The sequence below is a fragment of the Micromonospora sp. WMMD964 genome, assembly GCF_029581455.1.
Taxonomy (GTDB): domain Bacteria; phylum Actinomycetota; class Actinomycetes; order Mycobacteriales; family Micromonosporaceae; genus Micromonospora.
Genome location: NZ_CP120860.1, coordinates 3,200,512 through 3,258,182, shown reverse-complemented (window position 1 = coordinate 3,258,182; position 57,671 = coordinate 3,200,512). Strand labels below are relative to the sequence as shown.

The following is a 57,671-nucleotide window of genomic DNA, read 5'->3' as shown; positions in this document are numbered from 1 at the left end:
TCCACATCCGAGGCCGCCCCGCCGGCGCGCAGAGCGGCGAGGAACGACAGGGCCGGTATTCCGCCGAGGATCACGATCGCCTTGGTGTAACGCCGGCGGTCGCCGTGCGCCAGAACGACGAGCAGGGCCAGCGCGAGGGACCCGAGGACGATGCGTCCGAATCCGTTGAACAGATAGAAGAAATAGACGGTGAAGGCGACCGCGCACACCGATCCGCACAGCACCTTCCACCGACCGAGCGGGCCGCGCAGCAGACCCGCCGCCAGTAACACGACGCCGACGAAGCCGATCGGCTTCGCGGTGAACTCGGTCTCGGCGTCGACCAGCGCGGCGATGACGGCGACGGCGAGGAGGAACAGCCCCAGGGTGAACGCCCACCCCGCGGTGCCCGCGTCCACTCGGGCGGCGTCGGGCCGGGCTCTGGACGGCGTGCCGTCACCCCAGAACAGCATCCAGGTGAGTACGTGGCCGAAGAAGCAGACGGCGACGGTGGTGAACAGCGGGATGCCGGGGTCGGTCGCCACGTTCTTGATGCTGTGGTAGAAGCCGCCGAACCCGACGAAGACCGCGAAGGCGAGGTTGTAGATCCCGACCGCCGTGATGCGGGTGCCGCCGTGTCGCCAGAACACCCAGGTGCCGAAGAGGATGGCGAGGAGGCTCAGGGCGATGGTGGCCTCGCGGTGCCAGTCGGTCGCCAGGGCCGGGTTGAGAACGAAGCAGGCGGCACCGGCCACCAGCCACGCGGTACCGGCGGCCAGGTTCCGCGCGAACTGGGGCACCCCGTCGGCGGGCGGACGGGCATGCGACGCCGGACGGCTGACCGGTGCGTGGATTGTCCCCATGGCAGCGGAGCGTATCGGAACAGCTACCGCTCGATGCCTGATTCACATTCTCGGCCCGCCGTTTGTGCCCGCACCCTCGACCCGGCCCTCCTCCACCCGATCGTCACCCGAGGGAGCGGCATCGACACGGCCAGCTACCTCGCACCTCTCGACCTATTGACAGCGATCACCCCCCACCAGAAGGCTCGCGCCTACAGTTCCTTCACCCAAGGAGGCGCGATGAGACCGAGACGACTGGCGATCGCCAGCGTGGTCACCCTGCTCGGCGCACTGGCGTTGACCCCGCCGGCGAGCGCGAAGCCACCGTCCGAACCGGGCGCCCGCGACGGCCTGGAGGTCTACGTCGGAACGGTCGACGCGAAACAGCGGGACCAGCTGCGCGCGGCGGGGGTCGACCTCGGCCACGACGCGAAGACGGACTCGTCCGGCAAGACGACAGTCGAGACGGTGCTCAGCCGCCGGCAGGCGAAGCGGCTGACCGACCAGGGCGTCCCGTTGTCGGTGAAGAAGGTGCGCGGCAAGGACGCGTCGCAGGCGCTGCGGGAGCAGGCGGCGGCGGGCTGGACGGCGTTCCGGCCCTACGGTGAGCCGGGCGGTCTGCGCGACGAACTGAACGCTACGGCGGCCCGCTATCCCAAGCTGACCAAGGTGGAGACGATCGGCCGCACCCAGCAGGGTCAGCCGATCGTCGCCGTGAAGGTCACCAAGAACGCGCGGAACGTCGCGGACGGGAAGCGGCCCGCCGTGCTCTACGCCGGCGCGCAGCACGCCCGCGAGTGGATCACACCGGAGATGACCCGCCGGTTGATGCACCACGTCCTGGACAGCTACGGCACCGACCAGGAGATCACGAAACTCCTGGACACGACCGAGCTGTGGTTCCTGCCGGTGGCCAACCCGGACGGTTACGACTTCACCTTCACCCCCGGCAACCGGCTGTGGCGCAAGAACCTGCGGGACAACAACGGCGACGGACAGATCACCTCCGGCGACGGCGTGGACCTCAACCGCAACTTCAGCTACAAGTGGGGGTACGACAACGAGGGATCGTCACCGGAGACGAACAGCGAGACCTACCGGGGCCCCGGCCCCAACTCGGAGCCGGAGACCAAGGCCCTGGACCAGCTGTTCAAGCGGGTCGGGTTCGAGTTCTTCGTCAACTACCACTCGGCGGCCGAGCTGCTGCTCTACGGCCTCGGCTGGCAGGTGAGCACTCCCACCCCGGATGACGAGATCTACAAGGCGATGGCCGGGGACGACGCGCACCCGGCGGTGCCCGGTTACGACCCGGACATCTCCGCCGAGCTGTACACCACCAACGGTGACACCGACAGCCACGCCACCGTCCGGTACGGCACGCTGGGCTTCACCCCGGAGATGTCCACCTGTGAGGCCGCCTCGGCGGTCGACCCGGACGACGAGTGGCGCCCGGAGGACTGCGTCAGCGGCTTCATCTTCCCCGACGACGAGACGTTGATCGCCGGCGAGGTGAACAAGAACCTGCCGTTCGCGCTGGCCGTGGCCAAGTCGGCGGCGGACCCGGACGAGCCCGTCTCGGTGGTCGGACGGAGCACCCCGGACTTCGTGGTGGACTCCTTCGACACGTCGTACGGGCGCACCCAGCAGGTCGCCGCGATCACCAGGCGGGCGCTGAAGAACGTGAAGATGCACTACACGGTCAACGGCGGGCGACCGAAGACCGTCGCGGTCCGCGAGTGGCGCGGCGGCGAGCGGTACGGCGGCACACACGACGACTACTACGCGGAGTTGCGTGGCACGGTCGGCGGCACGAAGCCGGGCGACCGGGTGGAGGTCTGGTTCACCGGCAACAAACCTCGGTCCGGGGTGGTCGCCAGCGAGCACTTCACCTACCGGGTGCACACCGACGTCGGCGGTGACGTGCTGGTCCTCGCCGCGGAGGACGTCACCGGTCTCAGCCCGGCGCAGACCGGCACCACCGCGAAGTACGCCGACGAGGTCGCGGCGTCGCTGAGCGCCGCCGGGCGCAGCAGCGACGTGTACGACTTCGACGCGATGGGCCGCAAGGCGCCACACCCGCTCGGGGTGCTGTCGCACTACACGGCCGTGGTGTGGGAGACCGGCGACGATGTGATCATGCGCTCCCCCGGCCAGGTCGCCGGCACCGCGGCCAAGGCCGCGCTGGAGACCGAGCTGGCCGTCCGGGACTACCTGAACGAGGGTGGCAAGCTCCTGGTAAGCGGCCAGTACGCGTTGTTCGCCCAGGGCGCCAACGGCTCGTACGTCTACCACCCGGACGCGCCGCCGGAGTGCACCGACGCCGACGACCCCACCTGCCTGCCGCTGCTGAACGACTTCCAGCAGTACTGGTTGGGGGCGCACACCTACGTCAGTGACGGCGGCACCTCGCCGGAGGGAGAGCCGTTCCCGGTCGCCGGCCGCGACGACGCGTTCACCGGTTTCGCGGGGCAGCTCAACGCGGACGGCTCGGCGCAGAACCAGGGGCACACCGCGTCGTTCCTGACCACGTCGAGTTTCCTGCCGCCGGACGAGTTCCCGCAGTTCGCCAGCTCCGCGCCGGTGGGCTGGACCCGACCGGGTGGCGCGCCGTTCGACCCGCGTACGGGTGAGTGGTATCTGCACAGCGGGCAGGCCGACGAGTCGTACAAGCGGCTCACCCGCACTGTGGACCTCAGCGGGGCGACCAGCGGGGAGTTGCGCTTCTTCACCTCCTACGAGATCGAGCAGAACTGGGACTTCCTCTTCGTCGAGGCGCACGAGGTGGGCAGCGACGACTGGACCACCCTGCCGGACGTCAACGGCAAGACCAGCTCGGTCACCGGGGAGAGCTGCGCCTCGGGTTGGGACGAGTTGCACCCGTTCATCGCCCATTACCAGGGCGCCGGGTGCTCCCCCACCGGAAGCACCGGAAGCTGGAACGCGGCGACCGGGACGTCGAGCGGCTGGAAGGAGTTCGTCGTCGACCTGACCCCGTACGCCGGCAAGCAGGTCGAGGTGTCGATCACGTACGCCTCGGACTGGGGCTCCCAGGGCCTCGGCGTCTTCCTGGACGACACCCGGGTGGTGGTCGACGGGTCGACGGTGGCGGAGACCTCGTTCGAGTCCGCCGATCTGGGCGGTTGGACGGTGGCCGGGCCTCCGGCCGGCTCCGGCGGCAACGCCAACGACTGGTCGCGCAGCCAGCAGGCGTTCGAGGAGGGCTCGGTGGTGGTCACCGGGGACACCGTGTACCTGGGCTTCGGGTTGGAGGGTCTCTCTCCGGCGGCCCGCGATGATCTGGTCGCCCGGTCGTTGACCCACCTCACCGGTCAACCCCGCCCCTGACGGCGGGGAGGTGCGCCGGCGGTCCGTGGGCCGTCGGCGCACCTCGGGCGTACGCCGGATGGGCCGCCGGCGCACCTTCGGCGTACGCCGGGTGCGGCGGCCACCGATGTGATGAGCTGTACGGGTGTCGGGGCTGGGACTTGTGCTGCACCCCACCCGGGATGTCACCGAGGTGGTCGAAATCATCGAACGGTGGGCCACCCGCCACCACAAGACGCTGTTCGTGCGCGAGGAGGACCAGCACCGCGTCCCGTCCAGCGTCGAACCGGTGCCGGACGGCGAGGTCGCCGGCCGCGCCGACGCGTTGATCAGCATCGGCGGCGACGGCACCATGCTGGGCGCGTTGCGCTCCGCCGTCCGCGACCCGAAGCCGGTGCTCGGCGTACACCTGGGTCGGCTGGGTTTCCTTGTCGAGGTCGAGCCGCCGGAGTTGCCCGACGCGCTGAGCCGGCTGCTGTCGAAGGACTTCACCGTCGAATCGCACGCCTGCCTCGCCTGCGACGTGTGCGGTGACGACGTCGTGGCGTTCAACGACATCGCCCTGGTCCGCCAGCCGGGCGCCGGCTTCGTCAGCGTCACGCTCGCCATCGACGGCCAGCAGTACGGCTACTACCGCAGCGACGCCGTGGTGGTCAGCACCCCGATCGGTTCGACGGCGTACAGCTACGCGGCCGGTGGTCCACTGATCTCCCCGGCGGCGGACTCGGTCGTGATCACGCCGGCGGCGCCGATGGCCGGCATCTCCCGGGCGGTCGTGCTCTCACCGGACGAGAAGATCCGGTTGGAGCTACAGCCCAACTCGTCGCCGGTCGTCGTGGAGATGGACGGGTTGGTGTTCCGCGACGCGGCGACGGAGGGGGCGGTGGACATCTCGTACCGCCGCGACGCCGGTCTGGTGGTCCGCTTCGACCCGTTGCGCTACCAGGAGCGCAACCAGTTGAAGATGACGCTGCTCGACCTGCCGTTCCTGCCCGAGCAGCTCCGCGAACTGCTCCCCGAAGAGCTACGCCGACGCAGCCAGGAACTCCCCCCACCCGCCGACCCCCCACCCTGCTGACCCACCCCACCCCACCCCTGCGCTGCCCGGCCCGCGCTTCGCCGCGCCACTGCGGTTGATCAAGAGGTTTGCGTCACGACACGCCGGTGGGCATGACGCAAACCTCTTGATCACCGTGGCGCGGAGGCGCGGAGGCGGGCGCTCGTCACCAAGATCCGCACAACATCGGGGATCCTGCTGCCTCCGACAGCCGGGAGGCAGCAGGATCGGGGAAGTTGCGCGGATCTTGGGCGCCGCGGGTTGGCCGGGCACACCCGGGCGTGGGCACCGCCGGACGCAGGCCCACTCGGGTCCTCCTGCCGCTACGCTGCCAGGGCCTGGTCTACCAGGTTCTTGGCTTCTTCCTGGATCTTCTTCAGGTGGTCGGGGCCCTGGAAGGACTCGGCGTAGATCTTGTAGACGTCCTCCGTGCCGGAGGGCCTCGCGGCGAACCAACCGGACTCGGTGCTGACCTTCAGCCCGCCGATGGGCGCGCCGTTGCCGGGTGCCGTCGTCAGCGTCGCGGTGATCGGCTCACCGGCCAGCTCGGTGGCGGTCACCTGCTCCGGGGAGAGCTTGCCGAGCACCGCCTTCTGCTCCCGGCTGGCCGGGGCGTCGATCCGGGCGTACGCGGGGGCGCCGAAGCGCTCGGCCAGCTCCGCCCAGTGTTCGCTCGGGGTGCGCCCGGTGGTGGCCAGGATCTCCGACGCGAGCAGGCAGAGCAGGATGCCGTCCTTGTCGGTGGTCCAGGTGGAGCCGTCGCGGCGCAGGAACGACGCCCCAGCGCTCTCCTCACCGCCGAAGCCGACCGCCCCGTCGAGCAGGCCGGGCACGAACCACTTGAAGCCGACCGGCACCTCCAGCAGCGGTCGGCCCAGGTCCGCGGCGACCCGGTCGATCATCGACGAGGAGACCAGCGTCTTGCCCACGGCGGCGGCCGGACCCCATTCGGTACGGGTACGGAACAGGTGACCGATCGCCACCGCCAGGAAGTGGTTGGGGTTCATCAGGCCGGCGTCGGGGGTGACGATGCCGTGCCGGTCGGCGTCCGCGTCGTTGCCGGTGGAGATCTGGAAATCGGCGCGGGCGGCGATCAGCGACGCCATCGCGTTCGGCGAAGAGCAGTCCATCCGGATCTTGCCGTCGCCGTCCAGGGTCATGAACCGCCAGGTCGGGTCGACCGTCGGGTTGACCACGGTCAGGTCGAGTCGGTGCCGCTCGGCGATCTCGCCCCAGTACGCCACGCTCGCCCCACCCAGCGGGTCCGCTCCGATCCGCACCCCGGCGTCGCGGATCGCGTCGATGTCGATCGCCGCCGGCAGGTCGTCGACGTAGTGCGCGAGGAAGTCGTACTCCCCGGTGGTGTCGGCGGCCCGAGCCCGCGCGTAGGTGATCCGGCGGACCTCCTTGAGCCCGGCGGCCAGGATCGCGTTGGCGCGGTCCTGGATCCACCGGGTCACGTCGGTGTCGGCCGGCCCGCCGTTGGTGGGGTTGTACTTGAAGCCGCCGTCGTCGGGCGGGTTGTGCGACGGGGTGATCACGATGCCGTCGGCGAGCCCGCTGGTGCGCCCCCGGTTGTGGGTGAGGATCGCGTGCGACAGCGCCGGCGTGGGGGTGTAGCCGTCGCGGCTGTCCACCAACACGGTGACCCCGTTGGCGGCGAGCACCTCCAGCGCGTCCACGGCGGCCGGGGCGGAGAGCGCGTGGGTGTCGCGGGCGAGGAACAGCGGGCCGTCGAGGCCCTGCTCCCGCCGGTAGTCGCAGAGCGCCTGGGTGACCGCGAGGATGTGGTCGGAGTTGAACGCGTTGCGCAGGCTGGAGCCGCGGTGGCCGGAGGTGCCGAAGGAGACCTGCTGCGCCGGGTCCGTGGGATCCGGGTGTTCGGCGTAGTAGGCGGTGACCAGGCGCGGCACGTCGACCAGGTCGGCGGGCTCGGCGGGCTGGCCGGCACGGGGGTGGGTCACTGCGGGATCCTCCTCGGGAAGTACGGGCCGGTCACGGCTCGACCTTCTGGCCCTTGCCGATCACCACGATGCCGTTGTCGGAGACGGTGTAGCGCTGCCGGTCCTTCTCCAGGTCGACGCCGATCTCGACGCCCTCCGGGACGAACACGTTCTTGTCCAGGATGGCCCGCCGGACCACCGCGTGCCGGCCGATCTCCACACCCTCCATCAGCACCGAGCCCTCGACGTGCGCCCAGGAGTGCACCCGCACCTTCGGCGACACGATCGAGTTCTCCACCAGCGAACCGGAGATGACCACGCCCGGGGAGACCATCGAGCCGACCGCGCGGCCGACCCGCTCACCCCACTGGTGGACGAACTTCGCCGGCGGCCACGGCAGCTGCTCGGTGTAGATCGGCCAGTCGAAGTTGTACATGTTGAAGACGGGGTGCACGTTGATCAGATCCATGTGCGCGTCGTAGAACGAGTCGAGCGTCCCCACGTCGCGCCAGTAGCCGCGATCCCGGTCGGTGCTGCCCGGCACCTCGTTGTCGCGGAAGTCGTAGACGTTCGCCTCGCCCCGCTCGACGAGCATCGGGATGATGCTGCCGCCCATGTCGTGCTTGCTGGTCTTGTCCTCCGCGTCGCGCTCGACCGCCTCGCAGAGGGCGCGGGTGGTGAAGACGTAGTTGCCCATCGAGGCGTAGATCTCGTCCGGCGCGTCGGGCAGACCGACCGCGTCGGTCGGCTTCTCGCGGAACGCCCGGATGCGCTTGCCGTCCTCGCCGACCTCGATGACGCCGAACTGGTCGGCCATCGACAGCGGCTGGCGGATGCCGGCGACGGTCACCGCGGCGCCGGAGGCGATGTGGTCCTCCACCATCTGCCGGGGATCCATCCGGTAGATGTGGTCGGCGCCGAAGACGATCACATAGTCGGGCTGCTCGTCGTTGATGAGGTTGAAGCTCTGGTAGATGGCGTCGGCAGAGCCGGCGAACCACCACGGGCCCCGACGCTGCTGCGCGGGCACCGGGGTGACGTAGTTGCCGAGCAGCGTGGACATCCGCCAGGTCTTGGTGATGTGCCGGTCGAGGGAGTGGGACTTGTACTGGGTCAACACGACGATCTTGAGATAGCCGGCGTTGGCCAGGTTGGAGAGGACGAAGTCGACCATGCGGTACATCCCGCCGAACGGGACGGCCGGCTTGGCCCGGTCCGTGGTGAGTGGCATCAGGCGCTTGCCCTCCCCACCCGCCAGGACGATCGCGAGCACCTTGGCAGCCATGCCCCGACGCTATCCACCCGCGTCGCACTTCACCACTCGTACGGGGAGTCTTCTGCACTAGGGTGCGGGGTCATGACGGAACCCACCCCGCTGCGCGTCGATCTGCTCACCCGCGAGTACCCGCCGGAGGTCTACGGCGGGGCGGGCGTGCACGTCGAGTACCTGGCCCGGGAGTTGCGCCGCCGCACCGACGTCCGGGTGCACTGCTTCGGCCGACCGCGCACCGAGCCGGGCGTCACCGCGTACCCCGAACCGCCCGGCCTGACCGGTGCGAACGCCGCGCTACGGACGATGGGTGTGGACCTGGAGATGGCCGCCGGGACGGCGGGCACCGACGTGGTGCACAGCCACACCTGGTACGCGAACCTGGCCGGACACACCGCGAAACTGCTGCACGGGGTGCCGCACGTGGTGACCGCGCACAGCCTGGAGCCGCTGCGGCCGTGGAAGGCCGAGCAGCTCGGTGGCGGGTACGCGCTCTCGTCCTGGATCGAGCGGACCGCGATGGAGGCCGCCGACGCGGTGATCGCCGTGAGCGGGGGGATGCGGACCGACGTGCTGACGGCCTACCCGCAGATCGACCCGTCGAAGGTCCGGGTGGTCTACAACGGCATCGACACCGTGCAGTACGCCCCGGACCACGACACCGACGTGCTCGACCGACTCGGCATCGACCCGTCCCGTCCCAGCGTGGTCTATGTGGGAAGGATCACCCGGCAGAAGGGGCTGCCGTACCTGCTACGGGCCGCCCGGGAGTTGCCGGCGGACACGCAGCTCGTGCTGCTCGCCGGGGCGCCGGACACGGCGGAGATCGCCGCCGAGGTGGAGGACTTGGTCGCGGAGTTGCGGGCCAACCGTTCCGGTGTGGTCTGGGTGGCCGAGATGCTGCCCAAGCCCGAGGTGATCCAGGTGCTCACCCACGCGACGGTCTTCGTCTGCCCGTCGGTGTACGAGCCGATGGGCATCGTCAACCTGGAGGCGATGGCCTGCGAGACGGCCGTGGTGGCCACCGCCACCGGCGGCATCCCCGAGGTCGTGGCCGGTGACGAGACGGGCCTGCTGGTGCCCATCGAGCAGGCCACCGACGGGTCCGGCACCCCGCTGGCGCCGGAGAGGTTCGTGGCCGACCTGGCGGCGGCGATCAACACGCTGCTCGCCGACCCGGCGCGTACCGAACGGTTCGGCCTGGCCGGTCGCCGACGCGCGGTGGAGCACTTCTCCTGGGACTCCATCGCCCGCCAGACGCTGGAGGTCTACCTCTCGGTCGGCGCCGACCTCAGCTAGCCGTTCCCGGCGGCGACTTGAGCAACGACGTCGCCTCGGCGCAGTGACCACCACGCCCGTTCCGCAGGGCGCTGGCGGCGATGCGGACCAGGTCGATGTTGACGCCCGCGGCGCCACTCGGATCGTGCACCTTCAGTTTCACGTCGAGGCTCACGGAGGTCTCACCCCAGCCCTGGGCCTCGACGTTGAGGTGCGCCACCTTCTGCGACCCGAGGTGCGGCAGGTAACCGAGGGGGGCGACCTCGACGCCGTCGGCGTCGTCCGACAGGGCGTTGAGCTTGGACCGCTTCTTGGTGTCGGGGTTCTCGACCAGGTTGCGGAAGTCCTCGGTGCCGCCCAGGTTGACCTGGTAGGAGCTGACCAGGGTGAGGCCCCGCTCCTTCAGAAGCCGCAGCAGCGCGTTGTGCACCACCGAGGTGCCGAACTGGCTGGCCAGGTCGTCGCCGATCAGCGGCAGGCCGGCCGCCTCGAACCTCTCCATCCGGCGTGGATCGCGGGCCACCGGGTCGGCGGTGGTGTTGATGAAGGCGACACCGGCGGTGAGAGCTGCCTCGGCGTACGCCTGGGCGGTCGCCGGTCGGCCACTCGGCGCCGAGTAGAGCAGCACCTCCGCTCCCGCCAGCGCCGCCGCCACCCGCCGCACCTCGCTCACGTCGACGAGGCCCTTCGTGACGGGCACATCCGCCCTGGGCAGGTCGCACGGCAGCCGGGGAAAGTTGTTGGGCGGCAGGAAGATCGCTTCGGTCAGGTCCCGACCGACCTTCTCCGCCGAGGTGGCGAAGGCCGCCACGACGTCCATGTCGGCCACCCCGAGCCCGTCGATCACCGGTCTGCGGATCCCGATCAGGCTGCCGCTCTGGCGGTAGAGGGCGAGCCCCTGCACCAGTGCCGACGTGTTGTTGCCGACACCGACAACCGCGAGCTTCACCCGTTTGATCATGGCCGGAGGTTACGTCACCTCCGATGTGGTGAGCCGCCCCGACAGGACCGTCACCGGCACCAGAACTTGTCGTACACCTGTTCTATTCTTCAGAGGTGATCGATGCGTTGGAGCAGGCGGAGGCTGTGGTGGCGGCCTGCTTCGAGACGCCCGCCTGGGCCGTCGGCGAACGCGATCTCGTGGCGGCGTTGGATGCGACTCATCGCCTGGAGCAGCGCTTGGCGGCAGTCAAGCTGAGTCTCGTACGGGAACTGGACGGTCGAGGCACTGCGACGGCGCTGGGCGCGTCCTCGACGGCGGTGTGGCTGCGCGACCGGCTGCGGCTCGGGGTCGGTGCCGCCCGGCGACTGGTGGAGATGGCCGCGACGCTCGACACCGCCCCGGCCGGGATCCGGGACGCGTTGTCTTGCGGAACGGTCGACCTGGAACAGGTACGGGTCATCGCCGAAACGGTCGCGACCGTCCAGACCGCCGCCGGGGCGCAGGCCGCCGACAAGGCGGTCGGCGTCCTCGTCGACTGGGCGGCGCAGTTCGACGCCGCCCTGTTGCGGAAGCTCGGCTCCCGGATCCTCGACCACGTCGCCCCCGAGGTCGCCGACGCCGCTGCCGAGGCGGCGCTGCGGGCGCAGGAGGCGCAGGCCGCCCGGGATCGGCACCTCACCATCAGTGAGCAGACCGACGGTCGTCTGCGCCTCGTCGGCATCCTCGACACCGAAGCCGCCGCCGCGCTGCGCGCCGCAATCGACCCGCTCACCACGCCCACCGGGCCCGACGACACCCGCACCCCGGGTCAACGCCGCCACGACGCCCTGGCTGACGTGTGCCGGCTCGCCCTGCGCAGCGGTGAGCTACCCGAGAACGGTGGCGACCTGACCCAGGTCGTCGTCACCACCAGCTACGACGGGTTGACGCGGCAGGTGGGCACTGGCGCTCTGGACAGCGGTCTACAGCTCAGTGCCGAGGCCGTGCGTCGGCTCGCCTGCGACGCGCGCATCCTGCCCGCCGTGCTCGACGGCAGCGGACAGGTCCTCGACGTCGGCCGGCAACGCCGCCTCATCAGCGGTCCGCTGCGCCGCGCCCTCGTGCTGCGCGACCGGGGCTGTGCGTTCCCCGGCTGTGACCGCCCGCCGCGCTGGTGCGACGGCCACCACATCCGGCACTGGGCCGATGGCGGCGACACCAGCCTCGGCAATGCCGTGCTGCTCTGCGGCCACCACCACCGACACCTCCACCAGGGCGACTGGACGGTGCGGCTCAGCGGTGACGGCCATCCCGAGTTCGTGCCGCCGGCCTGGCTCGATCCTGAGCAACTCCCCCGGCGCAACAACTACCACCCGCGCAGATAGCAACGAGGCCGCCACCTTCGGATATTGGCTGGACGCATGGGATGGCCGGCTGCCACGATGCTGAGCCGTGGCAGCGGACGGGCTGAGGCATCTCCTCGAGACGTGGGCGGACGTCGACCCGGCGCGGTACCCGTTCGACCCGGTCGAGATGTCAGTGGCAGTTCAGACGTTGGTGCCTCCGCCGCCTCCCCAGCCGACCCGCGACGATGGGTGGGCCGGGTATTCAGACGCCTCCGCCTGGGTCGAGTCCGTCAGCGTGCTCCTGGCCGAGCGGTACGGTCCGTGGGCCTACCGCTGGCACTGGGGGCCCTGGGAGCGGGAGCATGTGGGCTTCGTGACCGACCGCATTCCTACACCGGCTGACGCGCCGACGTTCGTCGCCGAGTCGCTGCTGGCCTGGCGGCACTGGTTGGAGAGCCTGGCTGAGCGTTTCGATCACATTCTTCCGTCGCTCGATCCGACGCGGGCCGCCGGTGCGGCGGATGTCATCGCCGCCTGGGAGGCCGCCGTCACACAGCTGATGACTTTCGCCGCCACCCCCGTCGTCGATGACGACGGCTGGCAGGGGAACTGTCAGCTCACGCTGCGGTGGTTCCTCACCGCCGCCGGCATACCGTCGGAACAGGCACAGGTGGTGGTCGACGGAGCGCTCGAGCGGTTCGGCTGGTGGGCACCGTTGACCGCGGTGGAGATCGGCGAGGTGTCCGATCGGGTCGCCCGAGACGCGCTTAACCCCACCGGGATCGTGCCGGCCGGCCGAATCGACAACTGGCCCGACACGTGGCCGCACGGTTGGCCGTCCTGGCGGGCGACGAACACCGGCTGGAACGGCGGGCCCTCCTCCGACCGGGGGCACTCCGCCTGATCGCACCTTTCGGGAACCTCGAAGATCCGCACAACGTCGGGGACGGTGCTGCTTCAGAGCCCATCGACACAGCAACGTCCCCGAAAGTGTGCGGATCTTCGAGGCCGACCCGGGGTGAGAGGCGGACGGGGGTGCTTGGCCGCGCGCGAACGGATCTCGCGCAGTAGGTTGGCGGGGTGACTGGACGGTTCCCGATCGAAGACGTCTCCCCCGTCGTCTCGTGCGGGCGGTACCCGGCCAAGGCGGTGGTCGACGAGCCGGTTCCGGTGTCGGCGCGCGCCTACCGGGAGGGGCACGACGCGCTCGGCTGCACCGTGGTGTGGGCCGGACCGGACGGCGAGCAACGCCCGTTCACCCGGATGCGCCCCGGCGAGCCGGGCCAGGACCGCTGGCACGCCACCATCACGCCGGACGCCGTCGGCGAGTGGACCTTCTCCGTCGAGGCGTTCCAGGACCCGTACCTGACCTGGCAGAACGCGGTGACCAAGAAGATCGCCGCCGGGCAGGGCGCGACCGACCTGGCCAACGACCTGGCCGAGGGCGCTCGGGTGCTCGCCGCCGCCCGCGACCTGGTGCCGGCCGCCGACCGACCCCGGGTCGCCGACGCGCTCACCGCCCTCGTCGAGACCGACCTGCCGCTGCCGCAGCGGGTCGGCCCGGCGCTCGCCCTGGCCGACCTGCTCTGGGAGCACCCGGTGCGAGAGCTGGTGACGGCGGGTGACACGTACTCCATCTGGGTCGACCGCAAGCGGGCGCTCTTCTCCGCCTGGTACGAGTTCTTCCCCCGCTCGGAGGGCGCCGTGGGCGGGCGGTCCGGCACGTTCGCGACCGCCACCGACCGGCTGCCGGGGGTGGCCGCGATGGGCTTCGACGTGCTCTACCTGCCGCCGATCCACCCGATCGGCCGGGTCAACCGCAAGGGCCGCAACAACGCGCTCACCGCCGGGCCGACCGACGTGGGCTCGCCGTGGGCGATCGGCGCCGCCGAGGGCGGCCACGACACCATCCACCCCGACCTGGGTACGCCGGCGGACTTCCGGGCCTTCGTCCAGGCGGCCGCGGCGCAGGGCCTGGAGGTGGCGATGGACCTGGCGTTGCAGTGCGCCCCGGACCACCCGTGGGTGACCGAGCACCCGGAGTGGTTCACCACCCGGGCCGACGGCAGCATCGCGTACGCGGAGAATCCGCCGAAGAAGTACCAGGACATCTACCCGGTCAACTTCGACAACGACCCGGAGGGCATCCGGGCCGAGGTGTTGCGGGTGGTGCTGCACTGGGTCGGCGAGGGCATCCGGATCTTCCGGGTGGACAACCCGCACACCAAGCCGTTCGACTTCTGGCACTGGCTGATCGCCGAGGTCAAGGCGGTCGACCCGGACGTGCTGTTCCTGGCCGAGGCGTTCACCCGCCCGGCGATCATGCACGGTCTCGGCAAGATCGGCTTCACCCAGTCGTACACCTATTTCACCTGGCGCACGACGGCCGCGCAGATGCGGGAGTACTGCGAGGAGCTGGTCGAGTCGGCCGACTACATGCGGCCGAACTTCTGGCCCAACACGCCGGACATCCTGCACGAGTCGTTGCAGCACGGTGGCCCGCCGATGTTCAAGATCCGGGCGGTGCTGGCCGCGTTGCTCTCCCCCTCCTGGGGCATGTACGCCGGTTTCGAGCTGTTCGAACACGTGGCGCGCCCGGGTGCCGAGGAGTACCTGGACAACGAGAAGTACGAGCTGCGCCCCCGGGACTGGGCCGCCGCCGAGGCGCAGGGTCGGTCGCTGGCCCCGTTCCTGACCACCCTCAATCGGGTACGCCGGGACAACCCGGCGCTGCACCAGCTGCGCAACCTGCGGTTCCACGAGATCGACAACCCGGCGTTGCTGTGCTGGTCGAAGCACGACCCGGAGACCGGCAACACGGTCATCGTGGTCTGCTCGTTCGACTCGCGCGAGGTGCAGTGGGGCAACACGACCCTGGACATGCCGGCGCTGGGCTTCGACTGGCACGAGCGGTTCACGGTGCACGACGAGTTGACCGGCACCAGCTACGACTGGGGTCAACGCAACGCGGTACGGCTCGACCCGTACCTGCAGCCGGCGCACGTGTTGACGGTGCGCCGCCCGACCCCGCCGGTCGCGCCGGAACCGGCGGGCACCGAACCGGCGGACCTCACCGTCGCCGACGTGCCCGACGACCTCTCCGGCGGCACCGCACCGACGGCCCCGGCACCGACGGCCACCGCACCGACGGCCCCGGCACCGACGGCCACCGCACCGACGGCCCCGGCGCCGACCCCACCCCGCCGGTCCGGCCCCGTTCCGACCCCTCCGCGCCGGTCGACCGCTCGCCGGTCCGCCCCGGCACCGACCGACGCCGCACCGAAGGACGCCCGATGGACCAGCTGATCTCCGGCGCGACACACGACCCGCACGCGGTGCTCGGCGCACACCCCGCCGACTCCTCGACGACGATCCGCACGCTGCGCCGGGGCGCCGGGGACGTGGTGCTGCTCGTCGGCGACGAGCGGTACCCGATGAAGCGGGTGCACGACGTGGGCGTCTTCGAGGCCACCGTCGACGGCACCGTGCTCGACTACCGGGTGGAGGTCGACGGGGCCGCGCACGACGACCCCTACCGCTACCCGCCGACGCTCGGCGAACTGGACCTGCACCTGATCGGCGAGGGCCGGCACGAGCGGCTGTGGGACGCGCTGGGCGCCCGGGTCTTCGACGAGGGCGTCGCGTTCAGCGTGTGGGCGCCCAACGCAAGGGGCGTCCGGGTGATCGGCGACTTCACCGGCTGGGCGCCCGACGACGGCTGGCCGATGCGGTCGCTCGGCTCCACCGGCGTGTGGGAACTGTTCGTGCCCAACGCACGGGTCGGGGCGCGCTACAAATACCGGATCCTCGGCGCCGACGGGCAGTGGCGGGACAAGGCCGACCCCCTGGCCGCGTACGCGGAGGTGCCGCCGGCCACCGCGTCCGTGGTGCACCACTCGACGTACCGGTGGAACGACGCGGACTGGCTGGCCCGCCGGGCCGGACGGCAGCCGCACCAGGAGCCGATGAGCGTCTACGAGGTGCACCTCGGCTCGTGGCGGCCCGGGCTGGGCTACCGCGAGCTTGCCGAGCAGCTCACCGAGTACGTCACCGGGCTGGGCTTCACGCACGTCGAGTTCCTGCCGGTGATGGAGCACCCGTTCGGCGGTTCCTGGGGTTACCAGGTCACCGGCTACTACGCCCCGACGTCCCGCTTCGGCGACCCGGACGACTTCCGCTACCTGGTCGACCGGCTGCACGCCGCCGGCATCGGCGTTATCCTCGACTGGGTGCCCGCGCACTTCCCCAAGGACGAGTGGGCCCTGGGCCGCTTCGACGGCACCCCGCTCTACGAACACCCCGACCCGCGCCGTGGCGAGCACCCCGACTGGGGTACGTACGTCTTCGACTTCGGCCGCAGCGAGGTGCGCAACTTCCTGGTCGCCAACGCGCTCTACTGGTGCGAGGAGTTCCACGTCGACGGGCTGCGGGTGGACGCCGTCGCCTCGATGCTCTACCTGGACTACTCCCGCAACCACGGCGAGTGGGCGCCCAACCAGTACGGCGGTCGGGAGAACCTGGAGGCCATCGCGCTCATGCAGGAGGTGAACGCGACCGTCTACAAGCACCACGCCGGCGTCGTCATGATCGCCGAGGAGTCCACCGCCTGGCCGGGCGTCACCCGCTCCACCGCCGACGGCGGGCTGGGCTTCGGGTTCAAGTGGAACATGGGCTGGATGCACGACACCCTGCTCTACACCTCGAAGGACCCGATCTACCGCCAGCACCACCACCACCAGCTCACCTTCTCCCTGGCGTACGCCTGGAGCGAGAACTACGTGCTGCCGATCAGCCATGACGAGGTCGTGCACGGCAAGGGCTCGCTGGCCGGCAAGATGCCCGGCGACACCTGGCAGCGGTTGGCGAACGTCCGCGCGCTGCTGGCGTACATGTGGGCGCACCCGGGCAAGCAGTTGCTCTTCATGGGCTCCGAGCTGGCCGACGACCGGGAGTGGAGCGAGGAGCGCGGCCTCGACTGGTACCTCCTCCACGACCCGGCCCGCGCCGGTGTGCAGCGGCTCGTCGGCGACCTCAACCGGGTCTACCGGGACACCCCCGCGCTCTGGGCGCAGGACACCGACCCGGCCGGGTTCCGCTGGATCGCCGGCGACGACGTCGCCAACAACACGGTGTCGTTCGTCCGGATCGCCCCCGACGGCTCGACCCTGGTCTGCGTCGCCAACTTCTCCGCGTTGCCGCTGCACGACTACCGGATCGGCCTACCGGCCGGCGGGACGTGGCAGGAGGTGCTCAACACCGACGCCCACCACTACGGCGGGTCCGGGGTGGGCAACCTGGGCGAGGTACGGGCCGAGGACGTGCCGTGGCACGGGATGGTGGCGTCGGCGGCGCTCCAGGTCCCGCCGTTGGGTGCCGTCTGGCTCCGCCAGGGCTGAATGGTCTGAGGCAGGCGGGGTCGACTGGCGGTGCTCCGCCGACGGGAGACCGCACACGGTGGCTGCCGTGTGGGCTCGCTGCGGTCGGGGCCTCGCGTCACTTCCGGCGGGTGCCCGGATTCAACGGCAGGGTCACCAGATCCACCAGAAACATGCGGCTGAACTGCATCTGCCGCTCGAGAATGCCTCTGCCGAGAGGGCTCACCGAGAAGTGGGCAGCTTGGATCGCCATCGTCACGATCGCCGTTAAGACAGAGACAACGAAGACCGCGACAAGGGGGGCGACGATGCCCACCGAAACGCCATGGCTGATCAGGTGATGAGCCTTGAGGACCTGAGTCGACGCGATGACGGCGATCGACACGAAGATCACCCGCCACGACAGCACGAGCAGTCGATAGGACATGCGGCCCCTGGTCGCGGCCACCTGCTCGTGGGACATCTACTTCTCCTCAAGGGACACGGACCAACGACGGTACGAGTAGCGCGAAGACCGACCAGCCGCCCACCAGGAACAGGAGGTGCCGTTTCCAGGTAACTGCTCGCTCCAGGTGGTCCTCGGCGGCTGTCCGGGCATCCGCGTAGCTCTCGATCTTCTCGACCGCCCGATGGGCTCCGGGATACCCCACCAGCCGGCCCATAAGGGAGGGCTGAAACGCGTAGCAGTGCACATCGTCCGCGTCTCGAACTCGCACGACGAGACCGTGCTCGGCGTCCACCTGCTGCACGAGACTCCACGGGATCACTGTCGACAGCCCCGGGTTGACCACCAAGAGGGCGGACGGGGTCACCTTCACGTAGGAGAACATGGTGGCGAGCGTGGTGAGGTGACAGATGCCGACGAAGAACGCGGCGACCAGCAACAACCCACCCCAGCCGTTCGCCGGGTTCCTGCTGAACATCACCATCATGAAGCCGAACAGGGCCCACAGCATCACACCGCCGAACCAGGCGCCCCAACTCCTCATCGCCATCTACGGCTCCTGCCACGGCGGTTGATCCAGGCGTAGTACCTCGGGACGCCCACCACCGTCCGAAGTAGATAGAACCCCATCCCCATGAGCAGCACTAGAACCAGTCCGGTCCGCATGATGCCCAACACCGCCAGAGCGAGAGCCCAGATGCGCCACGCCGGACGGCCGTACCGGCAGTCGGTGTTGCCCTTGCCGTGACAGACCTCGCGGAACTCGACCGGCTCGCCACGGTCGTCGGGGGTGACTGTCGAGTGCCGGACGACGGTCCGCACCTCGCGACCGTCGTCAGTCCGTACCGTCACGGCGCAGTGCCACCAGAAACCGAAGCCGTCGCCGCTCACCGGACCGACCCGGCGGCAGTCGTCGACCGTCGCCTCTGCCGGGCGCTGTGCGGGAGTCGACTTCACCACTCCGGTGCCCGGGTAGAAGCTCGCCACCGTGTCGAGCACCAGTGTCGCGCCGACGATCCCGACGGCGAGGGCAACCACGGCCGCGAACTGCGTCAGACGCCCCCAGAAAGGTCCCCGCCGTTCGTACGCGGCGATCTGCTCACCCTGGAGACGCGCGGTCTGGTCCACGTCGCCGTCGTTCAACTGGACGCACCGCCGTCGCCCACCTCGGCGGGCCCTGGGCCAGATCCGCTGCTCCGAATTGCCTCCCTGATCCGCCGTACCGTCTCGTCCCGGTACGGAACGGCGTCGCGCACGTGCCAGACGAAGCCCAAGCCGGTAGGGAGGATGGCGCAGAAGGATACGGTGTCGCCGTACCGGGAACTGATCGTCAAGCGCGCCCCGGATGCAGGGTCTGCGGCCGCCACGTCGGACAGGCTCATCGACTTGGCGCGGACCCAGCCCTCTACGGGGTTGCGGATCCTCCAGATCCGAACAGGTGCGAAGAGCAAGCGCCGGGTGGTGAGGACGAGCATGGCCCCGCAGGCGCTCAACGGCGTCGCACCGAAGGGGAGGTATCCGCGCTGGGAGAACAGGATTCGTTCGTCCGACGCCAACCGTGGCTGCGCGTACGTCACTGTCTCCCCTTTCCCGCCTCCCGCCCCGGCGGGTCGGATGGGACCGTAGCGCAGTCCAGCAACCCAGGCTGCCGGTGTCCCTGGGTGCGCGGGAGGCATGGAGATCCGCGCAACGTCCCGGATGGTGCTGCCTCCGACGCGCGGGAGACACCAACATCGCTGATGTTGTGCGGATCTTGGCAGCGGGCACGCGATGGGCACGCGCCGGCCGGTGGGTCAGACCAGGCCGGCGTCGCGCAGCAACTGCCAGAGGCCGGCGCCGTCCGGGGCGGACAGCCACTTCTGCCCCACCGGCCCGGACGACGGGCGTCCGGCCGGGGCGGGCAGGGTGCCGGCCAGCACCGACTGCGTCGGGGAGAGGCGGCGGATCGCCACCCCGGCGACGTTCTCCGGATGGGCGGCGGCGAACTCCCGGTAGATCTCCTGGTCGTGCTGGCCGTCGTCGCCGACGAGCAGCCAGCGCACGTCAGGGAACTCCTTGGCCAGCCGGGCCAGGGTGGACCGCTTGTGTTCCATGCCGCTGCGGAACCACCGGTCGGCGGTGGGGCCCCAGTCGGTGAGCAGCAGCGGCCCGGCCGGGTAGAGGTGCCGGGACAGGAAGCGGGTCAGGGTGGGTGCCACGTTCCACGCGCCGGTGGAGAGGTAGAAGACCGGCGCGCCGGGATGCGCGGTGACCAGCCGCTCGTAGAGCACCGCCATGCCGGGCACGGCGGCTCGGGCGTGTTCGTCGAGCACGAACGTGTTCCAGGCGGCGAGCAGCGGCCGGGGCAGCGCGGTGACCATCACCGTGTCGTCGATGTCGGAGAGGATGCCGAACTTGACGTCCGGGTCGAGGATGCGCACCGGCGCGTCGACGGGTTCGGCGTCCGGGACGCTGAGGCGGACGGTGCCCCAGCCGGGTGGCAGGTCGGCCTCGACGAGTGTGTCGACGAAGCCGCTGCGGTCGGCCTGCGTCTCGTGCCGCACCCCACCGGCCTCGATGGTCACCGTGACGTGCTTGTTGGGCAGCGTGGTGAAGCTGCGCCAGCCGCGGACCTTGTCCAGCCGACCCCGCTGGCGGGTGTCCGGACGCCCCAGCAGCACCCGGCACATCACCCGCACCCAGCCCGGAGCGCCATAGCCGGTGTACGCGACGATGTTGACCCGCCAGCCGGTGCGCCGCAGCCGACGCTCGACGAGCTGGTGAACGGCGTCCTCGATCCGCGCAGCCCGGTGCAGGTTCGGAACGGCCAGTTGGCCGGCGGGAGTGGGTGGCACGCGCCAACCCTGCCACACGGCGACAGCCACGGCCACGCGAGTGGTCTCCGACTGCGCCGATCCACCGCGGCGGCCCGGCCGAACGTGAAACACTCCGGTCGGGACGACGACGGGGGCGTTGGTCGTGTCGCAAACAGAGCAGCACCGTGGGCGACGGCGTCCGCGACTCGACCGGCCGGCGCTCGTCGCGCTGCTGTTCGGGCTGGCCGGTGTGCTCTACCGGCTGATCCTGACGCTGTTCACGGTGCCGGTGTCGAACAGCGACGAGGCGACGTTCGGCCTGGCCGCGCTACACATCGGGCAGGGCCGGGAACGCCCGGTGTTCCTATACGGCCAGCACTACATGGGGATGGTGGAGTCGTACCTGGCCGCTCCCCTGGTGGCGCTGGCCGGGCCGAGCTGGCCGGTGCTGCGGCTGCCGATGCTCGCGCTGTACGCGCTGTTCCTCTATCTGATCCACCGGTTGACCCGCCGCATCTGCGCACCCTGGTTCGCCACCTTCGTCGTGGGCCTACTCGTACTCGGCGGCGAGCGGGTGGTGCGTGACCAGCTCACCGTGGTCGGCGGCCGACCCGAGGTTAAGCCGGCGGTGCTGGTGATGCTGCTGATCACGGTGGGGTTGGCCGCCGGCACGATCCACCGCCGACGGCTCGCGGTCGCGGCGTTCGGTCTGCTCGTCGGGTTGGCCCTCTGGTCGGACTGGCTGATCCTGCCGTACCTGGCGGTGGCGGGGCTGGCCCTGGTGTGGGCGGTGCGGCGGGAACTGCTCGGCTGGTCCGGTCTGCTGCTGGTGGCGGGGGTCGCCGTCGGCGTGGCGCCGATGATCGTGGACAACCTGCGGGCCGGGCCCGGTGACGACTCGCTGTCGGTGTTCCGGGAGATCAGCACCAAGACCGGTCCGCTGCCGCCCTGGTCCGACCGGATTCGTGGCGGCCTGCTGGAGGGGGTGCCGCTGGCGCACGGGCTCTGCCCGGTGGACGGCTGCGGTCGGTGGCAACAGTGGTTCGGGGTGCTGTACCCGGTGCTGCTGGTGGTCGGCGCGGTGTTCGCGGTGCTCGCGTACCGCCGGGCGGCCCGACCGCGCGGGGAGCAGACCGGCCGGGCGGCCCGGCCACGCGGGGAGCGGGTCGGGCCGGTCGTGCAGCTCGCGCTGGTCGCCGGTGCCGGGTTGACCCTGCTGTCGTACGTACGTAGCCCGCTCGCCGCGACCAGCCCGCTGGACAACGCCCGTTACCTGTCGGTGCTGCAGCTGTCGCTGCCGGCGGTGCTCTGGCCGCTCTGGGTGGTGGCGGTGGCCTGCCGGCGGGGCACCGTCGGCGCGCTCGGGCGGCTCACCGGGGCGCTGTCCACCGCCGTGTTGGCCGCCCTGACCGCGATCGCGCTGCTGGTCACCGTGCTCTTCGCGGCCACCGGCACCGGGGCGTCCCGGACCGAGGAGGCCCAGGCCCGGGAGTTGGCCGCCGCGTTGCGCGCCGACGGCCCCCACCAGGTGTACGGGGACTACTGGACCTGCAACCGGTTGATCTTCAACACCGACGAGGCGGTGGTCTGCGGGGTGCTCGACGGCGACCTGTCCCCCGGGCAGAACCGCTACCTGCCGTACTGGCGGCAGGTCGGGCGGGCCGAACGGCCGGGCTACGTGACGGAAGTCGACTCGCCGATGGATCGGCGGCTGCGTCGACTGCTCGCCGACCGGGCCGACGCCGCGCCGGTACGCGAGATCGGTGGCTATCGCGTGTACCACCCCGACACCCCGGTGCGACCCTGGCGGTAGTGGCGGGTCGTACGCTGGCCGGGCCGCCGCCGTTGCACCCGTCGAGGAGACCCATGCTCATCCTGCTGCCGCCCTCCGAGGGGAAGGCCGACGCCGGCACCGGACGGCGCTGGTCCCCGGACCGGGTGTCGCTGCCCGAGCTGAACCCGGCCCGGGAGCGGGTGCTGGACGCGCTGGTGACACTCTGCGCCGGGCCGGACGCCGAAGCCGCGCGGTCGGCGCTCGGGCTCAGCGAGGGCCAGCGGGGTGAGCTGCGCCGCAACGCCCGACTGCGGGAGGCGGCCACCGCCCCGGCCGAACGGCTCTACACCGGTGTGCTCTACGAGGCGTTGGACCTGGCCTCGCTGCCGGCCGCGGCGCAACGGGCGGCCCGCCGGTCGATCCTGATCAGCTCCGGACTGTGGGGCGCGGTGCGGCTGGCCGACCGCATCCCGCCGTACCGCTGCCCGATCGGCGCCCGCCTGCCGGACGTCGGAGCGCTGTCGGCGTACTGGCGCAGGGAGCTGACCCCGGTGCTGGACGCCGCCGCCGGCAACGGCCCGGTGCTGGACCTGCGCTCCGGGGCGTACGCGGCCACCTGGACGCCGCGCGGGAAGCTGGCCGAGCGGACCGTCACCGTGCGCGTGCTGCACGAGCGTGAGGTCGACGGGGTGCCGGTCCGCTCGGTGGTCAGCCACTTCAACAAGGCGACCAAGGGGCGTCTCGTCCGCGACCTACTCGTCGCCGGCGTCCGCCCGCGCACCGCCGACGAGCTGATCGGCACGCTCGGCGAGCTGAAGCACACAGTCGTGGAGCAGGCCACCGCGCCGGGTCGCGTACGGCAGGTGGACCTGGTGGTCACCGACCTCTGACCGGTCGGCAGCCGCAAGATTTGCTCAAGGCTGGGCCGGAGCAGTTCCGTAACGGGGACGCAGGGGCCACGGTAGGGACACCCAGACTCCGACGAGGGAGCCTCCGTTGACCCCCGAACCCGCAGTGCTCGACCGGCCCCGTTCCCCGGCGCCGCCACCTCCGTTGGACTGGCTGACCCTGGGCGACGCGTTCGAGGCCGCCTGCCTGCTGCGCTGCACGCCACCCCCGACCACCGCCCGGCCGACCACGGCCCGGCCGGCGCACACCCCGGGGGTGGAGTTCAACCGGGAGGACGCGGCGCAACGGATGCGGCAACTGCTCGCCCGGCTGGACGTCCCGGTCACCCACGAGGTCGCCGTCGGCGGTCTGCGCCGCCGTTACGAACTACACCGACTCTGGGTTCCGCAGGAGCACCAGGACGCGTACACCCGGGTGTTGGACGCGGGCTGGTGGCAGGGGCGGCGTGAGCTGCTCGGCGGGCCGCTGCCCGGGGCCTCGCCGGCGCGCCGACGGTTGGTGAACCGGCTCGCGGCGGCGGCCTGGCGTTCGGCGCTGCTGGCCGCCGGGCGGCACGTCCGCCGGCACATCCTCGGCGTGCGGCTCACCGACCGCGAGCTGGCCGCGGTGCTGATCCGCGGTGCCGCGGTGCTCGACGTCCCGGCCCGGCTCCGCCCCGGCACCGGCTGCTTCCTGGTCAGCGTGGCCGACGGCCCGGACCGGGCACGGATCCTGAGCAGCGCGGCGCTGGAGCCGGCGCGCGGTCCCGCGACGGCGGCGGGCACCGTGGCGCCGCCGGCACGTCGTCCGGCGTCCTGATCGAGGCGCCGGCCACACTGGGCCGGCACGGCCCGGCAAGGGGCTTGCGCGTACCGGTGCGACGGCGCACAGTGCAGCGCGTGAGTCGTACCTCGTCCAGCCGGCCCGGTCGCCACCGCGCGCGGTCGGCGGCCCTGTTGACGGTGCTGCTGACCGCGACGCTCGCGACCGGCTGCCGGGACGCCCCGACCGAGACGACGACGATCCGGATCGCCACCGGCAGCCCCACCGCCGTCTACTACGCGTTCGGTCAGTCCCTGGCGGCCATCCTCAACCGGGAACTCGGCGACGTACGGGCCAGCGTGGTGATCACCGCCGCCTCGGCGGAGAACGTGCAGCTGGTCGGCTCGGGGGCGGCCGAGCTGGGCTTCACCCAGGCCGACGTGCTGCCCACGACCACGGCGGAGAATCCCTCCGTCGCGGCCATCGCCCGGGTGTACGACGATCAGCTGCACCTGGTCACCACGGGCGGCGGTCCGGTACGCACCGTCGGCGACCTGCGGGGCCGTCGCGTCTCCGTCGGCGCACCCGGGTCGGGCACCGAGATCACCGCGACCCGGCTGCTGGAGGTGGCCCGCCTCGGCGGCGACGAGGTGCGTCGGGAACGGCTCGGGCTGGACGACTCGGTGGCGGCGCTTCGTTCCGGGCGGATCGACGCGTTCTTCTTCTCCGGCGGGTTGCCGGTACGGGGTATCGAGGAGTTGGCCTGGCGCAGCGCCACCCGGATCGTGGACCTCAGCGAGTGGACCGAGCCGCTGCGCGACCGCTACGGCCAGGTCTACGTCTCCCGGGACATCCCCCGCTCGGTGTACGGGGTGGACGCGGTGACCACCGTCGCCGACCCGAACTACCTCATCGTCCGGGCCGACCTGCCCGAGCGGTTGGTCCGGGAGGTGACCAGGTTGTTGATGGAACGCCGGGCCGAACTGGCCGCCGCGCATCCGGCGGCGGGGCGGATGAGCCCTCGCTCGGCGATCGTCACCGCCCCGCTGGCGCTGCACCCCGGGGCGGCCGACTGGTACCGCGCGGCCAAACCCTGAGGGCCCGCCGTCACGCCGGGGTGGGCCGCAGGTCGGCGGTCGACTCGGCGTCCAGGGGCTCCACCGACGGGTCGGGCTCCGCAGCCGGGAACCACAGGGCGGCGACCAGCCCTCGCGACTCCCCCGGGCGCATGGTGAGCCGCCCGTCGGAGGCGTCCACCAGCACGGCGGCGATGGTGAGCCCCAACCCCGCGCCGTCGACGTTCTGGGCGTCCGGCGCTCGCCAGAACCGTTCGGTCGCCTGGCCGAGCTGACTCTCGGTCATGCCCGGCCCGGAGTCCCGCACCTCCAGCGCCACCCCGTCGTCGCGGCGGGCCACCGTCACCGTCACCGCCCCGCCGGCCCCGCTGAACTTCACCGCGTTGTCGATCAACGCGTCCAGCGCCTGGTCGACGGCGGTGGGCACGGTCTGGGCGTACGCCGGGGCATCGGTCGTGGCCAACCGCAACGCGACCGAACGGTGCCGGGCCAGCGGCGCCCACGCGGCCACCCGGGACGCGGCCACGGCGGCGGCGTCCACGGTGACCCGCTCGTTCTCCTCCCGTTCGGCCCGGGCGAGGGTGAGCAGGGCGTCGAGCACCAACGCCAACCGGTCGGTCTCCTCCAGGGCCAGCCGGTGCTCGGACCGGCCATCCGGGTCGGTGAGGCTGGGCCCCAGCTCCTCCACCCGCAGCCGGAGCGCGGTGAGCGGGTTGCGCAGTTGGTGGCTGGCGTGCGCGACGAAGGCGCGCTGCCGGTCCATCACGTCGGAGACGACGTCGGCCATGTGGTTGAAACTGGTCGCCAGGCGGCGTAGCTCCGGCGGGCCCAGGCGGTGCTGCACCCGGGCGCCCCGGTCGCCCTCGGCGATCTCGTGGGTTACCGCGTCCAGCTCGGTGACCGGGCGCAGCACCCAACCGGCCAACCCGAACGCGGTGAGCACGCAGGCCAGCACGGCGAGCAGACCGGCCAGGGCGAGCAGCAGCCACCACGCGGCGACAGCCCGGCGGATCGGGTCGGACGGCGTCACGATCACCACCGCGCCGAGCACCTCACCGCCGTCGTTGATCGGCGCGGCCACCACCACCGGGCCGGTCGTCCAGGGCCACACCGACTCGGGCGCGCTGGTCTGCTGCCCGGACAGCGCGACGTCCAGAACCGCCGCCGTCCCCGGGTCGGGCTGCCACCTCGGCGACGCGACGGGGGTGCTCCGGTCCCGGTCGACGACCGCGACGCCGATCGCGTACAGGTCGTCGTAGCTGGTCAGCTCGGACTCGATCGGGCCCGGCCCACCGTCGCGTAACGCCGGCCCGGCCAGCGAGGCGAACCGGGTGGCGTCGGCGAGCCGGTCGGCACGGACCCGTTCGGTCTCCCGGCTGGCCATGGTGGCGGCCAGCGGTGTCTCCAACGCGATGAGGACGAGCACCATCAGCAGCAGGTAGCTGATCACCAGTCGGCGGCGCACGTCAGCCCCTCACGCGTCACGCAGGCGGTAGCCGACGCCGCGGACGGTCTCCACCAGGCGCGCGTCGCCGAGCTTGCCGCGCAGCGACCCGACGTGCACCTCGACGGTGTGCCGGTCGGCCCAGGTGGTGCCCCACGCGTCGAGCAGGATTCGATCGCGGGGCACCGCCACCCCGGGCTGGCGGGCCAGCGAGAGCAGCACGTCGAACTCCTTGCGGGTCAACGTGACGGCGCGGCCGTCCACGGTCACCGTCCGGGCGGCCACGTCGATGCGTACCGGCCCGGCCTCGATGAGGTGCCGCTCCGGCGCGGCGTTCGCGGCCCGACGCAGCACCGCCTCGATCCGGGCCTGCAACTCCACCATCGAGAACGGCTTGACGACGTAGTCGTCCGCGCCAAGGCGCAGACCCAGCACCCGATCCCGTTCCTCGCCCCGCGCGGTCACCGCGATGATGCCGAGCTGGCTGCTGCGGCGGCGCAGCTCCCGGCACAGGTCGGTGCCGTCCCCGTCGGGCAGGGTCAGATCGAGCAGCACCAGGTCGCACGGTGCTGCGGAGAGCGCGGCCGCGACGGTGGCCGCGTGCTCGACCTCGTACCCACGGCGGGTCAGGGCGGAGGAGAGCGCACCGGCGACCCGGCGGTCGTCCTCCACCAGCAGGATCCGCACCCGTGCCTCCGTCCGTCGCAACGCCGTTCTGCGAATGGTGGCAGAAGCGTGCGCGAAGCGGGAGGCCGCCTACCTCGGGTGTTACGGCTAGAGGCCGAAGACGTCGTCGGCGGTGGCGTCCCGGACGCCGTCGGTGAAGCCGCGGAAGCCCGGATCCTCGTGGCTGGCCGGCACACTCGTGACGGTGACGCCGCCGGCCTGGGTGACCGCGTCGACCAGGGGCGGAAAGTCGATCTCGGCGTCCTCGAAGGCGTCGTCGTCCGCCTCGGCCAGGTTGATCACGTGCTGGACGTCGTCGGACGGAGTGTCCGGATCCTCGGCCCACTCGCCACCGGCCCGGTAGCACTCGTCGTACAGCGCGCGCTGGCTGTCGGTCCAGTCGTCGTCGTAGCTCTGCATCGCCCATCCCCTCCGCGGCCTTGACCTGAGCATGCCCGGCGGGGGGCGACGAGCGCGGCGGTACCGACGAAACCGGCGCGGTGCGCCCGGGACAGCGCCGTAGGCTGCCGAGGTGATCTACAAACTGCTGTCCAGCACCGAATGGGACGACGCCCTGGCCGCCGGGGCCTTCACCGGCTCCGCGGTGGACCGGCAGGACGGTTTCATCCACCTCTCCGGCGGCGACCAGGTGGTGGAGACGGCGCGCCGGCACTTCGCCGGCGTGACCGGGTTGACCCTGCTGAGCGTCGCGGAGCACCGGTTGGGCGACACGCTGCGGTGGGAGCCGTCCCGCGGCGGGGACCTCTTCCCGCACCTGTACGGTCCGCTGCCGGTCGCCGCGGTGGTGGCGGCGCAGGCGTTGCCGGCGGACACCCCGGTCGCCGAGGCGGTGGCCGCCCTGCTGGGCTGACCCGGCCGCGCCCGGCCCGAGAGTGTCGGGCCGGGCGCGCGGTGCCATTCGTGCCGGTCAGCGGCAGAGGCGGCTGATCTCCTCCTGGAACCGGTCCATCGGGTTCGCCTCGGCGGGGCCGAGCAGGTAGGTCTTCAGCTCCCGGCGGGCCTCGGTCATCGGGTCGTCCCCGGCCCGGGTCACCGAGACGATCTTCTCCAACTCGCCGCAGTCCTTGGAGAGCAGGTACGCGGCACGCGCCGTCGGGTACTCCCGGCGGAACTCGTCCTCGGACAGGCCGGCCGGGTTGGCCACCACGTACGGGCGCTGGCTCTGCACGAAGTCGGAGACCACACTGGACACGTCGCTGATCAGCAGGTCGGTCTGGTTGAAGCAGTCGAACAGTGCGGGCGTACGACCGGTGACCACCAGGTGCGCGGTGCCGTCCAGGGAGGACGCGTCCGCGTCGCCGCCGGCGGCGCGGATGGCCGCCACGACCCGCTCGTGCACGGCCCGGGCCGCGGTCGACCGCGAGCCGGTGAGCGGGTGCGGCTTGTAGATCAGCCGCAGTCGGGGGCTCGTGGCCAGCAGGCCCTTGACGATCCGCTCACCCATCAGCACCAGCGAGGTGTGGTACGGGTCGTCGTCGAGCCAACCCTCCCAGGTGGGGGCGTAAAGCACGGTGAACGGCCGGTCCACCGACTCGGCGCCGAAGGTGTGCACCCCGGCGAGCTGCGGGCGGCCGATCTCCACGATGTCCGAGTCGAGCACCCCCACACCGGCCCGGGCGTACCGCTCCCGGCCGGCCAGGCCGGCCACCCAGACCTCGTCGTACACCTTGCTGTAAGGGTTGACGCTGGCCTGCTTGTCACTGTCACCGTGCCCGACGAAGACGTGCTTCGTGGTGGGCTCGCGCAGCATGTGGATGTTCGCGCCGACGTTCGCGGCGTAGAGCGCCGCGCGGATGCCGGTGAGGTCGAGGTTCATGAAGTCGACCCCCGCCGGTACGCAGATCACCGGCAGCCGGGTGTCGGCCAACTCCTGGAACGCCTCCCGGCTGCGCATCAGCACCACCGCGCGCTGCTGGAGCGCCTCGACCGGGGCGAGCCACATGTTGGCCTGGTAGACGTCCTTGGCCGGACCGGCGAAGTAGAGCGCGACCTCGGGTCGGTAGGTGTCCATCCAACGCTGGACGGCGGGCAGGAGCGGCGCCTGCGGCGCACCTCGGCCCCGCAGCCAGGTCAGCGCGACGGTGGCGGCCACCGCACCGGTCGCGACGACCCCCACCGTGCCGGCGGAGAAGAACGGGGTGGCGTCGTGCTGCACGGCGGCGGCCACGGCGGCCGGCACCAGCAGCAGGTTGAGCAGGGGCATCCGTTCGCCGGTGACCGCCGTCGCCCAGGCGGGCGGCCGGGGGGCCGAGCGCAGCGGTCCCAACTCGATGTTGCGCACCAGGGCGGACATCGGGTTACGGCGCTCGATCAGGACGGAGAGCGCGCCGGCGAAGACGGATGCGACCCACACCACGGCCGGCAGCACCAACAGCAGGGTCAGCTCACCGCCGGTGAGCCGCACCTCGGCGACGACGAGCAACACGGCCGCGAGATCCCGGGTCAGCTGCCGGTACGACCAGTGCAGACCCGCCTTCTCCAGCAGCACGTGCGAGGCCGGAGACCAGCGGGCGAGGAAGAAGTCGCCGAAGACTGCGGCCAGCCCGGCGACCGCGAACAGCGCGACCCAGCCCAGTGCGCCGCCGACGAGCATGACCAGGTAGGCCAGCACCAGCAGCGCCGCGCTGGCGGCCACTCCGATCCGACCTGACAACGTGCCGAACAAGCGAGTTCGCTCCCTACGATCTTCGTATCGGGCTGGGCTCGGGCCGTCGCGCGCACCGGGAGCCGAGACTGAGGCGCCTGGTGGGCGCTCGTCACGTCACGCCGGCACGGGGCCGACGGACGTGACTGCGACCTTAACGCGAACGGGCGCGGTGGTATCGAGCGGGTATCCGAGCAGCATTCCGGTCAAACCCCTGCACCGCGACCGTCCTCAGGATCCGCCGGTCACCGCGCCGGGGGCGCCGACGCGGTAGCAGACCATGGCACCCGGTGCCTTGCGCGACGCGAACTCCTCCAGCCCGAGGGCGGGGGCGGCAGCGGCGACGGCGGGGTTGCCCTTCCACGCGCAGACCATGCCCACGCCCACCCGGTCCATCGCCGCGGCGACGTCGGGAATGGACACGGGCTGCCCGTCAGGGGTCACGGTCTGCCCGTCGGCGAACGTCGCGAGCAGCAGCCGGTCGGTGGCGAACTGCGTCTGCGGGCCGTAGTCGGTGAGGTACAGGTCGCGCGGCAGCACCACCCGGACCTCCGTGGTGACCTGCGGGAGCGACCGCATCACCGAGGACGGGGCGAGCACCAGGCCGGCGGGGCGGTCCAGTTTCTTGATCCAGAAGGAGGCGGCCTTGCGGTTGGGCGGCATCCGCCAGGTCGGGCTGGTCTCGACCGCCTTACCGCCGTACCACATCGGCTTGCCCTCGGTGTAGAAGGCGAACACCAGCAGCAGCGGCAGGACGACGGCGAGGACCCCGTTCGCCCGGGCCGGCCCGGGCAGTCGGATGACCGCGAGGAGGCCGACCAACGCGGGGACCGGCAGGATCCACGGCACCCGCCAGAGCACCGCCGTCAGACCGCTCAGGTCACCACCGAGCTTCAACACGCCGGGCACCATCAGGACCGTCACCGCCAGCGCGGCGCCGACGGCGAGCTGCTGTGGCACGCCACGGCGGAGCAGGAGGGGGGACAACCAGACGGCCAGCCCACCGATGAGACCGAGGAGGCCGAGCCACAGGGTCAGCTCGTAGATGGTCCGCAGCGGCAGCAGCGGCGCGTACGTCGCCGCGGCCTCCTCCACGCCACCGCGCAGCACCTGGACGAGCACGCCGGACAGCAGCGGATAGGCCGAGGCGGCCAGGAAGCACACGACGGCTTCCCGCACCCGCCGGGCGGCCAGCAGCGCCACCCCGGCCGCCCCGGCGAGCAGCGGCAGGAGGAACACGGCGGTGGTGGTGTAGCCGACGCCGGCGACGGAGAGCAACGTGAGCAGGACCAGCGCTCGCCGGGAGCGGTGCTCCAGGTAGTCGGTGAGGTAGACCCAGGCGAGGGGGATCAGCGCGTGCAGGAAGACGCTCTTGCCCTGGCTGAGCCGGGGCAGGTGGTAGGTGTTCAGGGCGTCGGCGTAGTACGCCACGAGCAGGATGTAGGCCGCCGCCACGAGGAACACGACGAGCGGGCGACGCGGGGCCCAGCGCTGCGCGAGACGCCACAGGGCGAGGACCGCGAAGACGGCCAGCACCGGCAGCAGGAGGTACCAGAGCACCGACGCGGCGTGCACGTGCAGCGCCCGGGCCAGCGCTCCGACGAACACCTCGAACGACGGCAGCGGCGGGTTAGCCGAACCACCCGGCAACACGCCCTCGGTGAACAGGAAGTCCTTGAACGGGATGGTGTCCCGCTCGGCCACCCACACCGACTTGCCGACGTAGAAGACGTCGTCGAGGGACACCCGGTTGAGCAGCGTGCCGAAGTACGCGGCGGCCAGGGCGACGACGAGGACGACGTACCCCTGCAGCGGGGTCGTCGCCCGGACGGGCTCGGCGGTGACCGCGCCGGTCGGCCTACCGGCCCGGGACAGCACCAGCCAGGCGGAGACCACCGAGACCAGGCCGAGCACGGCAGCCAGCCACCAGCTCAACGACCCCTTGCCGAAGGCGGCGAAGACCGCGGCTCCGACCGCGGCGGCCACCGGCACCGCGTACCGACGCAGCAGCGACGCGCGGTCGGCGGGCGCCTCGGCCGGAGCGGTCACCGTCTCGTCGTCGGACGACGGTGGGGACACGTCGCGACGACGGAGCCGCCAGGCCACGTACGCCGCGACCGGTTGCAGGACGACCCAGACCAGGAAGATGACCGACGGACGCAGGTTGAGGCCGAGGTTGAGGTGGTACAGCAGCGTCCAGATGGCGAAGCTGACCACCGCCGCGTCGGTGAACACGACGGGCAACCCCGCCACCGCGGCGTTGACCCGCCCGATCAGACCACGCCGGCTGCCACCGCCGGGTCGGGCACCGGGGTTCCTCTGGTCGGCTGGCGCTGGCGTCGCAACAGCGTCTTCGACTTGCGTCACGGGGCGTCCTTGTCGTCCGGCGGCGAAATGAGGGCGAAAAGCGGATGTCTGATCGATGACAGCCGGGTGCCAAGGGGGCAGCCTAGCGGAATCGGACAGGCGGGCCGATCCTGCGGGCGACCGAGTGTCGGAGACCTGGTCAACCCGGGATCGGGGCCGACCGGGGGCGGGGCAGGGCGCTGTCGGCGCCGAGCCCGGCGGCCACGGCTTCGACCAGGTCGTCGAGGTACCTGTCGGTGAGCGGGAGGCGGGCGATGGCGAGCCGCCAGTAGAGCGGGCCGACGATCAGGTCGACCGCCGCGTCCGGGTCGGTGTCGGCGGGCAGTTCGCCGCGCTGCACCGCACGGGTGACCAGCCGCCCGCCGATCTCCTGTTGGCGTGCGTGCAGCACCCGACGCAGGGTCTCGTCGATGCTCGGGTTGCGGGCGGCCTCGGCCAGCAGGTCCGGGATGATCTGCGACGCCAGCGGGTGCCGCAGCGCGTGCGCCACCGCCTGGAACAGCAGGGCGAGGTCACCGCGCAGGGTGCCGGTGTCCAGCGCCGGCAACTTGCCGTGGGCCGCCGCGGCGACGATCTCCAACACCAGGTCGAGCTTCGAACTCCACCGCCGGTAGATCGCCGTCTTGCTGACGCCGGCCCGCCGGGCCACCGCCTCGATGGAGAGCCGGCCGTAGCCGACGGCCGCGAGCTCCTGCATCAACGCGCGCCGGATCGCCGCGGTGATCTCGTCGCGCAGCACCGCCGCTCCGGCCGGGGCCCGCCTCTTCTCGGTCGTCATCCAGGGCTCTTATCGCAGGTCACGCGGACCAGCGTAACGCAACGACGATACGGTTGCGTCCCGACGTGTTTCGGACTACTGTCCACGCAGCGACGAGGCGGCGCCCCGCGCACATCTCCCACTAGGATCCCATCGTCGCGAGCCACCCCGTCTGCACAGAGATCGGAGCGCCATTTCCATGGCCACCACCGCGCTGGTCGACCCCGACACGGGCCTGACCCAGGCGCAGCTGGCCGCTCGACACGGGCTACGGGTCGCCGGTGAGCGCCCCAGCATCGTCGAGTACAGCCGCCGACTATGGGCGTACCGGCACTTCATCGCCTCGTACGCCAACGCCAAGCTGGTCGCCTCGTACAGCAACGCCAAGCTGGGTCAGCTCTGGCAGGTGCTCACACCGCTCACCAACGCGGCGGTCTACTACCTGATCTTCGGGGTGGTGCTGGCACAGGCCGAGATCCCGAACTACATCGCCTACCTGACCACCGGGCTGTTCATCTTCAACTTCACCCAGAGCGCGGTCCTGGCCGGCACCCAGTCGATCAGCAGCAACCTGGGGCTGATCCGGGCGCTGCACTTCCCCCGGGCCAGCCTGCCGCTGTCCACCACGTTGACGCAGTTCCAGCAACTGCTGGCCTCGATGGTGGTCCTGATCGGCATCGTGCTGGTCACCGGCGAGCCGATCACGCTGGAGTGGTTGCTGCTGGTACCGGCCCTGTTCCTGCAGGCGGTGTTCAACGCCGGTGTGGTGCTGCTGGTGGCCCGGATGGGCTCCAAGGCGAGCGACCTCAAGCAGGTCATGCCGTTCGTCCTGCGCACCTGGATGTACGGCTCCGGCGTCCTCTACAGCGTCACCCTCTTCGAGCGGCTGCCCGCCTGGGCGACGACCCTCGTGCAGTACAACCCGATGCTGGTCTACATCGAGCTGGCGCGGTACACGCTGCTCGAGGAGGCGCCGCTGCTCAACGACTCGTTGACGCAGCTCTGGCTGGTCGGCGCCGGGTGGGCGCTGGTCGCCGGGATCGGCGGTTTCATCTACTTCTGGCGCGGCGAACAGGAGTACGGCCGTGGTTGAGCACTTCGACACGCCCATCGAGGCGACCGCGACGATGACCCCGACGCAGGAGCGCATCCCGACCGTCGTCGTGGACGACGCGCACATCATCTACCGGGTCCACCAGGGCGCCGGCGGTGGCACCACGCCGGTGGCCGCGCTACGTCGGCTGGTCAAGCGCACCTCCGCGCCGAACATCCGGGAGGTGCACGCGGTCAAGGGGATCTCCTTCACCGCGTACCGGGGCGAGGCGATCGGGCTGATCGGCACCAACGGCTCCGGCAAGTCCACCATCCTGCGGGCCATCGCCGGCCTGCTGCCGGTCAACCGGGGCGCGATCTACACCCAGGGGCAGCCGTCCCTGCTGGGCGTGAACGCCGCCCTGCTCAACGACCTCTCCGGCGAACGCAACGTCACCCTCGGCTGCCTGGCCATGGGCATGCATCCCGACGACGTCGCCCGACAGGCCGAGGGGATCATCGAGTTCTCCGGGATCAACGAGCGGGGCGACTTCGCCAGCCTGCCGATGCGGACGTACTCGTCCGGCATGGCGGCCCGGCTGCGGTTCTCCATCGCCGCGGCCAAGAAGCACGACGTGTTGCTCATCGACGAGGCGCTCGCCACCGGTGACAAGGGCTTCCGCAAGCGCAGCGAGCAGCGGGTGCGGGAGTTGCGCGCGGACGCGGGCACGGTGTTCCTGGTCAGCCACCAGCTCTCGTCCGTACGGGACACCTGCGAGCGGACGATCTGGCTGGAATCGGGCGTCCTGCGGATGGACGGCCCCACCGACGAGGTCGTCCGGGCCTACGAGGCGTACGCGAACAGCAAGTAACACCTCCGGCATCGACACGACGCCACGGACCGCGTCGCCCGCGTTGGGGCGGCGCGGTCCGCGCGTTAAGGTTCATCCCGTCGCCGCTCGGGCGGAACTTTCCGTTAACGCATCCCTGAGAGTGAGGATCCGGCAATGACGCAGGACCAGACCACTGGCCCGGACGCCGCAGCGGAGACCCCGACGCCATGGCGGCCCTCGCGGACGGTGGCCGTGGTTCTGGCCGGCGGCACCGGAACGCGGCTGGGCCTGGGCATCCCGAAGCAGCTGCTGAAGATCGCCGGCAAGCCGATCATCGAGCACACCCTGGCGGTCTTCGAGGCCGCGCCCGAGATCGACGAGATCATCGTGCTGATGGCGTCCGGTCACGTGGACGACGCCCAGCAGATCGTCGAGAAGGCCGGCCTGCGCAAGGTCACCAAGGTGATCGAGGGCGGTGACACCCGCAACGCCACCACCCGGATCGCGCTGGACGCGGTCGGCCCGGAAGACTGCAACATCCTCTTCCACGACGCGGTGCGCCCGCTGCTCAGCGGCCGGATCGTGCGCGAGTGCGTCAACGCCCTCTGGACCTACGACGCCGTGGACGTGGCCATCCCGTCCGCGGACACGATCATTCAGGTGGACGACAACGACTGCATCACCGACATCCCGGTGCGGTCCCGGCTGCGCCGGGGCCAGACCCCGCAGGCGTTCCGCTCCCCCACCATCCGTGCGGCGTACCGGATCGCCGAGGGGGACCCGAACTTCGCCGCCACCGACGACTGCGGCGTGGTGCTGCGCTACCTGCCCGGCACCCCGATCAAGGTGATCGACGGTTCGGACGAGAACATCAAGGTCACCCACCCGGTCGACGTGCATCTGGCCGACAAGCTGTTCCAGCTCGCGGCGGCACAGGCACCCCGGCTGACCGACCACCGCAGCTACAGCGAGGAGCTGACCGGCCGCACCATCGTGGTGTTCGGCGGCAGCTACGGCATCGGCCACGAGTTGACCGAGCTGGCCCGGCGCTTCGGCGCCCAGGTCTTCCCGTTCAGCCGCTCCAGCACCGGCACCCACGTGGAGCGGGCCGAGGACGTCGAGGCCGCGCTGACGACCGCGTTCGAGGCCACCGGCCGGATCGACCACGTGGTGGTCACCGCCGGGATCCTGGAGCGGGGCGAACTCGCCGAGATGGACGAGGAGACCATGGACCGGGTGCTCCAGGTCAACTTCGTCGGCCCGGTGACCATCGCTCGCCAGGCGCTGCCCTACCTGCAGCAGACCAAGGGCCAACTGCTGCTGTACACCTCCAGCTCCTACACCCGTGGGCGGGCCCGCTACGCGCTCTACTCGGCCACCAAGGCCGCCCTGGTCAACCTGACCCAGGCGCTCGCCGACGAGTGGGCCGACGTCGGCGTACGCGTCAACTGCATCAACCCGGAACGGACCGCCACCCCGATGCGGACGCGGGCCTTCGGCGAGGAGCCGGAGCACACGCTGCTCGCCGCGGAGGCCGTCGCCCAGTCGTCCCTGGACGTGCTGATCTCCGACCTGACCGGCCAGGTGATCGACGTACGCCGGGCGCCCGGTGACGCGGCCACGCCGAGCGTGCCGACGCAGGGCGGGCCGGGTCAGGTCGAGACGGCGGCCGACACGGCGTCGGCCAACTGACGCCCACGCCTGCGGAACCACGAACGGAGCGACATGCGCGGCGACCTGGTCCGAAAGCTGGCTGCCCGCTGCCTGAGCACCGGGTTGGCCGTGCTGGCCTTCGTCGTGCTGGCGCTCACCGACGCCACCGGCTGGGGCCTGGCGGTGGCCGTCGCGGCAGTGGTCGCGGCGGCCGCGGAGCAGCGCGTCCGGCCCGGCGCCGACCTCGTCGCGGAGACGACGCTGATCGCCGCCGCCGTCCTGGTGGGTTACTGGCGGCGGCTGGACGACGGGTTCGACGTGGCGCTGGTCGCCACCGCACTGGTCCTGCTGGGGCTGGTGCTGCTGGTGGGGCCCCTGCGGACCGCCGGCAACCTGGAGATCCGGGCGGCGAACCTGCCGGTTCGCGCCTGGACGCCGTTGGTCGCCGACCAGCTCGGCACCGCGCTGCTCGGGCTGCTCGCCGTGGTGGCCGTCGCCGCCGCGCTGACCCTGCCGGCCGTGGTGCCACTGCTCGCCAGCCTGCTGGTCGGTGCGGGTGCCGGGGCGGTCGGGCTGGACCTGGCCCGGCGGCGGTTCCGGCCGGGCGCCGGCGGTGGGGCGGTGGGCCGCGCGCTGCGTCGGCACCAGCCGGAGTTCGTGCTCTACTTCTCGGCCCCGCCCGGTTCGGAATACCAGGTCACCATGTGGCTGCCGTACCTGCAGCGGATCGGCCGCCCGTTCCTGGTCATGCTGCGCGAGCCGGAGTTCCTCGCCCCGGTCGCCGCGGCCACCGACGCCCCGGTGGTCTACTGCCCGACCCTGCGGGCCATGGACGAGGCGCTGGTGCCGAGCCTGCGGGCGGCGTTCTACGTCAACCACGGGGCGAAGAACAGCCACTGCATCCGTTTCACCCAGCTCACCCACGTCCAGTTGCACCACGGCGACAGCGACAAGGCGCCGAGCGCCAACCCGGTGTCCGGGATCTTCGATCGGATCTTCGTGGCCGGTCCGGCCGCTATCGACAGGTACGCCCGCGCCGGGGTGCGGATCCCCGCCGAGAAGTTCGTGGTGGTCGGCCGGCCGCAGGTCGAGTCGATCCAGGTACGCCCGGAGCCCGCGCGGGGCCTGGCCCACCCCACCGTGCTCTACACCCCCACCTGGACCGGGCACCACGCCGACGCCGACTACTGCTCGCTGCCGGTGGCCGAGCGGTTGCTGCGTTCGCTGCTGGAACGCGGCGCGACGGTGATCCTGCGGGCGCACCCGTACACGACGCAGAACCCGGCGTCGGCACGCCAGTTGGGCCGGCTGACCGAGCTGCTGGCCGCCGACCGGGCCCGCACCGGTCGGCAGCACGTGTTCGGCGCGGCGGCCCGGGAGCTGAGCCTCACCGAGTGCGTCAACTCCTCCGACGCCCTGGTCTCCGACGTGTCCGGGGTGATCTCCGATTACCTCTACTCCGGCAAGCCGTACGCGGTGACCGACATGGGCGGCGCGGGCGACCGGTTCGTGGAACGCTTCCCGCTGGCCGGTTCGGGTTACGTGCTGCGCGGAGACATGTCCAACCTGGACGGTGTGCTGACCGACCTGCTGGACACCGACCCGCTGGCCGAGGCCCGCTGGGCCACCCGCCGCCGCTACCTGGGCGACTTCCCCGCCGAGTCGTACGCCGAGGCGTTCCTGACCGCCGCCCGCCGGGAGCTGGCACCGACGCCGGAACTGGCCGCGCCCACACCGGTGTAGCTGCTCAGCGGTACGGGTCCAGCAGCGCCAGCACGGCCGCCGGGTCCTGCACGTGCGCGTTGTGGCCGAGACCGGGCAGCGTGGCGACCGGCACCCCGTACTCCTTGAGCTGTTCGTCGGTGACCATCGGGTCGTGCTCGCCGCGCGCCAGCACGACCGGCACGTCGGTCGCCGCCAGCAGCGCGGTCAGGTCGGGCTCTCCCACGGCGAACGCGGTCGGGTCCATGGCGAGGCGCCACCGGCCGTCGACCTGACGCAGCCCGGCGTCCACCACCGGATCGTCCGGCAGGACCAGACCGGCCAGGCCGGAGACCCGCAGGTAGCGGCGCGCCGCCTCGGCCCGGGTGGCGAACCAGCTCACCGGCCGCGCGGCGAGGTCGGCCGCGCGGGTCAGCTCGTCGGGTGACCAGACGGCCTTGATGCCCAGGCCCACCACCGCGTCCACCGGTGCCCCGGCGGCGCGGGCGGCCAGCGCGAGGCCGACCACCCCGCCCAGCGAGTGCCCGAGCACGACGAGCCGGTCGCCGGGCGCCAGGCCGCGCGCCACCCGGTCGGCGAACCCCGCGAAGGTGTACGACGGCAGCGGCTCCGCCCAACCGTGACCGGCGAGATCCGGTGCCAGCCACCGTCCCGCCCAGCGCTGCTCCAGCAACGGCGCCCACGGCAACCAGACGTCCCCGGTCGTGCCCATCCCGTGCAGGAGCAGCAGGACCCGCCCACGACCGGCTTGACCACCCCATTCATCCACCACGGCCGCAGTCTCCCACGGTTCTCGGCCGGGTACGAGAGTCGTCGCCTCCGCCGGACACCGACGGCACCGACGAGAACGCCGCGGGCGTCGGCCCCTTGTGGGGGACGACGCCCGCGGCGGTCAGCGTGCCCGGGTCAGGCGGAGTAGCCCCGGCTGGCGATCCAGTTGGCCAGGTCGATCGTGGTGATCCAGTACGACGGGTCGGCGGCGTTGGCCGAGTCGGCGATCCGCACGGTACGGCCGTTGTCCTTGTAACCCACGACGGCGATGTAGTGCCCGCCGCCGTAGGAGTGCCAGCCACCGTCGGTGTCGACGGCGTCGCCGACGACGTTCGCGACCACGCCGCGGCCGTCGGTGATGGCCTTGACGACGTCGGCCTGGAGCCGGTCCATCTGGGCCGGGCTGGGGGCCCCGGCGAACATCCGGGTCCGGTACGGGGAACCCTTCACCTCGGCGTTGAGCACCCGGGTGGTGTCCTCAGCCGAGTTGGTGCCCATCTCGGTGGTGCCCAACTCCGCGCCGAGCTCCTCCTGGGTGCGGTCGATCCCGGCGGCGCTGAGGGCGTTACGGGTGGCCGCCGGACCGCAGTTGTAGTACGTGTTCTGCGCCTCGTAGTCGTAGTCCAGCACCTTGGTCGCGGGCGGCTTCGGCGGTGTCGGCTTACGGGTGAGGTCGGGGTTGCTCTTGGCCTTGGCCGCCGGCGACGCGGCGCTGGTGGCCGGGGCGGCGGTGGTCGGCGCGGCGCCGGCCGACGGGGACTCCGCGCGCACCTCACCACGGGAGGCGGCGACATCGCTGCGCATCTCGGCGACGGTGGTCGCGGTGCGCTGGCCGGCGGGGGCGTCGTCGGCGGTGGTGAGCAGGGCGCCGGTGGTGGTGGCGATGGCCAGGGCCGCGGCGGAGGCGGCGACGATCTGGTACGGGCGCTCGGTGGCGAAACGGCGGAGCTGACGCTGCAGGGTGTGCTTCACGGGGTCCTCCACGGATCGGGGGGAGAGCGGCACACCGGCGCCCGGACCGGTGTCCGGGCAGGCGTCGACGCGCGGACCGTGGTCCGCGGATGGTGAACCGCTCAGGGGAACGCCCGGCGCGGCCGGGCGGTTGGGCGATGACCCGGGGGTCAGCTCACCGTCACTGGACGGATGAGCGGGGGCACCGCTGCGCCGTGGAGGCGAGGGAACAACCGAGGGGTGGAAAGGTGCTGCACGAGGATGGAACTCCTTCCGACACCGCCTACCGGGTTAGCTGACGGATTCGGGCGGGAAGATCGCCCTACCGCGGGCCATTGCTCGCGGATTCACCCCGGACTTACTGATGGGTCCCCGGTTCGTTGATCACGATTGAGCGGGTCGGCGCGGCGTCGCCTTCTGCGATCGGTTACCGCACCGGACGGGACGACAGTACTGGCCCGTCCGCACCCCTGCCAAGCCAGCTTCACCTGCGTAAACCCGAAATGGCGTGGCAATTTCTGCGCGTATTGCCGATGACGTGACTCGATGGGACAAGCGGTTGCGGTGACGCCTGGGGGCGACAACCGGACAGGCCGCCAACTATGCGACCGGATTCGCCGGAAGAATCGCGCCGATCGCGCCGGACGCCCGATTCCCGGTCGGCGTGAGCCGGCTCACGTCACGGATCGGGCTCAACTCGCCCGGGCCGGCCGCCAGCGTGCCACGACCGCGGGTCGGAACGCGCCGGTCACCGCCCGCCGCGCGGGTAGCGGGTCGGGGCGCAGCCGGACCGCCGCCGCCCCGGCCTCCGTGGCGAGGACCCGTGCCGAGTCGGCAGCCAGTTCGGCGTCCCGCCAGGCGGCCCGTTCCCGGGCCGAAGCGGCCTGGTAGTCCGCCCGCCTCGCGTCCCGGATCGTCCGGCTGAGCAGCACCTCCTGCTCGACCGGGTGCCGCCGGGGATCCCAGCCGCGCCGATGCGCGAACACGTCGCCGAGCTGCGCCATGGTCAGGTCGCCCCGCCAGTACGCCGCCATCGCCGCGCGGTGCAGGTAGCGCTCCCGGGCGGCGTACTCGGCCGGGGTACGGGGGGTGTGCGGGGTGGGCAACACCCCGGCACCCGCGAAGCGACGGGCGGCGGTATCCGCCTCGTCGTAGGCGGCCCAGGCCCGCTCCATCTCCTCCTGAGCGGTCAGCCAGGCGGCACGTCGCCGCTGCGCGGTCCTGGCCGCGCCGGCCGCGGCGACCGCCACCTCCTCGGCGTACCGAAGCCGGTCGGCGGCCTCGGCGGCGGCCACCTCCCGAGCGGTGGGGGCGGTCGAGGGCGGATCGTCCGCGGGCCGGTCCCGGTCGGGGCGGGCCACCAGCAGGGCGAGTACGCCGAGGGCCAGCAGGAACAGCGTCGACCAGATGGCGGCGGCCTGCGGCACCTCGGTCACGAACTGGTAGAAGACAGCGGTCTCCATGGTCGGCACCTCGGGCAGAGAGCGATGCGATGGGGAGCCGCACCGGCCACCGGGCCACGGCGGAGCACGGGCCGGTGGGGCGCGGAGCTGGTGGATCGACAGGCGCGGCGGCGGGACGCTCGTCCCGGTGACTCAGCGCCCGGGCGGGGCTCGGGGTGCCCGGCTGCTCGGGGCGTGGCCGAGGGGCAGCCGGTCGGACCCGGCCACGCCCACCGGCAGCGGGCCGGTCGTGACAGCGACCTGCTCAGCGGGCGGCGCTGGTTGCGGGTCGACCGACCACGCCGAGGAGGTGTCCTCGACGGGCTGCTCGGTCACCGCCCGCGCCTCGTGCACGCCCTCCGGCGTGGAGGTGGACGAGCAGGTCGCCGGGAGCGTGCCGGGGGCGAACGACTGTGGCACGGCGGCCGAGGCCGGGCCCGCGCCGAGCGCCAGAGCCGCGACGACGGCGAGGCTGGTCAGCACCCGCGTCGCCCAGCGCGCCACCCACCACAGCGGACAGGTGAGCGCGACCGGAAGCACGAGCCCACGCTACCGTCGTACCGGCCTCGGCGCACCGACCACGGGCGTGTCGTCCAGCGCCGCGCCGAACCCCCGCTGAGCAGGGTGGACGGTGTCAGCGCGAGTCGACGTACGGTGATCGGTCGTTGGTCTGCTCGCCGTCTGCGGCGGCGTCGGGGCCGCCCGCGCGTTGTCGGGGGACGGTCGTCGGACGGGCCGGGCGGCGCGGTGCGAGTCGACGCATCATCGGCGTCTCGACGAAGCGGTGCAGCAGCCCGGCGAGAACCAGGTTCACCACCAGGAAGCCGAGCACCACGACCGGACCGCGCCAGCCCGTGAACCCGGTCCCCCAGTCGCCGCTCAACCGCAGCACGCTCGTCATCACCAGGACGTGCACCAGGTAGAAGGCGAAGGAGACCTCCCCGAGCCAGACCAGCGGCCGGGACCGCCACGGCGACCGCTTGTCCCGCACGTCGGCGTCCGCGGCGGCGGTGATCACCAACAGGTACGCGACAGCGAGCAGCGTGGTCCACAACTCCGCGCGAATCCACTGGGCGGCCGCCACCCAGGTGGCCACGAAGACCAGGCTGGCGACGGTCAGCCCCGGGCCGCGCCAGAGACCCCGGCGCATCAACTCGGCCGCGACCGCGCCCAACCAGAACTCCAGCGACCGTACGGGCGGGAAGATCTGGGTGAACCACCACCGGCTCACCTCCGGCACCAACTGCTGGGCCGGCCAGAGCGCGAGGATCAGCAGCGGCAGCGCGACGATCAGCACCCAGAGCAGCTTCGGACGGGCCCGGCGCAGCAGCGGCAGCGCCAGCGGCAGACACAGGTAGAAGAAGAACTCGCAGGAGAGCGACCAGCTCACCGTGTTGACGCTGTAGAACCAGCCCATCCGGGGATCCCACGCCTGCAACAGCAGCAGGTTCTCCAGCGCCACCGCCGGCAGGACCGGGTCGGCGAACCACCAGGCGACCAGCAGGGCCGCACCCCACAGCACCAGATGGTTCGGGTAGATCTTGGCAACCCGACGCCGCCAGAAGGTGCGCCGGGAGTCGCCGACGCGGGCCGACCAGACCAGCACGAAACCGCTGAGGATGAAGAAGAACTGCACCCCGGACAGGCCGAGGGTGAACAGCGCGTCGACAACCGCCTTGTAGTCCGGCTCGGCGATGATCCGCATGGTGCCGGCGTGGAAGCCGAAGACCAGCAACGCGGCGATCCACCGCAGGCCGGTCAGCGAGGGCAGCCGGGCGGGCACGGCGGCGGTCGACACCGCAGCGGCGCTCGTCATGCCGGGATCCCGAAGCTCGGCAGGGTCACCAGCACGTCCGTATCCTCCTCGGCGGGGCGTCGGACGACGCGACGGCGACGCCCGCGACGGCCCGGCAGGGCCGCACCGAGGCACCCTACCGGGTCACTCCCGGGTGAACCGGACGCGTCCCGCGCCGCCTGCCCCGCCACCGGCACGCCGGACCGGTGAACTGCGGACCGGCCGCCGTTAACCTTCCGCTCGGCGGGAGTTCAGGGACTTCACCATCGGCGGTCACGTCGGGTTCCGGGCCCGGCCACCCGGGTCGTCAAAGGTGGCGGACGTGGTCAATGAGCCGACGCACGCACCGCTGCTGAGCATCGTCGTGCCCGTGTACGGCGTCGAGGCGTACCTGTACCAGTGCCTGGAGTCGATTCGGGCCGACATCCCGGCGGGCGAGTCGGACGCGGTCGAGATCGTCGCCGTCGACGACGCCTCCCCGGACGGTTGCGGCGACATGCTCCGCTCCTACGCCACCGGCCGGGACGGGGTCCGTGTCGTACACCTGAGCAAGAACGTGGGCCTCGGCCTGGCCCGCAACGCCGGGCTGGACGTGGCCACCGGCCGCTACGTCTGGTTCGTCGACAGCGACGACTGGTTGCCACCGGGAACGATCGCGGCGGTGCTGGACCGGCTACGCCAACACCAGCCCGACGTGCTGATGCTCGACCACCTGCGGGTGCACGAGGACGGTCGGCGAGAGGTCGACGCGAGCAGTCACCTGCTGCGCGGCATCACCGGCGTCACCCGCCTGGACGACCAGCCGCAGCTGCTGCGGGTGCAGCACACCGCCTGGAACAAGGTGGTCCGGCGGGACTTCCTGGACCACCTGGAGCTGCGCTTCTTCCCCGGCTGGTACGAGGACATCCCGTTCAGCCACCCCCTGCTGATCGGCGCCGAGAAGATCTCCGTGCTGGACCGGGTCTGCTACCTGTACCGGCAGGGTCGGCAGGGCGCGATCACGTCCACCCGCAGCGGCCGGCACTTCGACGCGTTCGCCCAGTACGAGCGACTGTTCGAGTGGGTCGGCCGCAAGCACCCGGACGAGCGGCTGCAGGCCGAACTGTTCCAGCTGATGATCAACCACTATCTGGTGGTGGTGGGTAACGACGGGCGACTGCACCCGCACCTGCGGCGGGACTTCTTCCACCGGGCCGCCGAGCACTACCGCCGGTACCTGCCCACCGGCGGTCATCCGCTGCCGTCGGGCGTGGCCGGGCTCAAGCACCGCCTCGTCGGGCGCGGCGACTGGCTGGCGTACTCGGCTCTGCGGCAGGCGCACCGCGTCGCCGGTCGCCTGCGTCGTCCCGGCCCGGCCGGCGGCGTCGACACCGGCACCGGCTCGGTCACCGCCGACGACGACCCGAACCGAGTGGCGGACACCGCGACGACGGATGACGGCGAGGCCGTCACGACCCAGCGGCGCGACGCGCTGGCCGGGAGCCGCCTGCCGTGACCGTCCCCACCGCACCACACGCCGGGGGCCGGGTCGGCTCCCGGCGCCCTGGTTCTCCAGGTCGTCCACCCGCCGGGCGGACGACGACAGCACCACCGCACCCCGGTGCGGGCGTACCCGAGCAGAGGTCGGAATGACGGCGACAATCAAGATCGGACCGCACGCGGTCGGTGCCGGGGAGCGACCGTTCGTGGTCGCCGAGATGTCCGGCAACCACAACGGTGACCTGAACCGGGCACTGGCCATCGTGGACGCGGTGGCCGAGAGCGGGGCGCACGCGCTGAAGCTCCAGACGTACCGCCCGGACACCATCACGATCGACGTCGACACCCCGGCGTTCCGGATCTCCAACGGGCACGAGTTGTGGGGCGGCGAGAACCTGTACCGCCTCTACGAGCGGGCGCACACCCCGTACGAGTGGCACGCCCCGATCTTCGAACGGGCCCGCGAGCGCGGCCTGACCGTGTTCTCGTCACCGTTCGACGCGACAGCCGTGGAGCTGCTGGAGTCGTTGGACGCGCCCGCGTACAAGATCGCTTCTTCGGAGTTGGTCGACCTGCCGCTGATCCGGCTGGTGGCCGGCACGGGCAAGCCGATGGTCATCTCCACGGGCATGGCGACGGTCGCCGAGATCGACGCCGCGGTGCGGACCGCCCGGGACGGTGGCGCGGCGGGCATCGTCCTGCTGGCCTGCACCGCGTCCTACCCGGCGCCGCCGGCCGACAGCAACCTGCGCCGGCTGCCGGTGCTGGCCGGTGCGTTCGACGTGCCGGTGGGTCTCTCCGACCACACGCCGGGCATCGGGGTGGCGGTCGCCTCGGTTGCGCTCGGCGCCTGCTTCATCGAGAAGCACGTCACGCTGGACCGGGCCGACGGCGGCGTGGACTCGGACTTCTCCCTGAACCCGGCGGAGCTGGCGGCCCTGGTCGCCGAGTCCGGCCGCGCGTACGCGGCGCTGGGTGGCACCGCGATCGGCCCGACACCGGCCGAGCGGGAGGGGCTTCGGTTCCGCCGTTCGCTGTTCGTGGTCGAGGACGTACGCGCCGGTGACCCGGTGACCGTCCACAATGTCCGGTCGATCCGACCGGCCGGTGGGCTGGCTCCGGTGGAGATCGACCGGGTGCTGGGCCGTACCTTCACCACCGATGTCCCCCGCGGCACCCCGCTGAGCTGGGACCTGATCTGACCGTCGAACGTCTGAGCTGAACGGCCTGACCCGACGCCGCTGAACGGCCGACCTCCCCAGGCGCTGAACGGCCGATGTCCCCATGATCCGCGCAACATCAGGGATGGTGCTGCCTCCCCCACGCGGGAGGCAGCACCATCAGGGAAGTTGCTCGGATCTTGGCGCGGGGCGGCGCGGGGCGGGGCGGCGTGCGGCGGGCGGCACCTAGGGCCTGTTTCATAAGAACTGGCCGGCCTGCGGCGGGCCCGGACGACGCCCGGCGGCGTTGCGGTTTCGTCCGGATACAACACCGGTATCCGGACGAAACCGCGCCTTGCCGGATCGCCGCCCGGACTCCGCCTCGGCTCGACCGCCCTTATGAAACAGGCCCTAGTCGTGCGCGCGGGTCGCGGGGGCGAAGCCGACGGTGACCACCAGGTCGGCCACCCGCAGGGTTCGCCAGAGGGCACCGCCGTGCGCCGGAACGCCCAGCCCGTGCCGACGCCACCAGGTCGCGATCGGCACGTCGGCCAGCTTGCAGCAGCACTCGGCCCGGGTCCACCGGGCCCAGAACTCGCCGGTGCCGAACCGGCGGGCCAGCGCCGGCGGCACCGGCGCGTCGGCGCGCTCCGCGTCGATCGCCACCCGCCACCCGGGGACCGGTGGGCCGTACCAGCCGACACAGCGTCCGTCGCCGAGGTGACTACGGGTCAGGGCGTCGGCCAGGGCCGCCGGCGACCCGATGCGCAGGTGCCGCTCGGCGGCGGCCAACAGGCCCGGCACCGGACGCAGAACCGGCCGCAGGTCAGATGGCGGCGGCACCGTCCACCACGATGACCTGGCCGTTGATGTTCGTGTGCTCGCGTAGCAGCATCCGGACCACGGGCGTGACCTCCTCCGGCTCGGTCAGGTGCCCGGTCGGCGTGCGGCGCACGATCTGGTCGAGCTGGGTCGGGCCGAGCACGGCGGACATCTCCGAGGCGAAGAAGCCGGGCGCGACCGAGTTCACCAGCATCCGGCCGCCCAACTCCCGAGCCAGCGAGCGCGTGGCGGCGTCCATGCCGCCCTTGGTGGCCGAGTACGCGACCAGGCCCGGAAAGCCGCGCTGCCCACAGATCGAGGTGATGTTGACGATCCGCCCGCGTAGCCCCTTGGCGAGCATCCGGCGGATCACCAGCCGGGTCAGTTGCAGCGGGGCGGTCAGGTTGGTCTCGATGATCCGCGTGATGTCGTCGTCGGCGGTGTGCGCGTGCAGCGAGTCCTGCCCCGTCGCGGCGTTGTTCACGATGCCGTCGATCGGGCCGAGGTGCTGTTCGGCGGCACGGACGAAGCTCTGCGCGGCGCGCAGGTCGGTGACGTCCACCGAGCCGACGTGCACCCGGTCGGGGTGCTCGGCGGCGAGCTTCTCCAGCTCCGGCGTGACGGTGCGGGCGAACGCGGCCACCCGTACGCCGGCGTCGAGCAGGTCGGTGACGATGGCCAGGCCCAGCCCTCGGGAGCCACCGGAGACGAGGACCACGGAGCTGGGTGGGACGAGCTGGGTGTCAGACATCGCTCTTCAGGGTCTCCTTGACGGGAATCTCGGTCAGCACACGGATCCGACGCGGTACCGCGTGCTCGGGAAGCCGGTCGGCGCACCAGCGGACCAGCGCGGCCTCGTCGACGTCCAGGTGCTCGGCGGGGGCGAGAACCACCTCGGCGACCACCATCCGGCCGAGCACCGGCGCACGGCGGCCGGTGACGCGGGCCCAGGCCACCGCCGGATGCTCGGTGAGCACACCGCGGACCACTCCGGCGGAGACCTTGCTGCCGCCGACGTTGATCTCGTCGGAGTCCAGCCGGCCGGTGATCAGCACCCGGCCGTCGAGCACCTGCACCCGGTCCCCGGTGCGGACCGGACCGGCCAGTCCGGCCCCGTGGAACGGGGAGGTGACCACCAGCTCGTCGTCCACCACCGAGAGCGTCGGCCGGCCCGGGGTGTCCAGGTCCAGCCAGTCGACCGGGAACCCGGCCCGCCCGTCGTGCACCACGATGGACGCCCCCACCTCGGAGGACGCGTAGATCCAGGAGATCCGGGCCGCGGGGAAGACGTCCCGGAGCTGGTCCAGGATCGCCTGGTCCACCGGCTCGCCGCCGAGGGTGATCTGGCGCAGCGGCACCCGTGCCAACGCGGCGGCGTCGCGGTAGAGGGTGCGCCGCCAGAAGGTGGGGGTGCCGGAGGCGGCGTCGACGCCGTGGGCGGCCGCGACAGCGGGCCAGTCGTCCAACTCGTCCGGCTCGACCACCACCAGGTGCTGGCCGGGCTGGGTCAACGACAGGGTGACGACCTGCCACCAGGCGTACGTGCCGGGGGCGTACGGGCAGAGCCACGTCCGATCGGGCTGGTCGCCACGCACTGTGGTCAGCGTGTCGAGGGTGTGCCCGACCCGCTTGGGACGCCCGGTCGAACCCGAGGTCAGCAGCCACAGCCGGCCGGCTTCGGCGGCTCGCGGCCGGGCCGGGACGCTCGGGTGCACTTCCTCGCCGTCGAGGACGCCGACGGTGAACCCGGCGTCGAGCAGTTCGGCACGCATCGCCGCGTCGACCCGGCTCACGGTGCTGAGCAGCAGCTCGGTGCCGTACACGGCGTGCTGCCGGGCGGCGGCGAGCGCGTGCACGGCGGAGTGGGCGAGCACCGCGCCCGGGTCGGGGAGCGTCGGCAGCGGCAGCGCCCGCCAGGTCAGCGCGGTGCCGCCGACGACGAGCCGGTTGTCGACGCCGGCCGGCTCCGGGCCCGCCGGTGTCCGGTGGTCCGTCGTCGCGACCGTCACTGGTGCTGTAGCTCGACGAGGAAGTCGAGGACGTCCCCGACGGTGGCGATACGGCGCAGGCCGGGTGCGTCGAAGTTGAGCTCCTCCCCCGTCTCGTCCTCCACCCGCAGGGCCAGCTCGGAGAAGTCCAGCGACCGGAAGCCGATCTCGCGCAGCTGCGCGGCGTCGTCAGCGGGCAGCTCCTTGTCCTGATTCTTCAGCACCTGAGCCATGAGGTCGCGGATCTGCGCGCGACTCAATTCGTTCATGCGCCGGAGTCTACAACCCAACGAATGCATATCTGCTTTGCCGGTAGGCCCGGGTAGGGTGCCGGGACCGGACGTGAACAGCTAAGAAAGCGAGACGCACGTGCTGCGCGAAGCGACAGCGGACGACGTTCACCTGATGTTGTCCTGGCGTAATCAGGAAACCAACCGCCAGGTCAGCAAGACCAGTCACGAGATCACCGCCGAGGAGCACGCCCGGTGGTGGTCGGCGGTCCGGGACGACCCGTCCCGGCGGATTCTGATGTACGTCCGAGAGGACCGACCCTGCGGGGTGGTCACCTTCTTCGACCTGCGGTTGGACGGCCCACGGACGGGGGCGTGGGGCTTCTATCTGGACGCCGACGGGCTGGACGGGAGGGGCGAGACGCTGCCCGCCTGGCTGGGGGTCATGCGGGAGGCCGTGGAGTATGCCTTCGACGGGCTGCACCTGGACCGCCTGGACGGGGAGGTGCTCGCGCACAATACCGTCGTACGGCAGATGAACCGACGTTTCCGATTCGTCGAGGGCACCCCACGCCAGGAGTCGTCCGACGGTCGGGAAATCACGGTCATCCCGATTTTCCTGGCCCGGGCCGACCGTCGCCAACGCTGATTGCGGAACATATTTCCACTGCCGACGGAATTCATTAACCGACAATGCCCCCGGTGGACATCAGCCGTTCACGAACGGCGGTGTCCACCGGGGTGCGGGGTGGGTCAGGCGCGCCGCCAGGCAGCCCAGTGCTGCGCCGGGTTACCGCCGAGCCGGACGAAGCCGTACGCGGTGCCGTCCCAGTCGTCGGCCTGCCCGGGCGCCCAGCGGGCGAACACCACCTGCGCGGCGGCCGGCGGCTGTTCGAGGCCGAACCAGCGGACGTCGGTCCAGGTCACCTGGTGACTGAGGTTGAACCGCAGGACGTAGTGCACACCGGTCGAAGCCCACACCCGCTCGCCGGGGCGTACGCCGACGTCGGCCACCGAGGGCGTCGGCGCGGTGCTCGCGACGGTGGGCCGCACGATGCGGTGATCGATGACCTGCATGGTCACCAGGTTGGCCACGACGAGCACGCCGAGCATCGGCATCCGTAGTCGGGGAACCAGGACGGCGGCGACCAGCAGCAGACAGCCGGCGATGCCGACCAGCGACCCGACCACCGGCCGCATCTCCCGCCACCCACCGGTCAACGCCACCAGGTCCGGTGCGCTGAAACCGCCGTAGCGCAGGTGGTGGCCACGACTGGCCACGTACGCGAGCCGGACGGCGATCAGCGCGCCACCGGCGACCAGCAGGGCCACCGCGACCGCCACCCGGCGCAGGACGACCCGGCGACCGGCGGTGAGGAGCACCCCGAGCCCCACCAGCAGCCAGAACGGCGCCAGCATCTGCACGTAACGGCCGTAGATCGCGTCCAGCGGCTTGCCGGTGATGCCGGCCAGGATCACCGAGGCTCCACCGGCCACCCCGACGGTCACCACCAGCGCCACGCCCATCGTCCAGCGGGTCGCGTCGCCCTGCCGTGGCCGCCACAGCTCGCGTACGGCGGAGGCCCAGGCCACTCCCGCCAACCCGAATGTGATCACCACGAGGTACCAGAGCTGGGTGGCGACGGCGGCACCGACCCGGACCACACCCTGCGCGGAGGCGACCGCCTCGACGGTGCCACCGCCGGGGGTGCTGCCGAGCAGGTAGACCTTGTCGCCGAGGTAGCGGATGGCGGCCGCGTTGACCAGCGCCATGGCGAGGACCGGCAGCAGCGCCGCGAGGACCGCGGGTGGGCTGATCCGCCGGCGGACGAACAGCAGCAGGACCAGCCCGGCGTGCACCGCCACGATCACCAGGCCCCGGGAGTGCAGTAGGTGGAACCCGCCGACCAGCAGACCGACGGTGGCGGCGGCGAGCGGACCGGGCCGCTCGATCCAGCGGTGCACGGCGAGCAACCAGGCCACCACCAGCGGAGCCATCACCGTGTCGATCATCGCGATGCCGGCGTAGAAGGCGGTGGCCGGCAGGGTCGCCGCCGCGACCGCTCCGAGCAGCGCGTACGACCGGGGCAGCCGGAGCAGGCGGCGACCGAGCAGGTACGCCAACGGCAGCAGCGTCGAGTTGATCATTGCGTTGATCAGTTGGACGATCCGGTAGCTGTCGGAGAAGTCCCGGTCCCCGAGGAACGCCGGCGAGATCAGCATCGGGTAGCCGACCCGCCGCAGCAGGTCGTTCTCACTGCTGAAACCGCCCGGCCCGCCGGCCAGGGCACGGGCGGTGTTCAGGTAGCTGTCCTCGTCGGTGTGCGCGATCGGCAACACGATGTGCCGGGACAGCCACATCCGCCAGGCGACGCTGAGCACCCAACCGACGACCAGCAGCACCGGCACCACCCAACGCCGGGTGGACCCGGGGTCCGGTGTCGCCGCGACGACCTCCGGCCGTTCGATCACGTCGCTACCGGATGCCATCAACGCCTCCAGGGTTGCCAGCCGGATCGGGCCCGCGCGGACTCCGCGGGCAGGTCGGCCCGCGTCGGTGACGCTCGGGATGAACCACCCGCACCGGGCGGTGCGGGTGTCGGATGAACGCGGGAGGTGGCCGTGAGAAGGGCCGCCGAGTCTCCCGCGCGGCCACTGTAACGGCCTCGACCGGACTGGTCAGGCCGGTTGGGGGCTACGGGGAAGTGTTCGCCCGCACGGTGCCCGGCATTCACGGGGGTAGGGGTCGCGGTTAACCGGCGAGCGCCGAGGAGTTAACCCGCCGTCGTTAGCGTCGCACCCCGGTCGGCCGGCCGAGGGCCGCTCGTTCATCCACGAACACGGGAGCACCAAATTGAGTGAGTTGAATGGATCGTCCATTCTGATCACCGGGGGAACGGGTTCCTTCGGCAGGACCTTCCTCCAGCACATCCTCACCGAGGCCGACCCCGCCCGCGTGGTGGTGTTCTCCCGCGACGAACTCAAGCAGTACGAGCTGCGTCAGCAACTGGGCGACGACCCGCGGCTGCGCTGGTTCATCGGCGACATCCGCGACCGGCACCGCCTCACCCGGGCCATGCACGGCGTCGACCACGTGGTGCACGCCGCCGCCCTGAAGCAGGTGGACACCGCGGAGTACAACCCCTCCGAGTACATCGCCACCAACATCACCGGCTCGCAGCACGTCGTCGACGCGGCGATCGAGGCCGGTGTCCGCAAGGTCATCGCGCTCTCCACCGACAAGGCGTCCAGCCCGATCAACCTGTACGGCGCGACGAAGCTGGTCGGCGACAAGCTGTTCGTCTCGGCCAACCACTACGCCGCCCAGCACCCCACCCGGTTCGCCGTGGTGCGCTACGGCAACGTGGTGGGCAGCCGCGGCTCGGTCGTCCCGCTGTTCCGCCGGCTCGCCGCCGAGGGCAAGAGTCTGCCGATCACCGACAAGCGGATGACCCGCTTCTGGATCACGCTGGACCAGGCCGTCCAGTTCGTCATGGACTCGTTCGACCAGATGCAGGGCGGCGAGCTGTTCGTGCCGCGCATCCCGAGCATGCGCATCCTCGACCTGGTCGAGGCCGTGGCACCGGACGCCACCACCCACGAGGTCGGCATCCGTCCGGGCGAGAAGCTGCACGAGGAGATGATCGCTCCCGACGACAGCCGGCGGACGCTGCGCGCCGACGGCCGGTTCATCGTCCAGCCGACCATCGCCACCTGGGGTTACCAGCCGCCGGTCGACTGCGACCCGGTTCCGGACGGCTTCGCCTACCAGTCGGACACCAACGACGAGTGGCTCACCGTCGAGCAACTGCGCGACATGCTCGGCATCACCGCATGACGGGGATGCTCCCGTACGGCCGACAGTCGGTCACCGAGGAGGACATCGCCGCCGTCGCCGACGTGCTGCGCGGCGACTGGCTCACCACCGGACCGCAGGTGGACGCCTTCGAGGCCGACCTCGCCCGGTGGACCGGCGGCGTGGGCGTCACCACCGTCTCCAACGGCACGGCGGCGCTGCACGTCGCGTACGCGGCCGCCGGGGTGGGGCCGGGTGACGAGGTGGTCGTCTCGCCGATGACGTTCGTGGCGACGGCCAGCAGCGCCGCCGCCCTCGGCGCGACGATCGTGTTCGCCGACGTGGAGGACGAGACCTTCTGCCTCGACCCGGCCGCGGCAGCCGACGCGGTCACCTCGCGTACCCGGGTCGTCGCCGCCGTCGACTACGCCGGCCACCCGGCCGACTACGACGCGTTGCGGACGTCCATGCTGGGCTCCGACGCGCTGCTGCTCGGCGACGCGGCGCACTCGATCGGCGGCACGTACCACGGCCGACCGGTCGGCTCCCTCGCCGACCTGACCACGTTCTCGTTCTTCCCCACCAAGAACCTGACCACCGCCGAGGGCGGCGCCGTCGCGGCTCTCGACCCGGAGGTCCTGAAGCGGGCCCGCCGTTTCCGCGGCGTCGGCGTGGTACGCGACAGTCACGAGCTCCGCCACCCCGACGAGGGCGGCTGGTACTACGAGGTGCCCGAGTTCGGGTTGAACTACCGCCTGCCCGACGTGCTCTGCGCGCTGGGCCGCACCCAACTACGCCGCCTCGGCGAGTTCAAGGCGCGCCGGGACGCCCTGGTCGCCCGCTACGACGAGGCACTGGCCGAGCTGGACGGTGTGCTGACGCCGCACCGCAAGTCGTGGGCCGACCCGGTCTGGCACCTCTACCCGATCCAAGTGCTCGACGGGCGTCGCCGCGAGGTGTACGACCGGATGCGCGCCGCCGGCATCGGCGTCCAGGTCAACTACGTCCCGGTGCACTGGCACCCGGTCTTCGCCGACCTCGGCTACCGGCGCGGGTCCTGCCCGGTGGCCGAGTCGTTCTACTCGCAGCAGCTGTCGTTGCCGCTCTACCCGGGGCTCAGCGACACCGACCAGGATCGCGTCATCGACGCGCTGACCTCGGCCCTGCGGGCCGGCTCGGTGCGTACCGCCGCCTGATGGGAACCTGATGCACCACGCCAACCACTTCTACGGCCACGCCCACGTGCTGGCCCGCTACGCCGGCCTCGGCGACCGGCACCCGCCGCGGATCAACGGGTACGTGCAGCACGGCTGGAACATCGGCGACGGTCTGGCCCCCGGCCACCCGTACGCCGAGCGCACCCCCAGCCTGCTCTGGTCGGAGCAGACCCGTCGGCGAGCCTGGTCGGTGGGTCGGCGCAACGTGGTCGTCATCGGGGCGCCGTTCACCTACCTGCTGGCCATGCGCCCGGAGGACCCACCGGCGCAGGAGCGGGAGGGCACCATCTGGTACCCGTTCCACGGCTGGGAGGGTCAGCACGTGAAGGGCGACCACCGCGCGCTGATCGCCCTCATCCAGGCCACCGAACCGGGCCCGGTCACGGTCTGCCTCTACTGGCACGAGTACCGGATGCGCGGCGTCCGCCGCCTCTACGAGCGGGCCGGGTTCCGGGTGATCTGCCACGGCTACCGGGGGCACTGGTGGAAGGACACCGACCCGGAGTTCCTGGACCGGCAACTGACCGAGCTGCGTCGGCATCGGCGGGTGGCCTCCAACCGGCTGACCAGCGCGATCTTCTACGGCATCGCGGCGGGTTGCGAACCGGCGGTCTACGGCGACCCGATGATCCTGTCCAACGAGGACCCGACCTTCGGCGGCACCGCCCGCATCCGCCGCCAGTGGCCGGAACTGCACGGCACCGCTGTCGACCTGCCCACCGCGGTCCGGATCGCCCGCGCCGAACTGGGCACCGACCACCGCTGCACGCCGGCCGAGCTGCGCGAGCTGCTCGGTTGGGCGAACCTCCAGGAGGAAGAGGACGACCGTGACGACTGAGACGGCACCCGCCGGCCGCATCACCCTGCCGGGCGGCGAGATGCTGGCCTGGTCCGACCTGCCGCACAAGCGGTTGGCCGACGGTGGGCCCCTCGCCGCGCTCGCCACCCGGCTCGTGCCTCCCGGCGCCCGGGTCCTGGTGGCCGGGCCGCACGACCCGGCCCTGCTCGACCAGCTCGGTCACGCCGAGGTGACCTGCCTGCTGCGCAGCCACCCGGACGCGGTCGCGCTCGCGAACCGGGCCGCCCACGTGGTGGTGGGTGGCCCGAGCGGGCTGCCCGCCGACGAGACGTACGACGTGGTGATCGCCGCCGCCGGTCTGGACCCGGTGGAGTCGGTGGAGGGCACCCGGCTCGGCTGGGACGCCGTGCTGGCGAGACTCGTCGCCGCCGTACGACCCGGCGGCGCGCTGCTCCTGCGCCTGGACAACCCGCTCGGTCTGCACCGACTCGTCTCCACCACCCCCTGGTACGCCGCCCGGGACGACTCCGCCTGGGTGATCGGCGGAGTGCTGGACCGCGGCCACCCGGCCAACCGCGCCCAGCTCCGCGAACGGCTCACCGAGGCGGGACTGCGGCCGGACGCGTGCTGGGCCGCGTACCCCGATGCCGGCAGCCCGACCGCCCTGCTCGACGCCGACCACCTCGACCGGGACACCGGCTCCGGCCTCTTCGACGCCGTGCTGCACGGGGCGTGCGCGGGCGGTTCCACGAGGGACACCGTGCTCCAGGACCCGGCCCGGCTGGCGGTGGACGCGCTGCACGCCGGACGCGCCGCCGACCTCGCGCCGGGCTGGCTGGTGCTCGCCCACCGGCCCGCCGACGGCGGGGAACGCCCGCCCGCCGCCGACCAGGACCTGCCGGTGGCGCTGATCCAGACCGGGCGTCCCGGCATCGGCGTGTCGGAGGTGCTGCACGGCCCGTCGGGTCGGCGGTGGGGGCTCACCCCGACCACCGGCAGGCAGACGCCGCCCGCCGCGCCGTTCGCCAGCCGCGAGGCCGCGTACCGGGACGCGGACGCGCTGTCCGGGCCGGTGCCGTCCGGCCGGCTGCTGCGTACCCTGCTGCTCGACGCGGCGCTGCGCCGCGACCTGGCGACCCTCCGCACGCTCCTGCACGGGTACGCGGGCTGGCTCGCCGCCCAGGCCGACGGCGACGGCCGGATCGCCGGGGCGGCGGCGCTGGCCGGCACCGACAACGTGGTGGTCGACGGCGACCGGTACGCGGTGCTCGACCCGAGCTGGCGGGCCACCGGCGCGTTGCCGGCCGACGTGGTGCTGGCCCGCGGGCTGTGGCGGTTCGCGGCGGGTCTGCTCACCGGCGGGTACGCCCACCCGTGGTCGTCCACCCTCGACGTCGCGGGTCTGACCGTGGTGCTCGGCGGCCTCGCCGGTCACGACCTCGACCGCGCGACGGTCAGCGAGGCGGTGCAGACCGAGGCCGCCATCGCCGCCGCCCTGCACGGGTTGGACCCCGACGGCACCGTCGACCTCGCCACCGAGTTGCAGAGCGTCGCACCGACCGACCCGCCGATCGGGTCGCGCAGCTACCAGCAGCTCCGCGAGGCGTGGCTGCGCCAGCGCGAGGAGATCACCCGACTGGCCGCACTGACCGCGTGGACCGAGGAACTGCTCACCTCGCGGGAGCGGGCGCTACGCCGCGCCGAGACGACGATCGGCCTGCTCAGCGGCTCGATCAGCTACCGGGTCGGCCGACTCGCCATCACCCCGGCCCGGCTGGCCAAACGCGGCGCCCGTGCCGCCAAGCGGCGGGCCACCGCGGTGCTCGCTCCGAAGCAGGAGGAGCAGCAGTGAGCGGGACGGCTGCGCCGGACCGGGTCGACGCGGCGCCCCGGATCATCGGCATCGTGCAGGCGCGAATGGGGTCGTCCCGACTGCCCGGCAAGGTGCTCCGCCCGCTCGCCGGGCGTTCCGTGCTCGGTCGGGTGGTCCGCGCCGCCTCCGACAGCGGGGTCCTGGCCGACCTGGTGGTCGCGACCAGCACCGACCCGATCGACGACGCCGTGGTGGCCGAGTGCGACCGGCTGGGCGTGGCGTACCACCGGGGTCCGGTCGACGACGTGCTGGACCGGTTCCTGGGTGCGCTCGCCGCGCACCCCGGCGACGCGGTCATGCGGTTCACCGCCGACTGCCCGCTGCTCGACCCGGAGATCATCACCCTGGTCGCGTCGGTGTACCGGGCGGTCCCCGGGCTGGACTACGCCAGCACGTCGATCGCCCGCACCCTGCCCCGCGGGCTGGACGTCGAGATCGTCCGAGCGGAGACGTTGCGTACCGTCGGTCGGCTCGCCACCGACCACCACCGGGTGCACGTGACCTCGTACGCGTACACCCATCCGGAGCTGTTCCGGGTCCTCGGCGTGACGCTCACCCCGGACCGCTCCGCGCTACGGCTGACCCTCGACACCGAGCAGGACTGGGCGCTGGTCAGCGCGATCACCGACCACTTCGGCGACGTCAGCGTGCCGCTGGCCAAGCTCACCGACTGGCTCGACGGGCAGCCCCACCTGCGCGCGCTCAACGCCGACGTACGGCAGAAGCGGTTGGAGGAGTCCTGAGCACCTTGCGGGTCGGGTTACGGTGCGACGCGGGGCCACGACGAGGCGTCGGCCACCTCGTCCGCTGCCTGGCGCTCGCCGAGGAATTCCTCGCCCGAGGCGCCCACGTGACCGTGTTCGGCACCGTCGAACGGCTCGACTGGGCCACCGCCGAGCTGGCCGCGCGGGGTATCCCCCGGCACCCGGGCCCGGACACGCCGGACGGGCTGGTCGAGGCAGCTCGCCGACACGAGCTGGACGTGATGGTCCTCGACTCCTACGAACTGGACCCGGCCGGGGCAGGCACCCTGCGCGACGCCGGAGTGTTCACCCTCGCCGTGATCGACGGGGACAGCCGAGGACAGGTCGCCGACCTCTACCTCGACCAGAACTTCGGCGCGCGACTACCGG

Annotated in this window: 50 protein-coding genes and 1 riboswitch (2 of these 51 only partly in view); of the genes, 25 read left to right on the top strand and 25 right to left on the bottom strand. The window is 71.9% G+C overall.

What is annotated here, in order from left to right; genetic code table 11:
- On the bottom strand, positions 1–842 hold the 5' portion of the coding sequence (locus O7616_RS15100) for a hypothetical protein (protein ID WP_282307372.1). 562 nt of this gene lie to the left of the window's left edge; 842 of the gene's 1,404 nt are visible here — the first part of the coding sequence; the start codon lies at positions 840–842; the stop codon falls past the left edge of the window.
- Between the two features lie 219 nt (positions 843–1,061).
- Here O7616_RS15100 and O7616_RS15095 point away from each other — a divergent pair, with 219 nt between their 5' ends.
- The gene (locus O7616_RS15095) at positions 1,062–4,166 is read left to right on the top strand and encodes a M14 family metallopeptidase (RefSeq protein WP_282307371.1); all 3,105 of its coding nucleotides are present in this window, start codon (positions 1,062–1,064) and stop codon (positions 4,164–4,166) included.
- Between the two features lie 124 nt (positions 4,167–4,290).
- Entirely contained in the window at positions 4,291–5,223 is a 933-nt protein-coding gene (locus O7616_RS15090) for an NAD(+)/NADH kinase (RefSeq protein WP_282307370.1), read from the top strand.
- A gap of 302 nt (positions 5,224–5,525) precedes the next feature.
- Here the strand turns inward: O7616_RS15090 and pgm are convergent, their stop codons facing one another.
- The gene (pgm, locus tag O7616_RS15085; protein WP_282307369.1) at positions 5,526–7,166 is read right to left on the bottom strand and encodes a phosphoglucomutase (alpha-D-glucose-1,6-bisphosphate-dependent); all 1,641 of its coding nucleotides are present in this window, start codon (positions 7,164–7,166) and stop codon (positions 5,526–5,528) included.
- 31 nt (positions 7,167–7,197) lie between these two features.
- Positions 7,198–8,430: a glucose-1-phosphate adenylyltransferase gene (gene glgC / locus O7616_RS15080; RefSeq protein WP_088990519.1), complete on the bottom strand. Its 1,233-nt coding sequence runs from the start codon at positions 8,428–8,430 to the stop codon at positions 7,198–7,200.
- Between the two features lie 72 nt (positions 8,431–8,502).
- On the opposite strand from glgC, the gene glgA reads away from it, so the two are divergent.
- Positions 8,503–9,714 carry a glycogen synthase gene (gene glgA, locus O7616_RS15075; protein ID WP_282307368.1) on the top strand — a complete coding sequence of 404 codons (1,212 nt, stop codon included), beginning with the start codon at positions 8,503–8,505 and terminating at the stop codon, positions 9,712–9,714.
- On the opposite strand, the gene O7616_RS15070 is transcribed toward glgA, so the two are convergent.
- On the bottom strand, positions 9,707–10,654 hold the full coding sequence (locus O7616_RS15070; RefSeq protein ID WP_282307367.1) for an inositol-3-phosphate synthase: 948 nt from the start codon (positions 10,652–10,654) through the stop codon (positions 9,707–9,709). The two genes, glgA and O7616_RS15070, sit on opposite strands and share 8 nt — an antisense overlap.
- 95 nt (positions 10,655–10,749) lie before the next feature.
- On the opposite strand from O7616_RS15070, the gene O7616_RS15065 reads away from it, so the two are divergent.
- The 4 genes from O7616_RS15065 to glgB all read left to right on the top strand — a co-directional run bounded on the left by O7616_RS15065 (position 10,750) and on the right by glgB (position 17,357).
- Positions 10,750–12,000 carry an HNH endonuclease signature motif containing protein gene (locus O7616_RS15065; RefSeq protein WP_282307366.1) on the top strand — a complete coding sequence of 417 codons (1,251 nt, stop codon included), beginning with the start codon at positions 10,750–10,752 and terminating at the stop codon, positions 11,998–12,000.
- 67 nt (positions 12,001–12,067) lie between these two features.
- Positions 12,068–12,865, top strand: coding sequence for a hypothetical protein (locus O7616_RS15060; protein WP_282307365.1), 798 nt, complete (start codon positions 12,068–12,070; stop codon positions 12,863–12,865).
- Positions 12,866–13,041: 176 nt separating this feature from the next.
- Positions 13,042–15,267 (top strand): alpha-1,4-glucan--maltose-1-phosphate maltosyltransferase, encoded by a 2,226-nt coding sequence (locus O7616_RS15055; RefSeq protein ID WP_282307364.1) that lies wholly within the window; start codon positions 13,042–13,044, stop codon positions 15,265–15,267.
- Positions 15,255–17,357, top strand: coding sequence for a 1,4-alpha-glucan branching protein GlgB (glgB, locus tag O7616_RS15050; RefSeq protein WP_282307363.1), 2,103 nt, complete (start codon positions 15,255–15,257; stop codon positions 17,355–17,357). Before O7616_RS15055 ends, glgB begins: the two co-directional genes overlap by 13 nt.
- A gap of 97 nt (positions 17,358–17,454) precedes the next feature.
- Here the strand turns inward: glgB and O7616_RS15045 are convergent, their stop codons facing one another.
- The 5 genes from O7616_RS15045 to O7616_RS15025 all read right to left on the bottom strand — a co-directional run bounded on the left by O7616_RS15045 (position 17,455) and on the right by O7616_RS15025 (position 20,615).
- Positions 17,455–17,799, bottom strand: coding sequence for a hypothetical protein (locus O7616_RS15045; protein WP_282307361.1), 345 nt, complete (start codon positions 17,797–17,799; stop codon positions 17,455–17,457).
- A 10-nt stretch (positions 17,800–17,809) separates the two neighbouring features.
- Complete coding sequence (locus O7616_RS15040; RefSeq protein WP_282307360.1) at positions 17,810–18,331, bottom strand: hypothetical protein; 522 nt, start codon at positions 18,329–18,331, stop codon at positions 17,810–17,812.
- A complete protein-coding gene (locus tag O7616_RS15035; RefSeq protein ID WP_282307359.1) occupies positions 18,322–18,924 on the bottom strand; it encodes a DUF6346 domain-containing protein in 603 nt (200 codons plus the stop codon). The genes O7616_RS15040 and O7616_RS15035 overlap by 10 nt, the downstream gene beginning before the upstream one ends.
- Positions 18,921–19,358 carry a hypothetical protein gene (locus O7616_RS15030; protein ID WP_282307358.1) on the bottom strand — a complete coding sequence of 146 codons (438 nt, stop codon included), beginning with the start codon at positions 19,356–19,358 and terminating at the stop codon, positions 18,921–18,923. Before O7616_RS15030 ends, O7616_RS15035 begins: the two co-directional genes overlap by 4 nt.
- Before the next feature lie 216 nt (positions 19,359–19,574).
- Positions 19,575–20,615 (bottom strand): phosphatase domain-containing protein, encoded by a 1,041-nt coding sequence (locus tag O7616_RS15025; protein WP_282261169.1) that lies wholly within the window; start codon positions 20,613–20,615, stop codon positions 19,575–19,577.
- Between the two features lie 124 nt (positions 20,616–20,739).
- Here O7616_RS15025 and O7616_RS15020 point away from each other — a divergent pair, with 124 nt between their 5' ends.
- The 4 genes from O7616_RS15020 (at position 20,740) to O7616_RS15005 (ending at position 25,097) form a co-directional block, all read left to right on the top strand.
- Positions 20,740–22,389: a hypothetical protein gene (locus O7616_RS15020; RefSeq protein WP_282307357.1), complete on the top strand. Its 1,650-nt coding sequence runs from the start codon at positions 20,740–20,742 to the stop codon at positions 22,387–22,389.
- Positions 22,390–22,442: 53 nt separating this feature from the next.
- Positions 22,443–23,240, top strand: a complete 798-nt coding sequence (gene yaaA, locus O7616_RS15015; RefSeq protein ID WP_282307356.1) for a peroxide stress protein YaaA — start codon at positions 22,443–22,445, stop codon at positions 23,238–23,240.
- A gap of 106 nt (positions 23,241–23,346) precedes the next feature.
- Positions 23,347–24,057, top strand: coding sequence for a hypothetical protein (locus O7616_RS15010; RefSeq protein WP_282307355.1), 711 nt, complete (start codon positions 23,347–23,349; stop codon positions 24,055–24,057).
- An 80-nt stretch (positions 24,058–24,137) separates the two neighbouring features.
- On the top strand, positions 24,138–25,097 hold the full coding sequence (locus O7616_RS15005) for a TAXI family TRAP transporter solute-binding subunit (RefSeq protein ID WP_282307354.1): 960 nt from the start codon (positions 24,138–24,140) through the stop codon (positions 25,095–25,097).
- Between the two features lie 10 nt (positions 25,098–25,107).
- Here O7616_RS15005 and O7616_RS15000 read toward each other — a convergent pair whose 3' ends face one another.
- From O7616_RS15000 to O7616_RS14990, 3 genes are all read right to left on the bottom strand, one after another.
- Positions 25,108–26,541, bottom strand: coding sequence for a HAMP domain-containing sensor histidine kinase (locus tag O7616_RS15000; RefSeq protein WP_282307353.1), 1,434 nt, complete (start codon positions 26,539–26,541; stop codon positions 25,108–25,110).
- A gap of 9 nt (positions 26,542–26,550) precedes the next feature.
- Positions 26,551–27,207, bottom strand: coding sequence for a response regulator transcription factor (locus O7616_RS14995; protein ID WP_282261176.1), 657 nt, complete (start codon positions 27,205–27,207; stop codon positions 26,551–26,553).
- An 87-nt stretch (positions 27,208–27,294) separates the two neighbouring features.
- A complete protein-coding gene (locus tag O7616_RS14990) occupies positions 27,295–27,606 on the bottom strand; it encodes a hypothetical protein (protein WP_282261177.1) in 312 nt (103 codons plus the stop codon).
- Between the two features lie 112 nt (positions 27,607–27,718).
- Here O7616_RS14990 and O7616_RS14985 point away from each other — a divergent pair, with 112 nt between their 5' ends.
- A complete protein-coding gene (locus O7616_RS14985) occupies positions 27,719–28,057 on the top strand; it encodes a DUF952 domain-containing protein (RefSeq protein WP_282307352.1) in 339 nt (112 codons plus the stop codon).
- A 57-nt stretch (positions 28,058–28,114) separates the two neighbouring features.
- Here the strand turns inward: O7616_RS14985 and O7616_RS14980 are convergent, their stop codons facing one another.
- The 3 genes from O7616_RS14980 to O7616_RS14970 all read right to left on the bottom strand — a co-directional run bounded on the left by O7616_RS14980 (position 28,115) and on the right by O7616_RS14970 (position 32,996).
- A complete protein-coding gene (locus O7616_RS14980; RefSeq protein ID WP_282307351.1) occupies positions 28,115–29,872 on the bottom strand; it encodes a CDP-glycerol glycerophosphotransferase family protein in 1,758 nt (585 codons plus the stop codon).
- Between the two features lie 210 nt (positions 29,873–30,082).
- Positions 30,083–32,218, bottom strand: coding sequence for a DUF6077 domain-containing protein (locus O7616_RS14975; RefSeq protein ID WP_282307350.1), 2,136 nt, complete (start codon positions 32,216–32,218; stop codon positions 30,083–30,085).
- A 139-nt stretch (positions 32,219–32,357) separates the two neighbouring features.
- Positions 32,358–32,996 carry a TetR/AcrR family transcriptional regulator gene (locus O7616_RS14970; protein ID WP_282261185.1) on the bottom strand — a complete coding sequence of 213 codons (639 nt, stop codon included), beginning with the start codon at positions 32,994–32,996 and terminating at the stop codon, positions 32,358–32,360.
- Positions 32,997–33,174: 178 nt separating this feature from the next.
- On the opposite strand from O7616_RS14970, the gene O7616_RS14965 reads away from it, so the two are divergent.
- The 4 genes from O7616_RS14965 to O7616_RS14950 all read left to right on the top strand — a co-directional run bounded on the left by O7616_RS14965 (position 33,175) and on the right by O7616_RS14950 (position 38,236).
- On the top strand, positions 33,175–34,068 hold the full coding sequence (locus O7616_RS14965) for an ABC transporter permease (protein WP_282307349.1): 894 nt from the start codon (positions 33,175–33,177) through the stop codon (positions 34,066–34,068).
- Positions 34,069–34,102: 34 nt separating this feature from the next.
- Positions 34,103–34,879 (top strand): ABC transporter ATP-binding protein, encoded by a 777-nt coding sequence (locus O7616_RS14960; protein WP_282264614.1) that lies wholly within the window; start codon positions 34,103–34,105, stop codon positions 34,877–34,879.
- 135 nt (positions 34,880–35,014) lie between these two features.
- On the top strand, positions 35,015–36,532 hold the full coding sequence (locus O7616_RS14955; RefSeq protein WP_282307347.1) for a bifunctional cytidylyltransferase/SDR family oxidoreductase: 1,518 nt from the start codon (positions 35,015–35,017) through the stop codon (positions 36,530–36,532).
- Positions 36,533–36,565: 33 nt separating this feature from the next.
- Complete coding sequence (locus O7616_RS14950) at positions 36,566–38,236, top strand: CDP-glycerol glycerophosphotransferase family protein (RefSeq protein ID WP_282307346.1); 1,671 nt, start codon at positions 36,566–36,568, stop codon at positions 38,234–38,236.
- 4 nt (positions 38,237–38,240) lie between these two features.
- On the opposite strand, the gene O7616_RS14945 is transcribed toward O7616_RS14950, so the two are convergent.
- The 5 genes from O7616_RS14945 to O7616_RS14925 all read right to left on the bottom strand — a co-directional run bounded on the left by O7616_RS14945 (position 38,241) and on the right by O7616_RS14925 (position 43,195).
- The gene (locus tag O7616_RS14945) at positions 38,241–38,987 is read right to left on the bottom strand and encodes an alpha/beta hydrolase (protein WP_282307345.1); all 747 of its coding nucleotides are present in this window, start codon (positions 38,985–38,987) and stop codon (positions 38,241–38,243) included.
- Between the two features lie 134 nt (positions 38,988–39,121).
- Complete coding sequence (locus O7616_RS14940; protein WP_282307344.1) at positions 39,122–39,958, bottom strand: C39 family peptidase; 837 nt, start codon at positions 39,956–39,958, stop codon at positions 39,122–39,124.
- Positions 39,959–40,202: 244 nt separating this feature from the next.
- Positions 40,203–40,344: riboswitch (cyclic di-AMP (ydaO/yuaA leader) on the bottom strand.
- 285 nt (positions 40,345–40,629) lie between these two features.
- Positions 40,630–41,400, bottom strand: a complete 771-nt coding sequence (locus O7616_RS14935) for a hypothetical protein (RefSeq protein ID WP_282307343.1) — start codon at positions 41,398–41,400, stop codon at positions 40,630–40,632.
- A 132-nt stretch (positions 41,401–41,532) separates the two neighbouring features.
- Positions 41,533–41,919 (bottom strand): hypothetical protein, encoded by a 387-nt coding sequence (locus O7616_RS14930; protein ID WP_282307341.1) that lies wholly within the window; start codon positions 41,917–41,919, stop codon positions 41,533–41,535.
- A gap of 94 nt (positions 41,920–42,013) precedes the next feature.
- Positions 42,014–43,195: an acyltransferase gene (locus O7616_RS14925; protein ID WP_282307340.1), complete on the bottom strand. Its 1,182-nt coding sequence runs from the start codon at positions 43,193–43,195 to the stop codon at positions 42,014–42,016.
- A 301-nt stretch (positions 43,196–43,496) separates the two neighbouring features.
- Between O7616_RS14925 and O7616_RS14920 the strand changes: the two genes are divergently transcribed.
- Together O7616_RS14920 and pseI are read left to right on the top strand one after the other, a co-directional pair.
- A complete protein-coding gene (locus O7616_RS14920; RefSeq protein WP_282307339.1) occupies positions 43,497–44,669 on the top strand; it encodes a glycosyltransferase in 1,173 nt (390 codons plus the stop codon).
- Positions 44,670–44,802: 133 nt separating this feature from the next.
- On the top strand, positions 44,803–45,855 hold the full coding sequence (gene pseI, locus O7616_RS14915) for a pseudaminic acid synthase (RefSeq protein WP_282307338.1): 1,053 nt from the start codon (positions 44,803–44,805) through the stop codon (positions 45,853–45,855).
- 369 nt (positions 45,856–46,224) lie between these two features.
- On the opposite strand, the gene O7616_RS14910 is transcribed toward pseI, so the two are convergent.
- The 4 genes from O7616_RS14910 to O7616_RS14895 are packed head-to-tail and all read right to left on the bottom strand — an operon-like array spanning position 46,225 to position 48,892.
- Entirely contained in the window at positions 46,225–46,656 is a 432-nt protein-coding gene (locus O7616_RS14910) for a hypothetical protein (protein ID WP_282307337.1), read from the bottom strand.
- On the bottom strand, positions 46,640–47,386 hold the full coding sequence (locus O7616_RS14905) for an SDR family NAD(P)-dependent oxidoreductase (RefSeq protein ID WP_282307335.1): 747 nt from the start codon (positions 47,384–47,386) through the stop codon (positions 46,640–46,642). Before O7616_RS14905 ends, O7616_RS14910 begins: the two co-directional genes overlap by 17 nt.
- Positions 47,379–48,644, bottom strand: coding sequence for an AMP-binding protein (locus O7616_RS14900; RefSeq protein ID WP_282307334.1), 1,266 nt, complete (start codon positions 48,642–48,644; stop codon positions 47,379–47,381). Before O7616_RS14900 ends, O7616_RS14905 begins: the two co-directional genes overlap by 8 nt.
- A complete protein-coding gene (locus O7616_RS14895) occupies positions 48,641–48,892 on the bottom strand; it encodes an acyl carrier protein (protein ID WP_091401397.1) in 252 nt (83 codons plus the stop codon). Before O7616_RS14895 ends, O7616_RS14900 begins: the two co-directional genes overlap by 4 nt.
- 100 nt (positions 48,893–48,992) lie before the next feature.
- On the opposite strand from O7616_RS14895, the gene O7616_RS14890 reads away from it, so the two are divergent.
- Positions 48,993–49,502 carry a GNAT family N-acetyltransferase gene (locus O7616_RS14890; protein ID WP_282307333.1) on the top strand — a complete coding sequence of 170 codons (510 nt, stop codon included), beginning with the start codon at positions 48,993–48,995 and terminating at the stop codon, positions 49,500–49,502.
- A gap of 104 nt (positions 49,503–49,606) precedes the next feature.
- On the opposite strand, the gene O7616_RS14885 is transcribed toward O7616_RS14890, so the two are convergent.
- The gene (locus O7616_RS14885) at positions 49,607–51,343 is read right to left on the bottom strand and encodes a hypothetical protein (RefSeq protein ID WP_282307332.1); all 1,737 of its coding nucleotides are present in this window, start codon (positions 51,341–51,343) and stop codon (positions 49,607–49,609) included.
- Between the two features lie 364 nt (positions 51,344–51,707).
- On the opposite strand from O7616_RS14885, the gene pseB reads away from it, so the two are divergent.
- The 6 genes in view from pseB to O7616_RS14855 are tightly spaced (at most 10 nt apart) and all read left to right on the top strand, a layout consistent with a single transcriptional unit that may run on beyond the window.
- Positions 51,708–52,691, top strand: coding sequence for a UDP-N-acetylglucosamine 4,6-dehydratase (inverting) (gene pseB, locus O7616_RS14880; RefSeq protein ID WP_145784310.1), 984 nt, complete (start codon positions 51,708–51,710; stop codon positions 52,689–52,691).
- Entirely contained in the window at positions 52,688–53,845 is a 1,158-nt protein-coding gene (locus O7616_RS14875; RefSeq protein ID WP_282307331.1) for an aminotransferase class I/II-fold pyridoxal phosphate-dependent enzyme, read from the top strand. Before pseB ends, O7616_RS14875 begins: the two co-directional genes overlap by 4 nt.
- Positions 53,846–53,855: 10 nt before the next feature.
- Positions 53,856–54,704, top strand: a complete 849-nt coding sequence (locus O7616_RS14870) for a hypothetical protein (protein WP_282261214.1) — start codon at positions 53,856–53,858, stop codon at positions 54,702–54,704.
- The gene (locus O7616_RS14865; RefSeq protein WP_282307330.1) at positions 54,694–56,517 is read left to right on the top strand and encodes a class I SAM-dependent methyltransferase; all 1,824 of its coding nucleotides are present in this window, start codon (positions 54,694–54,696) and stop codon (positions 56,515–56,517) included. Before O7616_RS14870 ends, O7616_RS14865 begins: the two co-directional genes overlap by 11 nt.
- A complete protein-coding gene (locus O7616_RS14860) occupies positions 56,514–57,281 on the top strand; it encodes a glycosyltransferase family protein (RefSeq protein WP_282307329.1) in 768 nt (255 codons plus the stop codon). The genes O7616_RS14865 and O7616_RS14860 overlap by 4 nt, the downstream gene beginning before the upstream one ends.
- Positions 57,278–57,671 carry the start of a spore coat protein gene (locus O7616_RS14855; protein ID WP_282307634.1) on the top strand. Its footprint extends 668 nt past the window's final position, so the window shows 394 of its 1,062 coding nt (coding positions 1–394); its start codon is at positions 57,278–57,280; the stop codon falls past the right edge of the window. Before O7616_RS14860 ends, O7616_RS14855 begins: the two co-directional genes overlap by 4 nt.

Bases quoted from the DNA above. Each gene is read 5' to 3' on its own strand.
- O7616_RS14935 (WP_282307343.1), bottom strand. From the start codon at position 41,400: ATGGAGACCGCTGTCTTCTACCAGTTCGTGACCGAGGTGCCGCAGGCC.
- O7616_RS14895 (WP_091401397.1), bottom strand. From the start codon at position 48,892: ATGAACGAATTGAGTCGCGCGCAGATCCGCGACCTCATGGCTCAGGTG.
- O7616_RS14955 (WP_282307347.1), top strand. From the start codon at position 35,015: ATGACGCAGGACCAGACCACTGGCCCGGACGCCGCAGCGGAGACCCCG.
- yaaA (WP_282307356.1), top strand. From the start codon at position 22,443: ATGCTCATCCTGCTGCCGCCCTCCGAGGGGAAGGCCGACGCCGGCACC.
- glgA (WP_282307368.1), top strand. From the start codon at position 8,503: ATGACGGAACCCACCCCGCTGCGCGTCGATCTGCTCACCCGCGAGTAC.
- O7616_RS14970 (WP_282261185.1), bottom strand. From the start codon at position 32,996: ATGACGACCGAGAAGAGGCGGGCCCCGGCCGGAGCGGCGGTGCTGCGC.
- O7616_RS14965 (WP_282307349.1), top strand. From the start codon at position 33,175: ATGGCCACCACCGCGCTGGTCGACCCCGACACGGGCCTGACCCAGGCG.
- O7616_RS14870 (WP_282261214.1), top strand. From the start codon at position 53,856: ATGCACCACGCCAACCACTTCTACGGCCACGCCCACGTGCTGGCCCGC.
- O7616_RS15045 (WP_282307361.1), bottom strand. From the start codon at position 17,799: ATGTCCCACGAGCAGGTGGCCGCGACCAGGGGCCGCATGTCCTATCGA.
- O7616_RS14950 (WP_282307346.1), top strand. From the start codon at position 36,566: ATGCGCGGCGACCTGGTCCGAAAGCTGGCTGCCCGCTGCCTGAGCACC.
- glgB (WP_282307363.1), top strand. From the start codon at position 15,255: ATGGACCAGCTGATCTCCGGCGCGACACACGACCCGCACGCGGTGCTC.
- O7616_RS14875 (WP_282307331.1), top strand. From the start codon at position 52,688: ATGACGGGGATGCTCCCGTACGGCCGACAGTCGGTCACCGAGGAGGAC.
- O7616_RS14885 (WP_282307332.1), bottom strand. From the start codon at position 51,343: ATGGCATCCGGTAGCGACGTGATCGAACGGCCGGAGGTCGTCGCGGCG.
- O7616_RS15070 (WP_282307367.1), bottom strand. From the start codon at position 10,654: ATGATCAAACGGGTGAAGCTCGCGGTTGTCGGTGTCGGCAACAACACG.
- O7616_RS14925 (WP_282307340.1), bottom strand. From the start codon at position 43,195: ATGACGAGCGCCGCTGCGGTGTCGACCGCCGCCGTGCCCGCCCGGCTG.
- O7616_RS15040 (WP_282307360.1), bottom strand. From the start codon at position 18,331: ATGGCGATGAGGAGTTGGGGCGCCTGGTTCGGCGGTGTGATGCTGTGG.
- O7616_RS14905 (WP_282307335.1), bottom strand. From the start codon at position 47,386: ATGTCTGACACCCAGCTCGTCCCACCCAGCTCCGTGGTCCTCGTCTCC.
- O7616_RS14960 (WP_282264614.1), top strand. From the start codon at position 34,103: ATGACCCCGACGCAGGAGCGCATCCCGACCGTCGTCGTGGACGACGCG.
- O7616_RS15095 (WP_282307371.1), top strand. From the start codon at position 1,062: ATGAGACCGAGACGACTGGCGATCGCCAGCGTGGTCACCCTGCTCGGC.
- pseI (WP_282307338.1), top strand. From the start codon at position 44,803: ATGACGGCGACAATCAAGATCGGACCGCACGCGGTCGGTGCCGGGGAG.
- glgC (WP_088990519.1), bottom strand. From the start codon at position 8,430: ATGGCTGCCAAGGTGCTCGCGATCGTCCTGGCGGGTGGGGAGGGCAAG.
- O7616_RS14990 (WP_282261177.1), bottom strand. From the start codon at position 27,606: ATGCAGAGCTACGACGACGACTGGACCGACAGCCAGCGCGCGCTGTAC.